Source organism: Stenotrophomonas sp. Steno-Z1 (assembly GCF_056393175.1).
Window position 1 is genome coordinate 1 of the sequence record NZ_JBWJPB010000013.1, and the last position, 46996, is coordinate 46996.

Here is a 46996-nt window from a genome sequence, read left to right on the forward strand (position 1 = left end):
GGCAGGCGACGGACGCTAGTGGGATGTTCTACAACTACCAACGGGATTATGATCCGGCGGTGGGGCGATACGCGCAGAGTGATCCGATTGGGCTGGCGGGCGGTTCCTCAACGTACAACTATGTTGAAGCGCGACCAACAGGTCTGCTTGATCCACTTGGATTGCGCGCGAAATGCGAGTGTCTTGGCAACGGAAAGGCCAACATCAACATTAATTTTAATTTTGTTGGTGAGGGCGCTACTCCTGAGGTGGTCAGCGCGATGAGGTCCTCGATCGAAACCAATTGGTCGGCTCCGGGATTCAGCGTCACAACTAGTCTAGGAGGGTGGCGCGCTTCAAAAATTACTGTTCCAACTGGCAAGGGTCGCTCTTTCGTCAAAGGAAATAATGGGACTTGGTACGCAGATGAAGATCCTTGGGTAGCGGAGCATGAGGGCGGGCACCTAATGAGGCTCGAAGATCGTTATGACGAGATCGTGCGGGGAGTGACAACTCCTCATGTAGGCTGGGAGGGAACAATCATGGCGGAGCATAAGGGAGTAATTACGCCTGCGGACAGGCAGGCGATCCTGGATGCGTTCGGATGCAGATGATAAAAGGAAATGGGATGGCCATTAATCGATCAAGCTTGTGTGTCATGGCATTGTTGGTTCTATCTGCTTGCGCAACCGCGAGGACAGGTGAATCCGTCAAGATTAACGTTTCCCGGTTGGTCGACAGTACTACGAAATCTTCGCGCTCCCAGATGAACGCGATGGAAGAGCTCGAGTCTCTGGGCGAGCCGGCAATTCCATACATCGTTTCTCATCTTAGTGATATGCGACCTGTCGCCTCAAGGAGCATCACATTCACCAACAAGTCGCAGCAGTCCTTTGAGGCGTTTCGCCATTACAAGCCAGAAACGGTTCACGACGCTCTTTCGGCGCTTTTAAATCAGATGACTGGACAGAGATTTGAGTCTGTATCCAATGGTGCGACTTCTGTTCAGCGGCAGGAGAATGTACGTGAATGGGTGCGTTGGTGTAAGCAGGCCTATCCTGATCAAGCGACGCAATGCGAGGGTGGGTGACTCCGGATAGGGTGGCAAGAATGGCACAGGCACCAGTGCATCGGTCACGTACGCCTACGACACACTGGGTCGATTGACCCAGACCAAGGACGGCGCCACCGACGTGGCGATCGAGACGTATGCCACGACGCCACCGGCAATCGCACCGCGCTGACCACAACGGCGGGCACCGCCAGCTACACCTATCCGATGGCCAGCCGCCGCCTGCTCGCCGTCGATGGCGAGGCGCACGATCACGACGCGGCAGGCAACACCATCAGCATTGGCGGCAAGGCGTTTCAGCCGCTGCAGCGCGCCATCTGGCTGGACAACTATCCGGTTGCGTTGATCAATGCACCGAGTGCTGGCGTGCCGGAAGTGGCCTACGTGCAGCCGGACCACCCGGCCACCCCGCGGGTGGCGGTCGATCCCGTTCGTGATGTGGCGATCTGGGAGTGGAGCAGCAAGAGCGAGGTGTTTGGTAACCAGGTGCCGAACGCGGATGCGGATGGGGACGGGGTTGGCTTCGAGTTGGCGCTGCGCTTCCCCGGCCAGCAGGCGACGGACGCTAGTGGGATGTTTTATAACTGCCAGCGCGATTACGATCCGACGGTGGGGCGGTATTCGCAGGGTGATCCGCTGGGGTTGAATGGAGGAATAAATGCCTATTCATATGTAGGTGGAGCGCCAGTCTCTTACGTGGATGCAGCAGGTCTATTCAGATATCATCCGTGGGTTAATTCAAAATATCCGAATACTGTTGCCTATCTGAATGGCCTTAAAGATCGGATGACTCCGAGGAAGTACTTGAGGTTTGAGTGCTTTGGTAAAATTGGTCGGCAACATTTGGATCAGCTTCTTGAGGAGTGCGGTGGGCCGGTGGTGACACCTAAGTACCTGCCTCATGATCATGGTAGCTATACGCCTGGGCAGGGTGAAATTTTCATCCTTGAAAGTCACTTCGATAGATTTGAAGCTGGCGATAGAAGTCAGGATTTATTGGATAATATAAATCGTACGCTTGAGCATGAGCTGGTGCATTTTACTGAGAATTTTTGGAACAAGAACAGATATTCTGGTGGGGAGGGTTGGGGGTATGAAAAATTCGTCTATGGAGCAGGGATCCCGCGCCAGCCTTGAATTCTCTGTTTTTATGGCGTGGGCATGTTTAGTAGTATCATTGGCTGGATGCTCGCGAGTGCCTAGTCAGGCTTCTCTTAAAAGGTGCGATTCCGATGCGGTTGCTGTGATGCAGGCTGTGTCATTAAACAGGGAGTTTAATAACTACGCGTCTGATCATTTTAACTCTTCAAGCATTGTTGTTCTCTGGGACTCAATGCCGCAAGGCATGGAAATTTGCGAGCAGCAGTCTGTTCGTTTCAAGTTTGCCCGTTCATCCTCAAAATTTGATCGTAATTCTGCGTTTATATATATAGGAAAGCTGTATGTAGATGGGGATGCAGCTTTCGTTGAGCTTGGGTTTCCGCCCACCGGCAAAAGTGGAGATGCTTTCTTGAGGCGGCAGTCGGGAGCGTGGCTCGTTACGCAGTCGGCTTTGTGGGAGAATTAGCTGGCATAGATTTTTCGTTGCCATTGACCCTGGGCCCACGCCTGCTGCTCGATTTTGGGCTCGGGGGAGGGCAATGTTCGGCGTTATGTCTACATCCAGGTGAGGCGACTGGCTGCGCTGATATAACCAGGGCAGCGTCGCCGATCACGTCCGCGATCTCCAAGGGCGCATCAGCCAGATCGGACTGACCCGCCCCGGCCAAGGCCGCCAGGTTGTTGTGAGCCAGATGACGCACGCTGAGTTCGGACCCGTCACCGGCTGGACCTATGGCAACGGCCGCCAGCTACAGCGCCCGCTCGACCTCGACTACCGCCCGCAGGCCGTGCATGACCCGGCGGCGGGCGGACTCTCGCTGAGCTACGGCTACGACCCGGTCGGTTCGATCACCGAACTGAAGAACGGCGCAGGCATCGGTGTCCTGGCCAAGCACGGCTACGACACGCTGGGTCGACTGACCCAGACCAAGGACGGCGCCACCGTCGTGGCGATCGCGGCGTATGCCTACGACGCCACCGGCAATCGCACCGCGCTGATCACAGCGGCAGTCACTCCCATCTACACCCGCTACAGCGACGCCAACCGCATGAGCGCGGTGAAGCAGCCAGGGGCGGTTGTCGAGAACTACACCTGCAACAATTGCAGGGAGCGTGTGTGGCGCGCGCCTGTCTCGGGTGACCCGCAAGTCACGGTGTATGACGACGCGGCGCAGTGGATCGGCAACTATGGTGCGACAGGGCAGTCGCTGCAGGAGGCCATCTGGCTGGACATTCCTGGATGCGTTTGGATGCAGATCAAGAAAGGGAAACAGGATGGCCATTAATCGATCAAGCGTGTGTGTCATGCCATAGCTGGTTCTATCTGCGTGCGCCACCGGGAGAACAGACGAATCCATGAAGATTCGTGTGTCCCGGTTGGTCGACAGTGCCACGAACTGCGAGGGCGGGTGACTCTGGATAGTGGGGGCTTGATTACGCAACCCGACGTACGGGCATGTGTAGTCGAGCAAGGGCGTCGATCTGCAATGAGCCTATGTCGTCATCCACGAAGAATGAATCCCGCCAAGTGGCCGATGTCAGGCCGTGCGGAAGATCGCCTGGCGGTTCCATCAGAGCGTCGAGGCAGACACCGCCTGGTGCCACATGCGGCGATGCGGCGCGCACCGCTGCATCCTGGCCCAGCGTGCAGTGCTCGGATAGCACAGCCGTCGACCTTGGCCCGTACCCGGGGGCGTAAGGTACGATCCCCCCACACTCTGCTGATCGTCGGGGACATGCCATGGCTGTCGATGTGCTGGTGGTACGGGAACGCGCGCCGGGCGAGCGACGCGTGGCGATGACGCCGGAAACGGCGCGCAAGCTGTCCGCCTTGGGCGCGACGGTATGGTTCGAGCCCGCCGCCGGACAGGCCGCCGGGTTTCCTGATCAAGCGTATCTGGACGTCGGCGCGCAGTTGGCCGACGACGCACGTCTGGCCCTGGCCGACATCGTGCTGTGCGTGCAACCGCCGGACAATGCGCGGTTGGCCCAGCTCAAATCCGGCGCCAGCCTGGTGGGCATGCTGCACCCGCAGGCCGATGCCGAACGCGCCGGGTTGATCCAGTCACGCGGGCTGCAGGCCTTCCCGCTGGAACGCCTTCCGCGCACCACCCGCGCCCAGTCGATGGACGTGCTGAGTTCGCAGGCCGGCATGGCCGGTTACAAGGCCACGCTGATCGCCGCGCAGCGCGCCCCGCGCTTCTTCCCGATGCTGACCACGGCTGCCGGCACCATTCGGCCGTCGCGGGTGCTGGTGGTCGGGGCCGGTGTGGCCGGCCTGCAGGCCATCGCCACCGCACGTCGGCTGGGCGCGCAGGTGGAGGGCTTCGACGTGCGGCCGGAGACCCGCGAGCAGATCGAATCGCTGGGCGGCAAGTTCCTCGACCTGGGCGTGAGCGCGGTCGGCGAGGGCGGCTATGCGCGGCCGCTGACCGAGGAAGAACGCGCCGAGCAGCAGCGTCGGCTCGGCGAGCACCTGCGCCTGGTCGATGTGGTGATCTGCACCGCGGCGGTGCCCGGGCGGCCGGCGCCGAAGATCGTCACCACGGCGATGGTGCAGGGCATGAAGCCGGGCAGCGTGATCGTCGACCTGGCCGCCGAGACCGGCGGCAACTGCGAGGCGACCCGGCCGGGGGAGGTGGTGGACGTCAACGGCGTCACCATCGACGGGCCGCTGGACCTGGCCAGCCTGGGCGCGGTGCACGCCAGCGAGATGTACGCGCGCAACCTGTACAACTTCGTCGCGCTGTTCCTGAAGGACGGGGCGATCGGTTTCGACTGGGACGACGAACTGCTGGCCAGGACCCGCTGGGTGGCCGGCGGTTGAGGGAGAAGCAGCCACGCATGGCGTGGCGCTACCGGGTTGCTGCTGGCATTACCGGGTCTCTGCCACCACACGCGTGGTGACGCGGCCCCGCCAACCCCGTCAGCGCTTCGGCGGCGGGGTCTCCTTGGCCGGATTGGCCTTGAGCCAGTCCTGGCGCTGGTCGGGCGTCATCTTCGACCAGCGCTCGCGCAGCTCGTCGCGCTGGGCCGGGGTCAGCCCGCGCATCTGCGAGAACAGCGCACGGGCCTGTTCGCGCTGTTCCGGGCTCATGTTCTCGAAGCGGTGCCGACCGCGCCGGGCCAGCTCGCGCTGTTCGGGGGTCATGCTCTGCCAGCGCTGGCCGTGCTGGAGCATGCGCTCGCGCTGCGGGGGCGGAGCATCGTTCCAGCGGTCGCGCACGGGCGCGATCAGCGCCTCGCGCTGCTGCGGGGTGAGGCGCTCCCAGTCGGGCAGGGGCGCACTCTGTGCCCAGCCGGCCGCGCTTGCCGACAGCAGGACCAGCGCCAGGATCAGTCGCGGTGTCATGTTCACTCCATTGCCAGGTCGGTCGTGCCCAGCCACACGTACAGGTCGGGATTCTCGTCCAGCACGTCGCTGCTGTCATCCACCGTGGCGGCGGCCGTGGGCGCAGCCGGCGTGGTCGGCGGGTTGACGGTGAAACTGTAGCCCAGGGCCAGGGCGGCCACGGCCGAGCAGGCGGTGGCCATCCACCAGCCGTGCGCCCGCGTATGTCGCGGCGCGGCAGCGCTGCGTGCGCTGCGCAGGCGGGCCAGCGTCGCCGGTGAGAGCTGCTGCAGGGCCTGTGCATGCAGCGCGCGCAGGGCGGTGTCATCGTGGATGGGCGGGGTGACGGGGCGGCTCACAGTTCGATCTCCAGGTGCTGCTGCAGCGCTTGTCGGGCGCGCGAAAGATGGGTTTTGACCGCGCCCTCGCTGCAGCCCATGGCCTTGGCGGTGGTGGCGCCGTCCAGCTGCTGCAGTACCCGCAGGGTGAAAGCTTCGCGCTGGCGCGCCGGCAGTTCGCGCAGCGCCTGTACCAGTTGCGCGTACTGCTCGCGCTGCTCGTGCGCTTGCGCCGGGCCGGGCGCGGAATCGGCCCAGTCGATGTCATGGTCGCCGCCTTCCTCGTCGCTGCTGCGCCAGAAGCGCAGGCGGAAGCCGCGTCGGCGCTGCAGGTCGACCACGCGCCGGCGCAGGATGCTCCAGAACAACGGCGCCCACTCGGCGGCCGGCTTGTCCTGGTAGGACAGCATGCGCAGCATGGCGTCCTGCACCGCGTCCAGCGCATCGTCGCGTTGGCGCAGGCCGGCCTCGGCGAAGCGGAAGGCGCGCGGGCCGATCCCGGCCAGGAACGCGTTCAGCGACACCGGCAACGCGGCGTCGGCCTGGTCGGGCAGTGTCTGCAAGGTAGGGCTCACCAGCACAGGGTAGCGCTCGCGCAGGGGGATACGGTGAGAACGCCCCGGCGGCCGATCGGTTGACCGGCCTGCAGAACGGTTCAGCGCATGGTTATGATGGGGGGACGGGATCACCGCCTGGGAGAGTGACTGCAATGAGCGACGGGTTCGTGGCGTTGTACATCTTCATGCTGGCTGCGATCGCCGGCCACGTGATCATTTCACGGGTGCCGGTGATCCTGCATACCCCCCTAATGTCCGGCTCCAACTTCATCCACGGCATCGTGCTGATCGGGGCGATGGTAGTGCTGGGGCACGCGCAGACCCCGCTGGAGAAGATCATCGGCTTCATCGCCGTGGTGCTCGGCGCGGGCAACGCGGCCGGCGGCTACGTGGTGACCGAGCGCATGCTGGACATGTTCAAGCCCAGCGCCAAGCGCGACGCCGGGGAGAAGTCGCCTTGAACGTGAGCACCGCGCAACTGCTGCAGTGGCTGGTGCAGGTGAGCTACCTGGTGGCCGCCACCCTGTTCCTGCTCGGCCTGCAGCGCATGGCCTCGCCGATGACCGCGCGCAGCGGCATCCGCTGGGCCGGGCTGGGCATGCTGATCGCCACGGTGGCCACGTTCTTCCTGCCCGAACTGCACAACATCCCGCTGATCCTGGCGGCGGTGGCGATCGGCACCGGCGTGGCGTGGTGGTCGGCCAAGCGCGTGGCGATCACCGACATGCCGCAGATGGTGGCCCTGTACAACGGCATGGGCGGCGGCTCGGCGGCGGCGATCGGTGCGGTCGAGCTGCTGCGCTTCTCGTTCCTGGCCAACCGCGATACCACCCATTGGAGCGAACAGGCGCTGGCCGACCTGGCCGCACGCCAGCCGTCGGCCACCGTGTTGGCCTTGGCGGTGATCGGCTCGGCGATCGGCGCGGTCTCGCTGTCCGGCTCGATCATCGCCTGGGCCAAGCTGGATGGTCGCCTGGACCGCCGCGTCACCTTCCCGGGGCAACAGGCATTCAATCTGCTGGTCGCACTGGCGATGGTGGTGCTGGGGGTCTGGGCGGCGGTCACCCTGAGCCCGGTGGCGATCATCAGCTTCTTCGTGGTGGCGCTGGCGCTGGGCGTGCTGATGACGCTGCCGATCGGCGGCGCCGACATGCCGGTGGTGATCTCGCTGTACAACGCGTTCACCGGCCTGGCGGTGGCCTTCGAAGGCTACGTGCTGGGCAACGAGGCCTTGATCATCGCCGGCATGATGGTCGGCGCGGCCGGCATCCTGCTGACCCGGTTGATGGCCAAGGCGATGAACCGGCCGATCAGCGGCGTGCTGTTCTCCAACTTCGGCGGCGGCGGCGTGGCGCAGGAAATCAGCGGCGCGCAGAAGCCGATCGAGGCCAGCGACGTGGCCGCGATGCTGGCCTTCGCCGAGCGCGTGGTCATCGTGCCCGGCTACGGCATGGCGGTGGCCCAGGCCCAGCACAAGGTGTGGGAACTGGCCCAGCGCCTGCTCGACCGCGGCATCAAGGTGAAGTTCGCCATCCACCCGGTCGCCGGGCGCATGCCCGGGCACATGAACGTGCTGCTGGCCGAGGCTGGCGTGCCCTACGACCTGATCGCCGACATGGACGACATCAACCCGGAGTTCCCCAACACCGACGTGGTGCTGGTGATCGGCGCCAACGACGTGGTCAACCCGGTCGCACGCACCGACCCGGCCAGCCCGATCTACGGCATGCCGATCCTGGACGTGGTCAACGCCCGCAACGTGGTGGTGATCAAGCGCGGCAAGGGCACCGGTTTTGCCGGCATCGAGAATGCGCTGTTCTACGCCGATAACGCGCGCATGCTGTACGGCGATGGTGCCGGCGCGGCCAGCGCGCTGGTCAGTGAACTGAAGGCGCTCGACGGCGGTCATTGAGGTCGCCGCAGGACGGGCACTACCGACGACGTCTCCGACGCGTCGCCCCCTGGGTCAGGGGGCGACGCCGAAGGTGCGGGGGGGGCTGGAGGGGCGAGGCCGCGGGGGTATCCCTTTGCGCGGCACACCGAAGGATGGGGAGCGCCAACGCGCAAGCGTTACCGCGCCAGCCACCCGCCCACGACCAGGGCCACCAGCACCCACAGCGCCTCGGCGACCCCGTTGGCCAGCCCGAACAGGGTCCAGGCCATGAACGGGCCCATCCGCAACGCTGAATCCCACGGCGCCAAGCCCATCGAGCCGCCGACGTAGGCCGACGCGATGCCCCAGTTGGCCGCCACCACCACCAGCAGGGTGCCGACCAGGGTCACCGCAACCCGCGCCGAGCCGGCAGGGAAGCGGCTCAGGCGCAGCATGAACACGATCTCCAGGGCCGCCAGGACCGCCATCCAGCCGGTCTGGCGGCCACTGAGGAGGGCAATGAACACCCAAGCCAGGGTGGCCGTGGCAACGCCAATCAGCAACATCGGGGGCCAGAGCCAGTGATGGCCGCGGGCAGGCACGGAGGTGGGCGTCATGCAATCTTCCTGTGAGAGGCCACAGGATACCGACTTGCGCGGTGACCGGCGCGTTGGCGGCCACTGGGCTAAAATGGTCGCCTTGCGGGAATTGGCCGCGACCCCCATATCGATCCACATGTACTCCCGTAGCAGTGAACCCGTCCACTTCGAACGCGACTGCGAGGCCGTCATGGTCCCGCAGGGCGAAACGGTCACGCTGCCCGCCGGCAGCTATGGCTACATCACCCAGGCCCTGGGTGGGAGCTATACCGTGTTCGTCGAAGGCAATCTGTTCCGCATCGCCGGCAAGGACGGCGACGCCATCGGCAAGGAACCGCCGCCGGCGCTGGAACTGCCCGACAACGCCTCCGATGAAGAAGTCGAAAAGCTGGTGTGGCAGCAGTTGCGCACCTGTTTCGATCCCGAGATCCCGGTCAACGTGGTCGAGCTGGGCCTGGTCTACGAGGTGGAGATCAAGCACCTGGATGCGGGCCAGCGCGAGATCGACGTGAAGATGACCCTGACCGCACCCGGCTGCGGCATGGGCGAAATCCTGGTCGACGACGTGCGCAGCAAGCTGGAAATGATCCCGACGGTGGCCGAGGCCGACGTCGAGCTGGTGTTCGACCCGCCGTGGAACCAGCACATGATGTCCGAAGCGGCCCGGCTCGAGACCGGCATGCTGTAATGGCCGGCTGCGGCACGCCGCCGCGGCCAGCGTTCCCCGTAACCAGAACAGGAAATATCCGGTGTCCCAGTCTTCCGTGAGCTTCAACACCACCCGTTCCGCCACGCCGCGCAGCAGCGAGGAGCGCGAGCGCATCCTGGCCGCGCCGGGCTTTGGGCTGCACTTCACCGACCACATGGTGGAAGTGCGCTGGGACAAGGACACCGGCTGGCACAACGCGACTGTGCGCCCGTACGGCCCGCTGCAGCTGGACCCGGCCGCCGCGGTGCTGCATTACGGCCAGGAAATCTTCGAAGGCATCAAGGCCTATCGCCATGCCGACGGCTCGATCTGGACCTTCCGCCCGGACGCCAACGGCCGTCGCCTGCAGCGTTCGGCGCAGCGCCTGGCGCTGCCGGAGCTGCCGGTGGACATCTTCGTCGAATCGCTCAAGCAGTTGATCGCCGTGGACGCCAGCTGGGTGCCGTCGGCCGACGAATCCAGCCTGTACTTCCGTCCGTTCATGATCGGCGATGAAGCCTTCCTCGGCGTGCGCGGCGCGCACAAGGCCGGCTACTACGTGATCGCCAGCCCGGCGGGCCCGTACTTCGCCAAGGGCGTGGCCCCGGTGTCGATCTGGCTGTCCACCGAGTACGCGCGTGCGGCCAAGGGCGGCACCGGCGCGGCCAAGTGCGGTGGCAACTACGCCGCCTCGCTGCTGCCGCAGCAGAAGGCGCAGGCACAGGGCTGCTCGCAGGTGCTGTTCCTGGACCCGGTCGAGGGCAAGTACCTGGAAGAACTGGGCGGCATGAATGTGTTCCTGGTCTACAAGGACGGCACCCTGGTGACCCCGGCGCTGTCGGGCAGCATCCTGGAGGGCATCACCCGCGAGAGCATCCTGCAGCTGGCCCGCGACCGGGGCATGAAGGTCGAAGAGCGGAAGGTCACCATCGATGAGTGGAAGCAGGGCGTGGCCTCCGGCGACATCGCCGAAGTGTTCGCCTGCGGTACCGCCGCGGTGGTCACCCCGATCGGCCAGCTCAAGGGCGAGGGGTTCTCGGTGGGCGACCTCAATGCGCCGGCCGGCGAGGTAACGATGTCGCTGCGCAAGGAACTGACCGACATCCAGTACGGCCGCCTGCCGGACCGGCATGGCTGGTTGGTGCGCCTGGACGCGTAAGCGCTTCCGCGCCTCCGCGCCGCAGTAACGCAGAAACGCAGAAACCCGCCTGGCGACAGGCGGGTTTTTTCATGCCCGGCGGTCTGACGGTGGTGATGTCCAGCGGTGGCAACACCGTGAAGGCCCCGACGCGCAAGGGCTGTCCGGGAATTGACGGCAAAGACAGCCGAAAAAGACTTCGGATGACGCGTGTTGACCGGTTCGGAAACGCGAAGTTCCTTCACTTTCACAAACCTTCGACACGAGAAGTCTCAGATCCGACATTTCATGTCGCTGAAGTGCGGCTGAAACATTGTTGATCGCGCATCAAGCCACTAGCGTCGGCAGGGTCGGTTGATTTCAGGGGAACCGATCCACCCACCGGCTCCGATCCGCGCCATCGCCATCAACAGCCCCCGGATCGGGACTGGACATTCAGCCGCGTTCGCGGCATCCACTGTCTGAAAGGGAAATCCGATGTCTCATGATTCGCAACCCCGTTTGCGTCAACGTGCATTGGTTGTACTGGGCGCGTCCGTACTCTCGACCCTGCTGTTGGCCGCCCCGGCGTTTGCCGGCGATGTGCAGCTGAGCGGCCTGTCGTCGGCCCCGACGCACGAGCGCTTCATCGTCAAGTACAAGGACGGCGCCAGTCTGGTCGCCACGCCGACCGCGTTGGCCAGCTCGCTGAAGGCTGCTGCGGCGGCGGTGCCGGCTGCGCAGGGTCGCGCGCTGGGCCTGCAGAAGCTGCGCCAACTGGCCATCGGCCCGACCGTGGTCAAGGCGGACCGTCCGCTGGATGCCGCCGAAGCGGAGCTGCTGATGCGTCGCCTGGCCGCCGACCCGAACGTGGAATACGTTGAAGTAGATCAGCTGATGCACGCCACGCTGGTGCCCAACGACACGCGGTTGTCCGAGCAGTGGGGTTTCGGCACCAGCAATGCCTCGATCAATGTGCGTCCGGCCTGGGACAAGGCGACCGGTACCGGCGTGGTCCTGGCGGTGATCGATACCGGCATCACCAACCACCCCGATCTGAACGCCAACATCCTGCCCGGCTACGATTTCATCAGTGACGCGGCGATGGCGCGCGACGGCGGCGGCCGCGACAACAACCCCAACGATGAAGGCGACTGGTACGCCGCCAACGAGTGCGGTTCGGGCATCCCGGCCTCCAACTCGAGCTGGCACGGTACCCACGTGGCCGGCACCATCGCGGCGGTAACCAACAACAGCACCGGCGTGGCCGGTACCGCCTTCAATGCCAAGGTCGTGCCGGTGCGCGTGCTCGGCAAGTGCGGCGGCTACACCTCCGATATCGCCGATGCGATCGTGTGGGCCTCCGGCGGCACCGTCAGCGGCGTGCCGGCCAATGCAAACCCGGCCGAAGTGATCAACATGTCGCTCGGCGGCACTGGCACCTGCTCGACCACGTACCAGAATGCGATCAACGGCGCGGTCTCGCGTGGCACCACCGTGGTGGTGGCCGCCGGCAACAGCAACGCCAATGTGTCCACGTCGGTGCCGGCCAACTGCGCCAACGTGATCGCGGTCGCCGCGACCACCTCGGCCGGCGCGCGCGCCAGCTTCTCCAACTACGGCGCGGGCATCGATATCTCGGCGCCGGGCCAGGCGATCCTGTCCACCCTCAACAGCGGCACCACGGTGCCGGGCACGGCGTCCTACGCGTCCTACAACGGCACCTCGATGGCGGCGCCGCACGTGGCCGGCGTGGTCGCGCTGGTGCAGTCGGTGGCACCGACCGCGCTGACCCCGGCGGCGGTGGAAACGCTGCTCAAGAACACCGCACGGGCCTTGCCGGGCGCATGCAGCGGCGGTTGCGGTGCGGGCATCGTGGACGCGGATGCGGCGGTCACGGCGGCGCTGGGCGGGACCAACCCGAACCCGGGCACGGGCACCGTGCTGCAGAACAACGTGCCGGTCACCGGGCTGGGCGCGGCCAGCGGGGCGTCGCTGTCCTACACGGTCACGGTGCCGTCGGGCAGTTCGCAGCTGAAGGTGAGCATCGCCGGCGGCAGCGGTGATGCCGATCTGTACCTGCGCTCGGGCAGTGCCCCGACCGACAGCGCCTACAACTGCCGCCCGTACCTGAGCGGCAACAACGAGACCTGCACGATCACTTCACCGGCGGCCGGTACCTGGTACGTGCGGGTGAAGGGCTATTCGACCTTCTCCGGGGTCACCCTGACCGCGCAGTACTGAGCCCAGATCCCTCTCCAATGGGCACGCCCCGGTTTCGGCCGGGGCGTTTTTTTTGGGGATTGGTTTTTTTAGAAGCTAAAAGCCGAAGCCGAAGCAGGATCAACGGCCGCGAGTTCGTGCCTGGTCTGGCTTGGGCGGGTACGGGTGGGTTGGCGGGACACGCCGCAAGTACGTCCGTGTAGGCTCGCATGCGCCATCCATGGCGCATGACGGTCCCGCCAACCCCCCCGTACCCACCCTTTGACAGGGTGCTGGTGCGCAGTGAAAGAGCGGAAGCGGGAAGCGGGAAGCGGGAAGCGGGAAGCGGAAAGCGGAAAGCGGAAAGCGGAAAGCGGCGGCGCCGGCGTTGTTTTCCCGCATTGCTTCCACGGCTACCAGCCAACTGTCGAGGGTGGGGGTGTGTGAGGGTGCGGGACCGTCGTGCGCCATGGAGGGCGCACGCGAGCCTCCACGGACGGATTTACGGCGTGTCCCGCACTCTCACACACCCCCGCCCAGCCCAGGACGCTCGAGGCGTGCGGCTTTTAGAAGCCGCAGCCGATCAGGCTTCTTCAAACCGGTTGGCGGCCACGTTCTTGCGCACGTGTTCGGGATTCCAGATGCGGCCGTTCATGGCGATGTACACACCGCTTGCCAGCGACTGCACCGCGCCGATCGCGCAGCCGATGTTGAACTCCGCGTCCGAGCCGCGGAAACGCGCCGGGCTCAGTGCGCCGGTCATCACGATCGTTTTGTCGGCGATCGACTTCAGTACCTGCCCGGTCTGCACCATCGAGTCGGTGCCGTGGGTGACGAGTACGTGGCGGGTGGGCTGCGCGGCGATGGTCGCGCGGATCAGTTCGCGGTCGTCGTCGGTGATGTGCAGCGAGTCCTTGCGCAGGATCGGGATGACGTTGAAACGGAAGGTCACGCCCAGCTCGCGCAGGATCATCCCGATCTGCGGATCGCCGATCTGGTAGTCCGACTTGTCGTCGAAGTAGATCTTGTCGATCGTGCCACCGGTGGTGATGATCAGTAGTTCTTCCATTGCGGGCATCCTGGATAGCGGTCAGAACCGCGCGGGCAACCCGCGCCGGGATGCAGATGATACGACCGCCGGCGCCGCCCCGCAGCCGTAGCGACGCGTCGGCTCAGCGCTTGCCGAAGCGGCGGCGCAGGCCCGGCGTGCTCGCCACCCCGATCACCGCCAGGGCCAACAGCAGCTCGGCCCAGGCCCAGCCGGCGGTTTCCGGGTGGCTCCAGGCACTCATCACCCCGTGGCTGAACCAGAACAGCGCCAGCACCCCGGCCCAGAAGGCCGCCTTGCCGCGCCGCAGCCACACGCCCAGGGCAAGCAGCAGCGGCGGCAGCGTGAACACCAGTTGCGTGGCCAGCCAGTGCCTGTCGTGGGCGAACCACAGCGCATACACCGCGGCCAGCGCGATCAGCAGCAGGGCCAGCGCCGCATCCTGGGCGCGACCCTTCATGCCAGCCGCCGCGCGATGTCGGCCACACGCCGGCCCAATGCGCGCGCCAGGATCGCCTCGTCCTCGCTCGGCACCGGGTTGTCGTCGGCACCGGCCACATGGCTGGCGCCGTACGGCGTGCCCCCGGTGGTGGTGTGGCTCAGGGCCGGCTCGGTGAAGGGAATGCCCACGATCAGGCAGCCGTGGTGCAGCAGCGGCACCTGCATCGACAGCAGGGTCGATTCCTGCCCCCCGTGCAGCGATGCGGTGGAGGTGAAGACCGCCGCGGGCTTGCCGGCCAGGGTGCCATTGACCCATTCGGCGCCCAGCCCGTCCAGGAAATGCTTGACCGGCGCGGCCATGTTGCCGAAGCGGGTCGGGCTGCCGAGGATCAGCCCGTCGCATTCGGCAAGATCGCCGATCTCCACGTAGGGGGCGCCATCCTCGGGCACGGGCGGGCGGGCAGTCTGCGTCACCGCCGCCACCGGCGGCACCGTACGCAAGCGCGCGCTCATGCCCGGCACCTCGCCGATGCCGCGCGCGATCTGGCGGGCCAGCCGGGCCACCGATCCGCCACGGCTGTAGTACAGCACCAGGATTTCCGCCATCGCGCCTTCATCTCATCATCGGGACCAGTGGCCAGTATGGCGATGCGATGCGGTCCCGCACACCCCTCTTCAGGTACCCTTGCGCCGATGGAACCCCTCGACACCGTCAATCTCTGGATGGAGCGCGTGCGCGACCGCGCCCGTGCCGCCAGCTTCGGTCGCTTCCTGTGGCGGCGCTTCCTCGACGACCGCCTGTTCCAGGCGGCCGCCTCGCTGGCCTACACCACCGTGTTCGCGCTGGTGCCGCTGGCCATCGTGGTGTTCGGCGTGCTGTCGGCCTTCCCGGTGTTCGACCGCTGGAGCGACCAGCTCAGCGACTACGTGTTCTCCAACTTCGTGCCCAATGCCGCGCGCGCAGCAGAGGGCTACCTGCGGCAGTTCTCGGCCAGCGCCGGCCAGCTCACCGCCGCCGGTTTCATCGCGCTGGTGGTCTCGCTGCTGATCACCCTCAACAGCGTGGAGCAGACCTTCAACCAGATCTGGCGGGTCAGTTCGGCGCGGCCCACGCTGACCCGCTTCCTGGTTTACTGGACCGTACTGACCCTGGGCGCCATGCTGGCGGCCGCCTCGCTGGCCGTATCGGCGCGGGTGTTCGCGCTGCCGCTGTTCGGCACCAGCGAAGGCCGCTGGCTGGCCAATTTCGCGCTGACCGTGGCGCCGTTCCTGATCGAGTTCGTGTGCATCATGCTGGTCTACCGGGTGGTGCCGCACCACGTGGTGAAGTGGCGCCATGCCATTCCCGGCGCGATCCTGGCCGCGGTCATGCTGGAACTGGTGAAGTGGGGCATGGGCGCCTACCTGGGCAGCTTCCAGTCCTACCAGAAGCTGTACGGCACGGTCGCCTTCGTGCCGATCCTGCTGCTGTGGATCTACCTGTGCTGGGTTTCGGTGTTGCTGGGGGCCTCGCTGGCGTCCTCGATCGCCGCCTTCCGCTACCAGCCGGCCGATCTGCGCCTGCCCACCGGCTACGAGATCTACGGCCTGCTGCGCCTGATCGGGCGTTTCCAGCAGGCGCGCCGCGACGGGCGCAGTCTGGACGATGACGAGATCCTGCGGCTGGAGCCGATGCTGACCGACTCGCTGCTGCAGACCATGCTCTGCGACCTCGAAGCGATCCGCGTGGTACGCCGCGACGAACGCGGCGAGTGGCTGCTGGCGCGCGACCTGGACAAGCTCACCCTGGCCGACCTCTACGAAACCACGCAGATGCGCATCCCGATCCGCGAGGCCTACCTGCCGTACCGCGACGACAGCCTCGGCCAAGCCTCGGTGCTGGCGCTGGACGCCCTGCGGCTACCGCTGCGCGAACTGCTCAAGCGTCGCGTCAGCGACATCTACACCCTTCCCGGAGACACACCATGACCGCCAAGCCGCTGCTGCTGGCCGTGGGCCTGCTGGCCCTGGCCGCCTGCAACAAGCCCGCCACTCCTCCCCAGGCGGCTGCGCCGGCACCTGCCGCGGCCCCGGCAGTCGTCGCCGCGCCCCAGGCCCCGGCGGCGGCTGACGCCGCACCGACCGACCGCAAGACCGTCGAAAGCCCGACCCTGACGCTGCCGGCGCTGGATGGCAGCACCTACGACCTGGCCGCGCATCGCGGCAAGTGGGTGGTGGTCAACTTCTGGGCGACCTGGTGCGCGCCGTGCCGCAAGGAAATGCCGGAATTGTCGGCCCTGCATGCGATGCGCAGCGAGATCGAGGTGGTCGGCCTGGCCTACGAGGACATCGAACCGGCCGAGATGAAGGCCTTCCTCGACAAGCGCCCGGTGACCTATCCGATCGTGATCGTGGACACTTACAACCCGCCGGAGGACTTCGCCATCCCGCGCGGCCTGCCGCTGACCTACCTGATCGCACCGGACGGCAAGGTCGCCAAGGAATTCCTCGGCCCGGTCACCGCGCACGACATCGAAACCCGGATCGCGCAGGGCGGCTGACGCCGCCCCGGGGTCATTCGGCCAGCGGATACGGCTCGATCGGTTTCAACGCATCGAAGTGTTCCTTGTGCAGCTTGCCCTTCAACGGCGGCAGCGCCAGCTCCGGTTCGTCCACGCGGGTGTCGGGCAGGCGATCGAGCAGGTTGCGGATCAGTCCCAGCCGGCCGCGCTTCTGGTCGTTGAAATCCACCAGCGTCCACGGCGCTTCGTCGCGGTGGGTGGCGCGCAGCATCGCCTCGCGCGCCTCGGTGTAGGCGCTGTACTTGCTGCGTGATTTCAGGTCCACCGGGGACAGCTTCCAGCCCTTGAGCGGGTCGACGTGGCGCTCGGCGAAGCGCTTTTCCTGTTGTGCCTGGTCCACGCTGAGCCAGTACTTGAACAGCAGGATGCCGTCATCGATCAGCAGCTTCTCGAACACCGGGGCCTGCGCCAGGAACGCGTGGTACTCGCTCTCGCTGCAGTACCCCATCACGTGTTCGACGCCGGCGCGGTTGTACCAGCTGCGGTCCATCAGCACGATCTCGCCGGCGGCCGGCAGGTGCGCCACGTAGCGCTGGAAATACCACTGGGTGCTCTCGCGGTCGGTCGGCTTGGGCAGCGCCACCACCCTGCACTGGCGCGGGTTGAGGTGTTCGGCGATGGCCTGGATGGCACCGCCCTTGCCGGCGGTGTCGCGGCCTTCGAACAGCACCAGCACGCGCTGGCCGGTGTGCTGGGCCCAGCGCGCCATGGCGATGAGTTCCAGCTGCATCGGCTCCAGCAGGGCCTGGTACTCCTTGCGTTTGAGCTTGCCCATCGGCGTGCCTCGGTCGTTCACGGGAAAGACCGAGCCTAGCGCAGCGGTGGGTCAGGGCGTGTGTGCGCCCTGCCAGCCACGTTCGCGCGCCATCGCCTCGACCGCGTCGGTGAGGTCGCTGGCAAAGCCGGCCATGTCGAACATCCTGCTGTCCACCCGGCGCTGGGCCAGTTCCGCGCGCAGTGCCCGCAGCGCCGGCGGGTCGTTGCCGAGTGCGATGGCGGTGGCGACGAACGACGCGTCATCGGCAACGTTCAACCGTGCCAGGCCGAGGTGATGGTTGAGGCTGCCGGCGACGCGCGAGGCAAAGGTCGCCCCCGGGCAGGTCAGCACCGGGCAGCCGGCCCACACCGCATCCGATGCAGTGGTGTGGGCGTTGTAGGGGTGGGTGTCCAGGAACAGGTCGGCATGCTGGTAGCGCGCGAGGTACGCCGGGTGCGGGGCCTTGGGCATGAACACCAGCCGCGCCGGATCCAGCCCGGCCTGGCGCGCCGCACCGCGCAGGCGCGCATCGGCGTTGCCCGGGCCGGACAGCAACCACAGCACGCTGCCGGGCACGCCGTGCAGCACCGCGAACAGGCGCTGCACGCTGCGCGGATTGAGCTTGTAACTGTTGTTGAAGCAGCACAGCACCACGCCGCTGGCCGGCAGCCCGCAGGCCTCGCGCGAGGCCGGCGGTTGCAGCACGCGGGTGGTGTCCGAGGGCTGGAACGCACGCGGCAGCCGGCGCACGGTCTCGCTGAAGCCGGCCTCCAGCGCGGGTGGCAGGACGAACGCGTCCGCCAGCACGTGGTCCATCCATGCCGCGCCGGAGGTGCCGGGATAGGCCAGCCAGTTCACCTGCACCGGCGCCGGGCGCATCGCCAGCACCTGCGGGGTGCCGCCGCCGCCCCAGCCGCGCAGGTCGAACAGCACATCGATGCCGGCGGCGCGGATGCCCTCGGCGATGCGCTGGTGCGGTTGCGCGCTGACGTCATGCCACTGGGTGGCGGCCGCGTGCAGGCGGCTGCGGATGTCGCTGCCATCATCGCCATTGAGGGCGAACAGGTGCAGGTCCAGCGTGCCCAGCGCGCGCAGCTGCTCGAACAACGCCACGGTCAGCAGCCCGGTCGGATGGGCGCCGAAGCCGTTGGACAGGAAGCCCACGCGCAGGCGGCCCTGGCGGCGCACCGTGGCGGCGGGCAGCGGCCGCACGCCGGCGGCAATGGCGGCCGCGCGTTGCCGCGCGCAGGCCAGCTGTTCGGCCGCGCTGCTGTCTTCGCTGAGGAAGGCGAACGGCTCGACGGCCGCCTGGCCGCGGGCGACGGCCTGCCGCACCTGCGCCGACAGCCGCTCGATATCCCGCCAGTCGCACAGCCGGCGCTGCCAGTTGAGCAGCTGCGCGGTGATGTAGGGCTCGGCCGGCAGCAGCGTGTGCGCGTGGCGATACGCGTCGGCGGCCGCTTCGGGCTGGCCGGCGTCTTCCAGCGCGTGGCCCAGCCACAGCGCGATACCCGGATGTTGCGGGGCCAGGTCGGCGGCCTGGCGCAGCGCGGTGGCGGCCTCGGCATGGCGGCCCTGCATCCAGCGCGCGCGGCCCAGCCGGGCCAGCGCTTCGGGGTGCTGCGGGCGCAGTTGCAAGGCGCGCGCGGCCGCCTGCTCGCCGGCCAGCACATCGCCGGCTTCCAGTTCCGCGTCGGCCAGCATCACCCAGGCGATGAAGTCGGCTGGCTGGCGTTGCACCGCCAGTCGCAGCTGCTGCCGATCCGGCTCCATGCTCAGGTGCCTGCCGCCAACTGCGCCAGTTCGTCGGCCTGGTGTTCGTGGATCAGCCGTTCGACCAGGGTGTCCAGCTCGCCGGCGATGATGTTCGGCAGGTCGTACAGGGTGAGGCCCTCCACGCGGTGGTCGGTGATCCGGCCCTGCGGGAAGCTGTAGGTGCGGATGCGCTGGCTGCGGTCGCCACTGCCCACCTGCAGGCGGCGGCTCTCGGCGGTGGCGGCGGCCTGCTTGCCGCGCTCGGCATCCAGCAGCTGCGCCTTCAGGCGCTTCATCGCCTTGTCGCGGTTGGCGTGCTGGCTGCGTTCGGTCTGGCATTCCACCACCACCCCGGACGGCACGTGGGTGATGCGGATCGCCGATTCGGTCTTGTTGACGTGCTGGCCACCGGCGCCGGATGAGCGGAACGTATCCACCTTCAGGTCGGCCGGGTTGATGACGATTTCATCGACCTCGTCGGCCTCGGGGATGATCGCCACGGTGGCCGCAGAGGTATGGATGCGGCCCTGCGATTCGGTGGCCGGCACGCGCTGCACGCGGTGCGTGCCCGACTCGAACTTCAGCTTGGAATAGGCACCACGGCCGACCACCCGGGCCACGATTTCCTTGTAGCCGCCGTGTTCGCCGGGGCTGTCCGACTCGACCTCCACCTTCCAGCCCTGGCGCTCGGCGTAGCGGGCGTACATGCGGAACAGGTCGCCGGCGAAGATCGCCGCTTCGTCGCCGCCGGTGCCGGCGCGCACTTCCAGGAAAAGGTTGCCGTCGTCGCGCGGATCGCGCGGCACCAGCAGCAGGGCCAGCTCCTGGTCCAAGTGCTGCAGTCGCTGCTGGGCGGCGGTGATTTCCTCTTCGGCCAGCTCGCGCAGGTCCGGATCGTTGCGCATGGCTTCGGCGGCGGCCAGGTCGGCCAGCGCACGGGCTTCATCGGCCAGCGCGGTGGCGATCGGCTGCAGCTGCGCGAATTCGCGCGAGAACGCGCGAAAACGGTCGTTGTCGCCGACCACGGCAGGGTCGGCAAGCAGGCGTTCGAGTTCTTCGCGGCGTTCGGCCAGCGCTTCCAGCTTACGGCGCAGGGTCGGCGTCATCAGTCTTCACGGCAGGATGTTGGTAACCCGGCTTGGCCGGGAACAGGCGCTCGGCGGCGCGGGTCAATTCAGTATCGCCGGTCAGCGCGGCCGCGCGCAGCGCGGCGGTAGGCGGGTGCAGCAGCCGGTTGGTCAGGCCATGCGCGAGCAGTTCCAGCACTTCCTCCGGCGATTTGCCGTGGGCCAGTTGCTGCCGGGCCTTGTCCAGCATTTCCACGCGGGTCGCTTCGCCATAGGCGCGCAGCTGCCGCAACGGGGCCTGGTGCGCGCTGGCCTGCAGCGTTTCCACGAAACGGGCCACCTGCAGCTCGATGATCGCTTCGGCCTCGGCGGCGGCCTCGCGGCGGCTGCGGCGGTTGTCCTCGACCGCGCGCTCCAGGTCGTCCACGGTGTACAGGAAGGCGTCCTGCAGCTCGCCGACGCCCGCCTCGATGTCACGCGGCACGGCCAGGTCGAACAGCAGCATCGGCTTGTGCTTGCGGGTCTTCAGCGCGGCCGCGACATGCGCCCGGGCGATGACCGGCTCGCGTGCCGCGGTGGCCGAGAACACCACGTCGGCCTCGCCCAGGTGGCGCTCCAGCTCGGTCAGCGGCAATGCCACGCCGCCATGGCGGCTGGCCAGGTCCTGCGCATGGGCGAGGGTGCGGTTGGCCACCAGCAGGCGGCGCACCTTGCCTTCGCTCAGGTGCCGGGCGGCCAGCTCGATGGTCTCGCCGGCGCCCACCAGCAGCACCGTGGAGTCTTCCAGGCGGGCAAAGGAGTTCTGCGCCAGGCGCACCGCGGTGGAGGCCACCGACACCGGGTTGGCGCCCACCCGGGTATCGGTGCGGGCGCGCTTGGCCACCGAGAAGGTCTGCTGGAACAGCCGGTCCAGGCGTTGACCGAGCAGGCCGTGGTCGCGCGCGGTCGCCCACGCGTCCTTGACCTGGCCCAGGATCTGCGGCTCGCCCAGCACCATGGAATCCAGCCCGGTGGCCACCCGGAACAGGTGGCGCACCGCGTCGGCGTCGGCGTGCTGGTAGAGGTAGCCGTGCAGCCCGCCGGCATGGGACTCCAGCCACTGCGCCAAGGCCTCGCCCGATTCGGCCACCGCGTACAGCTCGGTGCGGTTGCAGGTGGACAGCAGCACCGCCTCGGCTACCTGCGGCGTATCGCGCAACGACGCCAATGCCTGGGGCAGGGCGTCGCCGCCAAAGGAGGCGCGTTCGCGCAGTTCCACTGGCGCGGTCTGGTGATTCAGTCCGAGCACCCACAGGGTCATTGTTCAGTTGCTTGCGATAAGCTGCTGGCCATTCAAGTCGTCATTTTAAGGCCAGAAGCCCCCGATGCCCGCATTGATTCGCATCTCCAGCGTTCTGTTGCTGTCCCTGTCCGCGGCCAGCGCCCTGGCGGCCCCCGCCACGACGCCCGTCGCGCCTGCCCCCGGCAAGGCCAAGGTGGCCGAAACCGCGCCCCTCACCCCGGTGATGGCGGGCGAGTTCGCCCTGCAGGCCGGCAAGCTCGGTGACGCCGCGCGCTGGTACCTGGAGGCAGCCGAGGCCGGCACCGACGATGCCGGGCTGGCCGAGCGCGCCACCCGCATCGCCATGCTGGCCAACGATGACACCCGTGCCGCGCGCGCGCTGGCCCTGTGGGAGAAACGCGCCCCGCGTACGCTGGCCATGCGCAGCGCGGCCGCCGCGCTGGACATGCGCCAGGCCGATGTGAAGGCTGCGCGCGCCGAACTGGGCGTGATGCTAAAGGACCCGGACCCGCGCGGCTGGAAGTTCGCCATCGCCGCGCTGATCGGGGGCGGTCGCGATCCCGCCATCCCGGCGCAGGTGCTGGGCGGGCTGGTGGACGACAACGCCATCCCCGACCAGCTCGAGGTCTGGCAGGAGCTGGGCCGGCTGGCCATGCGCATGGACCGGCCCGACCTGGCCAAGCGCATGGTCGATGAAGTCGTCAAACGCTTCCCCAATGAGCCGCGCGTGGCGCTGTTGAATGCCAGCCAGCTAGCCCAGGCCGGCAAGGAAGACGAGGCTCGCGCCCTGCTGGTGGGCGTGGAGCCCAAGAGCCGCCAGGACCCGGAACTGCGCAATGCACTGGCCATCGCCTACGACAGCATGGGCGATGCCCGTTCGGCCGCGCGCGTGCTGGCGGTCGGCCCGCAGGACGTGCAGACCTGGGGCATGCGCGCCTCGCTGCTGGCCAAGCAGAAGGACGATGTCGCGCTGCTGGCCCTGTATACCGAACTGTCCAAACAGGCGGCCAAGCCGGACCCGGCCCAGCGTCTGCTGCTCGGCAAGATCGCCGAATACCTCAAGCGCCCGGCCGAGGCGGTGGACTGGTATCACAGCGTGCCCGGCGGCGAGGAGCTGGATGAGGCGCGCCTGCGCGCGGCCAACGCCCAGTACGATGCCGGTCGCCCGGACAAGGCCTTCGCCGAAGTGCATGCGATCCAGTCCGATGCCAGCGTCGACGACGAAGCGCGCCGCGACGCTTACCTGCTGGAGGCCGAGCTGCGCCAGCGCGGTGATGACCTGGCGGGTGAACTGGACGCGCTCGCACGCGGCCTGGCCGCCTACCCGGATGAGAGCGCCCTGCTGTATGCCCGCGCGCTGGCCTGGGAACGGCGCGACGACGTCCCGCGCGCCGAGGCCGACCTGCGCAAGATCCTGGTGACCGAGCCGGAAAACGTGGCCGCCTTGAATGCGCTGGGCTACACCCTGGCCGACCGCACCCAGCGTTATCAGGAAGCCCTGGAACTGATCGACCGCGCCCGCGTCGCCGAGCCGGACAACGCGGCCATCGTCGACAGCTACGGCTGGGTGCTTTACCGGCTGGGCCGCAATGAAGAAGCGCTGGTGCAACTGCGCCGTGCCTGGACCCTGGCCAAGGATGCCGAGATCGCCGCGCATGTCGGCGAAGTCCTGTGGGTGCTGGGACGCAAGGACGAGGCGCGGCGCTTCTTCGACGAGGCACGCAAGCTGGACCCTGACAACCGCGCCCTGCAGCGCGTGATCGAGAAGCACGGCGTATGAAGGTGACCCTGTTCAAGGCCGGCACCGCGCTGGCGATGGCCCTGGCGTTGGCTGGCTGCGTGTCGCTGGACGAGCGCAAGGCACCGGCCGCGCCGGCGGTGGTCAGCACCGTGTCGGCCGCGGCGGAGCGGGCGGAAGCGGCCCGCGTGGCCGCCGTTCGCGCGCAGTCGCAGTGGGCGTTCCAGGGCCGGGTCGCGGTCAACAAGGGCCGCAATGGCGGCAACGGCCGGATCGACTGGCAGCAGCAGGACCGCCAGTACGAGGTCGAGCTGAGCGCGCCGGTAACCCGGCAAAGCTGGAAGCTCACCGGCGACAGCCACCACGAGGGCGGGCGCCTGGAAGGCATGGAGGGCGGCACCCGCGAGGGCGAGGACGCCCAGCAGCTCCTGCTCGATGCCACCGGCTGGGACATCCCGGTCAACCAGTTGCCCGACTGGGTGCGCGGCCTGGTCGCCGGCGACACCGCCGCGGCCGCGCGCATCGAGCGCGACGGCGAGGGCCGCCCGCGCCGGGTCGAGCAGATGGGCTGGCAGGTCCAGTACCTGGACTGGTTCCCGGCTGAGGGCGATCGCCCGGTGCTGCCGCGCCGGATCGAGGCGGTCAACGGGGATGCCAAGGTGCGCCTGGTGGTCGACAGCTGGGTGCTGGGCAGCCCATGAGCGGCACGGACCTGAACGCGGGCTGGTCGACATGGCCGGCCCCGGCCAAGCTGAACCTGTTCCTGCACATCACCGGCCGGCGCGCCGACGGTTACCACCAGCTGCAGACCGTGTTCCGGCTGCTGGACTGGGGCGACCGGATCGGCCTGCGGGTGCGGGAGGATGGCGTCATTCACCGCGACGGACCGTCCGTGGCGGGCGTGGACGCGGCCGACGACTTGGCCGTGCGTGCCGCCGTGCTGTTGAAAAATGCCGCCAACGTCGCCCAAGGCGCTGACATCTGCGTCGAAAAGGTGATTCCGGCCGGTGGTGGGTTCGGCGGCGGTTCCTCCGACGCCGCGACCGTCCTGGTGGGTCTCAACACGTTGTGGAACGCCGGTCTGGACGTGGATGCGCTGGCGGCGTTGGGCCTGCAACTGGGCGCGGACGTGCCGGTGTTCGTACGCGGCCACAATGCCTGGGCCGAAGGCGTGGGCGAGCAGCTCACGGCAATCGCGCTGGCGCCGGCCTGGTTCGTGCTCGCCGATCCGGGCGTGCACGTGCCCACCCCGCGACTTTTTGCAGATCCGGATTTGACGCGAGACGCCCCAGTGGCGAAAATAGCGGACTTCGCTTCCGGGTCTTTGCTCGGGAATGCGTTCGAGCCGGTACTGCGCCGCCGCGAGCCTGCCGTAGAGGCAGTGCTTGCAACGTTGAGCAGGATCGGCCGGGCACGACTCACCGGGTCGGGAAGCGGTTGTTTCGTCGAGTTCGCCACGCGCGCTGCTGCAGAGCAGGGCCTGGCGCGGTTGCCGAAGGAACTGCGGGCATGGGTGGCTGCGGGCGTGGAGCGTTCGCCGTTGCTCGATGTACTCGAGCGTTATTGATTTTGATGCAGGGGCGTCGCCAAGAGGCCCAAGGCACCAGGTTTTGATCCTGGCATTCGGAGGTTCGAATCCTCCCGCCCCTGCCACTAGCGGATGTCAGCCGCGTTCCCATGCGCATGCCTGCGCGGGCACGGCCGATGTCTCGCGGTGTTGTCACCGCAGACACTCCAGGGTGCCGGCGGCCGAGTTCTCCAATCGCTCCCGCCCGAGACCGTCATGATGCAAGATCACCCCAACCTGCTGGTATTTTCCGGCAACGCCAACAAGCGCCTTGCGCAGAGCATCTGCAAGGAACTGGGGGTGCGGCCTGGCAAGGCGTTGGTGTCGCGCTTCTCCGATGGTGAAGTGCAGGTCGAGATCGAAGAAAACGTCCGCAAGCAGGACGTGTTCGTGATCCAGCCGACCTGCGCGCCCAGCGCGGAAAACCTGATGGAGCTGCTGGTGCTGATCGATGCGCTCAAGCGCGCCTCGGTCAACAGCGTCACCGCGGTGGTGCCGTATTTCGGCTACTCGCGCCAGGATCGCCGCATGCGCTCCTCGCGCGTGCCGATCACCGCCAAGGTGGCCGCCAAGATGTTCAGCGCCGTCGGCGCCGACCGGGTACTGACGGTGGATCTGCATGCCGACCAGATCCAGGGCTTCTTCGACATGCCGGTTGACAACGTGTATGCCTCGCCGCTGCTGCTCGCCGATATCTGGCGCGCTTACGGCACCGAGAACCTGATCGTGGTGTCGCCGGACGTGGGTGGCGTGGTGCGTGCGCGTGCGGTGGCCAAGCGCCTGGACGATGCCGACCTGGCGATCATCGACAAGCGCCGGCCGCGCGCCAACGTCTCCACCGTGATGAACATCATCGGTGACGTGGAAGGCAAGACCTGCGTGATGGTCGATGACATCGTCGACACCGCCGGCACCCTGTGTGCGGCTGCCGCAGCGCTGAAGGCGCGCGGCGCCCTCAAGGTGGCCGCGTACTGCACCCACGCCGTGCTCTCGGGCCCGGCGGTGGACAACATCAACAACTCCCAGCTCGACGAGCTGGTGGTGACCGACACCATCCCGCTGCGTGAAGAGGCGCGGGTGTGCAGCAAGATCCGCCAGCTCAGCGTGGCGGAGATGCTGGCCGAGACGATGCGCCGCATCGCCTTCGGCGAGTCGGTCAGCTCGCTGTACGTGGATTGATTTTTTCCGGCCACCGGCAACGGTGACCGGGTCCCGGGTACGTCTGGTCGCGGACGTGCCCTCAATCGCCAAGCCCTCCGGCAAGGCATCAACTGGTAGTAAATACAATGTCCAAGACCCATGAAATCAAGGTCACCGCTCGTGACGTGCAGGGCAAGGGTGCGAGCCGCCGCCTGCGTCACGCCGGCGTGATCCCGGCCGTCGTGTACGGCGGCGAAGCCGCGCCGATCAACATCAACCTGGACCACAACCAGATCTGGCTGGCCCAGCAGAACGAGTGGTTCTACTCGTCCATCCTGGACCTGAACCTGGACGGCCAGGTCACCAAGGTGCTGCTGCGTGACATGCAGCGCCACCCGTTCAAGCAGCTGATCATCCACCTGGATTTCCTGCGCGTGAACGAGAACGAGGCCCTGACCGCCAACGTCCCGCTGCACTTCGTCAACGAAGACACCTCGCCGGCTGGCAAGGCTGCCGACGTCGTGGTCACCCACGAACTGAAGGAAGTGACCGTTTCCTGCCTGCCGAAGGACCTGCCGGAGTCGATCGACGTCGACCTGGGCGAGCTGAAGGCTGGCGACGTGATCTACCTGTCGGACATCAAGCTGCCGAAGGGCGTTGAAATCCCGGCCCTGGCCCAGGGCAAGGACCATGACGACGCGATCGTCACCGCCAAGCACGGCAAGGAAGACGCTGCCGACGAAGCACCGGCTGCCGAGTAAGCGATTGCGGCGCCTGTCCCCCGGGGCAGGCGCCGTTTCTGTATGTGCCGGCACAGGGCCGGTACCGACGAAGAAGAGTGATGACAGGATTGCGATTGATCGTTGGTCTGGGCAACCCCGGACCCGAGCACGCCCAGACCCGGCACAATGCCGGGTTTCGTTTCATTGACGCCCTGGTCGCACAGGCCGGCGCGCGCTGGAGCGTGGACAGCAAGCTGTTCGGTGAGACCGCCAAGGTCGATATCGCCGGGCAGGCGGTGTGGCTGCTCAAGCCCGCCACCTTCATGAATCTCAGTGGCAAGTCGGTCACTGCCGCGCAGCGTTTCTGGAAGATCGAGCCGGAAGAAACCTTGCTGGCGCACGACGAACTGGACCTGCCGCCCGGCGTGGCACGGCTCAAGTTCGACGGCGGCCACGGCGGCCAGAACGGCCTGCGCGACACCATCCGCCTGCTGGGCCATGGCAGGTTCCACCGCCTGCGCATCGGCATCGGCCATCCCGGTCACAAGGACCGCGTGGTGCCGTGGGTGCTGGGCCGCGCGAGCAAGGATGACGATGTGCTGATCGGCCAGGCCATCGACGATGCGATCGACGTGCTGCCACTGGCAGTAGGCGGCGATTACAGTGAGGCGATGAAGCGCCTGCACACCCCGAAATAACCACGGTGTACCGACCCACGGTCGGTACCTACCACCCCCAGAGGCTGTCAAAGATGGGTATCAAATGCGGCATCGTCGGTCTGCCCAACGTCGGCAAATCGACCCTGTTCAACGCGCTGACCAAGGCGGGCATCGCCGCGGCCAACTTCCCGTTCTGCACGATTGAACCGAACGTCGGCATCGTGCCGGTGCCGGATCCGCGCCTGAACGAGCTGGCCGCGATCATCAACCCGCAGAAGGTCATCCCGACCGCGGTGGAGTTCGTCGACATCGCCGGCCTCGTTGCCGGTGCCGCCAGCGGGGAAGGCCTGGGCAACAAGTTCCTGGCCCACATCCGCGAAGTGGATGCGATCACCCACGTGGTGCGCTGCTTCGAGAACGCTGACGTCATTCACGTCAACAACAAGGTCGACCCGATCTCGGATATCGACACCATCGATACCGAGCTGGCCCTGGCCGATCTGGACAGCGTCGAGAAGGCGTTGAACCGCGCCGAACGCGCCGCCAAGGGCGGCGACAAGGAAGCGGCCGCGCGCAAGCCGGTGCTGGCCAAGCTGCAGGCCGCCCTGGCCGACGGCAAGGCCGGCCGCAGTGCCGGCCTGGACGAGGAAGAGAAGGCCCTGGTCCGCGACCTGTTCCTGCTCACCCTCAAGCCGGTGATGTACATCGCCAACGTGCTGGAAGACGGCTTCGAGAACAACCCGCACCTGGACGCCGTGCGCGCCCGCGCCGCCACCGAAGGCGCGCAGGTGGTGCCGGTGTCGGCGGCGATCGAGGAAGAGCTGTCCCAGCTCGACGACGAAGACCGCGACACCTTCCTGGCCGACCTCGGCCTGTCCGAGCCGGGCTTGAACCGCGTGATCTACGCCGCGTACCAGCTGTTGGGCCTGCAAACCTACTTCACCGCGGGCGTGAAGGAAGTGCGTGCCTGGACCGTGCGCAAGGGCGCCACCGCCCCGCAGGCTGCTGCGGTGATCCACACCGACTTCGAGAAGGGCTTCATCCGCGCCGAAACCATCGCGTACGACGACTTCATCAAGTACAAGGGCGAAGCCGGTGCCAAGGAAGCCGGGCGCCTGCGCCTGGAAGGCAAGGAATACCGTGTCCAGGAAGGCGACATCCTGCACTTCCGCTTCAACGTCTGATCGCATCGCCGGTCGATGCCCGCAACGCCCCGCCTTGAGCGGGGCGTTTGCGTTTGTGGCGCGCGATGCCCTGCGCTGGATAAAAAATCACCACTGCGGAAAACGCCCGGCAGGTGGGACTCTGCGCCACTTGTCCACAACAAATGCCCATCGCTCTCCACGCCCCATGTGGAAAACCCCGCCCGGTAGTGCCGACCGTTGGCCGGCAACCACGCGATGCTCCGCCGCAGACGAACTGGACAATAATTGACCAGACGTGGAAACCCTTGCCACGTACCGCTTACGCACGGTTGTCCACAACAAACCCCCATCGCTTTGCACGCGTGCTGTGGAAAACCGCGTCCACGCCTGGACAAAAAAACGCCACGCCCCGAAAACGTTGGCGTGGCTGGCTTGCACCGACTTGTCCACATCAAACCCCCACGGCTTTCCACGCGGGGTGTGGAAAAGCCGGTCGGGGGCGTTCGGCGTTGTGCCGCGCCGACCTTGGGCCGGCACCACCGGTGGCGCCCGCTTCCGGCCACATGGCCGGAAGCGGGCACGTCCTCACCAGCGGTAGGAAACGCCCAGCTGCGCGCTGGTATCGCGGTAACCCTGGCTGCCGGTCTGATGACCCAACTCGCCCCAGCCGCGCCAGCCACCGGCAAGGTTTACCTGCACGCCTGCCTTGGCCTCGTAGATGTCATCGGGCAGGTCGCGGCGGATCGACACGCCGTCCACCGCGATTGCCGACGCAGTGCCGCCGGACCACCAGTTGATCGCGACGAACGGATGCACATTGCCCTGCCGCTGGGTCAGCGCACGGGTATACAGGCGCGCCCCCAGCCGGGTGCTGGTGCCACCGGCGCGACGGCTTTCCACCTGCGTGCCATTGGCTTCGATGACCTGGTCGGCGTCGTAATGGTTGTGGACGACCTGCAACTGCGGTTCCAGGTACAGGCCGCGATCGGCGTTGCGCTGCAGCGGCAGGACGTAGCCCGCTTCCACCGAGCCACTCCAGTTGCGCGAACGATAGCGTTCCTCGGCCAGCCCCTCACCCTGCACCCGGTTGCGGAAGCGGCTGTACTGCACCCAGCTGTCCACATACGCGCCGCGCTGCATGTCGGCATCCTGCAGCCAGGTACCGTACGCGCCGACGCTGCTACCGGTGACCACGCCGCGCGCGGTGTACCCGGTCACCGTCGATACGGCATCACTGCTGGCGCGCCCGTGGCCTCCCATCAGCCCCAGTTGCAGCTGGCCGCCCGCATTGGCGGCAAGGTCGTGGCCAACGCCGACCATCAGGTTGTCGACGCGGCTGTCCACGCGGATCTGCTCGCCGCCGGCGTGGCGGTCCAGGTGGCCGCTGCGTACACGTGCCCACGCCAGCGCGCCGCGCGACCCAGCGGCGTCGACACGGGTACCCGGATCGCCGGCACGGTCGTGTAGGCTGTGCTGGAACATGCGCAGGGCGGCCGACTGGTTGGCCAGATAGATGGCCGGCTCCGGGCGTTCGACCTTGGGGCCCGGATCCACCGGATCAACCGGATCGACCGGGTCGACCGGGTCCGGCGTGGCGGGATCCACCGGGTCGACCGGCGCCACCGGATCGACTGGATCGACTGGATCGACTGGATCGACTGGATCGACCGGATCGACCGGTGGATCCACCGGCGCCACATATTCCGAGCGCAGGTACCAGTTGCCGTCATCCGGCGTGCGCACCCCGCCCTTGTACAGGAAGTAGTCATAGGCACCGGCCACGGCGCGGCCCTGCAGCGCGAACTGCGCGTCGGACTGGCCGGCCACACTGATCAGGCGGATACCTTCGCTGGTGAGGGCCCCGGCGCCACCGGCATTGTCCACCCGCACGGTCGCGGTGCCGCTGCTGTTGCCCTGGATCACCAGCGCATCGCCCGCCGAGCCGTCATCGCCCAGCTGGCGATTCATCACCCACGTGCCGCCATTGCCGACGTAGTCGCCGGTGATGGTCAGGGTCTTGAAGTCGCCCTGCGTGGGTGCGACGAACGCAATGGTGCCCGCGTGCTGCAGCGTACCCACGGTGGAGTCGCCGCGCAGGTTCCAGCGGCTGCTGTCATCCAGCGACAGCGACGCCACGTGGAAGCCGCTGTCGCCGCGCAATGCGCCGGTCAGCACGCTGGCGTTGGCCAGCGTCATCTGCACGTTGGCGGTGGCGCTGTCCACCACGACATCGCCGGTCAGGCGGCTGTTGTCGGCGTTGAAAAGAATGTCGGAGGTCGCCACCGAGCTGCCATCGGTGAACACGGTATCGCTGACCCGCAACAGCCGGCCATCGTCCACGCTGCCGGCCTGTCGCGCGACCACGTCGGTGTTGACGAGCGTCAGCGCGTGATTGCTGCCCTGCAGCCACAGCGCGGGACCGTCTTCGGTCTGCAGATGGCTGTTGTTGAAGGTCAGGCGGTCCCAGTGCGGGCCGAACACGGTGATGTAGGAGCGGTAGGCACCGCTGCCTGCGCCCTTGGCATGGATGCTCAGGGTGTCCGCAGTGAGCTGTGCGGTGTTCATCTGCACGATGCCGAATGCCGCATTGCCCAGCACGGTGATGTGGCCGTCCTCAAGCTGCGCGTCGGCCGTGCTGCCACCCAGGAACACGCCGCCACCGCCGTTGCCGTAGGTGGTGATGTCCAAGCCCTTGGCGCGGATGCGCGAATACGCCGTGGGCGGATTGCTGCCCGACGCACGCAGGCCGTAGACGCCGTCACCGTGTGTGTCGATGCTGCCGCCGGTCATTGTCGCGGTGCCGCCCCAGACGTCCACGCCATGGCCGTAGCCGTTGGTGCCATAGGTGCTGATCACCGTATCGGTCAGATCGGCCAACGAGGCGGCGCTGGACAACCACAGCCCCGACTGGCCATCGCGCACGGTGAAATGTGCGCCGTTGGCGGTGAGCCTGCCCCAGTCGTTGACGTTGACGCCGTAGCCGCCGGTGGTATCGAACGTTCCGCCGGTTATCTCGGCCGATGCGTAAATCCCCTTGGTCCGGTTGCCGAGCAGGCGGACGCTGCCGCCGTTGGTGGTGGCGCTGCCGCCGTTGATGCGCAGCAGGCCACCTTCGCTGATGTCGAAGTAGCCGTTGACCACGTCCACATCGGTCAGGGACAGCACGCTGCCGGTGCCGCTGGACGACAGGCGGCCGCTGTAACCGTTGTTGCCCGGGGCAAAACTGAGCTGCAGCGATTCCATCGCCAGCAGCGCGCCGCCTTCGGCATACACCGCGCTGTTGCCACCGTTGTTGATCTCGGTGCCGGTGACGTGCAGCTCGCTGCCGCTGCCGGTGGCGTACAGCGCATGCCCGCCGCTGCTGACGCGGCCGCCGGTCAGCCAGACCTTGCCGCCGCTGGTGGCATTGACCGTGCCGTAACCGGAGCCGTTGCGATATGCATCGATGACCAGGTTGTTGGCGCGGATCACGCTGCCCGCGCCGCTGGCATTCAAGGCATAGCCTACGCTGGCGCTACCGTCGCCCAGTTGGATGTGGCCGCCCTCGATCTGCACGCTGCCGCCGGCCAGGACACCGATTCCGCTGCCATTGCCGGTCACGCGCAGGTCCAGGTCGGTGGCGTGCAGCGTGGCGTCCCGACCGGTTACGGTCACCGCGTAGCTGCTGCCGGTGTGCAGCACGCTGTCACCGCTGGCCAGGTCGAGCGACTCGCCTGCGTTGACCGTGATCGGCGCGGTGTAGTCCAGCGCGCTGGCAGGCAGGGCCGCCAGCAGTGCCGCGCCGAGCGCGATCCGGGTCGGCAGTCCGGCGCGGACCGCGGGCGTCGTCACGGACACCGTGCCACGCTGCCGTGCAAGTTCGGACACCACCTTGCAGCGTCCATTCACGGGGTCCCGCACCAACCGGTAGATTCTGTTCATCCTGCTTCTTCTCGTCGCAAGGCAGCCGCCCGGCGTGGGCCAGACGGATCTGCAGACCATGTCGATCGCCGTCGGCGACCACCGTCGCGGCGTCAACGGCACAGGCCGGCAACGCCGCATGGCGACAAGGCGCGGGGGAGGGGGCAGATGGCAGCGCCATCGCCGCGACACGCGGGGGCGTGCATCTGGGGCGTCCTTGAAGCCATACCGGCGCGACCACTGCGCTGCCGGTATGCACAGGCTAGGCAGTGGCCGCCACGGGCGACATCAGGCGATCCCTAAAATGGGCGGCGGCCGGCGGCGTGGTTGGCCCGGCAGTCAGTGAACGCGGCAGGCGGCCGCGGTGCCCCCCGGCCCCGGGCAGGCCCTGCGCCTGCTCAGTTGAACAGGTCCGAGGACAGGCAGAAGGTGATCAGCTCCTGGTCGGTTTTGACGCCGAGCTTGCGCATCGCGTTGACCTTCTGGGTGCTGACGGTCTTGCCGCTGCGGTTCAGGCGCCTGGCGATGTCGCCCACGCTCTGGCCGTTGGCGAACAGCCGGATCACCTCGAACTCGCGCGGGGACAGCAGCGAGGCCGAAGAGGCGTCGCCGGCCTCGGGCAGGGCCTCCTCGCGGGGCAGGTCCGGCGAGCGGTACACGCGCTGGGCCAGCAACGCGGACAGGGCCACGTTGAGTTCCTTGAGGTCGCCGCTCTTGCGCACCACGCCGCTGGCGCCGGCCCGGTACATCTCGGCGATGATCGACGGATTGGAGACCATGGTCAGAATCAACACCTGCACATCGGGGAAGTTGCGCAGCAGGTAGGAGATCAGCTTGATGCCATCGCCGAGGGCGTCATCGCCGGGCATGTTGTAGTCGGTGATGACGATGTCCGGTGCCAGCGTCTGCATCAACTCGACCAGCGCCGCCGGGCTCTGCGCCTGGCCGACCACCTCCAGGCGCGAGTCGCCGTCGATGACATCGCGGATGCCGGCCAGCACGATCGGGTGGTCATCGGCAATGACGATCTTGGTCTTCATGCGTGTTCTCGGCACCGGCAGGAGCAAAACTCAGGGAACATCGGTGGCCTCCGGCGGCGAGCGTTCCAGCCGCACCAGCGCCCGTTCCAGTTCAACCAGGAAGGCCTCCGCTGCCGCGCTGCACGCCATTACCGTTGCGCCGGCGGCGATTCTATCTTCGATCACCTGGGCGACGTCGACCAGGCGTTGCGCCGAGACCATCACCAACGCCCCGCGGATGCGATGCAGCATCTGCCGCACCTCGTTGGCCTGGTTGCGTTCAACGGCCGCAGACAGACCCTGCAGGTCGTTGCGCATGGTGGTCAGGAACAGCGCGCGCAGGTGGTCGGAGACGACAAGCGTATCGACCGGCACATCGCGGGGCGGTGGAAGGTCTACCGCGGTCGGGGCGATCGGCCCGGCCAACCCACTGAGCTGGCGGTACAGCGCCTGCAGCGAGATCGGCTTGACCAGGCAACTGTCCATGCCGGCGCTGCGACAGCGCTCGCGCTCTTCCGGTGCGGCATTGGCGGTGGCGCCGATGATCGGCACGCGCACGCCGTCCGCACGCAGCCGGCGGGTGAGGGCATAGCCATCGATGTGCGGCATGTTGACGTCGGTAAGCACCGCGTCGAAGCGCCGTTGTGCCCAGTAGCCCAGTGCTTCGTCGCCATCGCTGGCCACCACCGCATGGCAGCCCAGCTGTTCCAGCTGTTCGCGCAGGATCATCTGGTTGATCGGGTTGTCCTCGGCGACCAGGACGTGCAGCCCGAGTCGACGGAACTGCGGCGCCGCGGTCGGCGCCTGCCGAGGCGCATCGCCCCCCATCGCCATCAGCAGTGCGTCCACCATGGCATCCAGGTTGTGCATGGACACCTCCCAGCGCCCGTCGATCCGCTCGGGATGGTCACCGCCATCGGTCCTGGCCACCACGTGCGGCCCGCTCCAGCCCGGGTCGTGTTCGTCCAGCAGCACGTCCAGCAAGGGGGTATGCGTGCTGAAGTTCTGCGCCGATTCGCTGTGGTAGACCTGTGCGGCGGCGCCACGCTGACGCAGGCGCTCGCACAGGTTGTCGGCCAGTTCGCGCGATGGCGAGCGCACGTAGACCACGTCGTGCCCGTCGAAGCCCGGACGCTGCTCGGCGAGGGCGGGGCTTTCGTCCAGCGGCAGGTCGAAGCTGAAACTGCTGCCCAGCCCGCTGTCGCTGACCACCCGCAGTTCACCGCCCATCAACTCCACCAGGTGCGCGCTGATCGCCAGCCCCAGGCCAGTGCCGCGCATGGCATCGGTGCCCGGATTGGCCTGGTAGAACGGCTCGAACAGCCGCGCCTGGTGTTCCTGCTGGATGCCGATGCCGGTGTCGGCCACCTGCCAGCTCAGCCGCGGCAATGCCCCTGTCGCGTCCACCGCACGCAGGCGCACGACGATACGGCCGGCGTCGGTGAACTTGATCGCGTTGCTGATCAGGTTGTTGAGCACCTGCCGGATGCGCGCGGCATCGCCGATCACCAGTGCTGGCACATTGCCGTCGATGCAGGCATACAGCTGCAGGCGCTTGCGCGTGGCCGAACCGGCATACGAGCGCAGTACTTCCTCGGTCAATCCGGCCGGACAGAACGCGACCGGTTCCAGGACCAGCTGCCCGGCCTCGGCCTTGGATACGTCCAGGATGTCGCTGATCAACTGCATCAGCGTGGAGGAAGAGCGCTGGATGGTGCCCACGTATTCCTGCTGGCGGCTGTCCAGCGGGGTCAGTCCGAGCAGCTCCAGCGTGCCCAGCACACCGTACAGCGGCGTGCGGATTTCATGGCTCATGGTGGCCAGGAACAGACTCTTGGCCCGGTTGGCCTGGTCGGCGGCCACGCGCGCCTGCTCCCGCTCGGCGTCGTGCTGGGCGGTGAGGTCGATGAACAGGCACAGCATCACCGGCTCGCGGCGGTAGCGTGCAGCGGTGACGGTCACCAGGAGGTGGCGTCCGTCGGGCGTGGTGTAGGGCCGCGTGGCCGGGCGCTGGGTCTCCGCGTCGGCCCACGCATCGTCGCGCCAGCCGCCATGCCAGCCGGGTGCGTCGGGCGACTCGCCCAGCCAGTTGCGCGCCAGGGCATTCTCCAGGATCACCTGGCCGTCGCGCTGGCGCAGCAGACACAGACCGATGGGGGCCGCGTCCAGCACGGTGCGGCTGAACGCTTCGCTCTCCAGCAGACGCTCATGATTCTCGCGCAGCGGGACCAGCACCGAGCGCCGATAGCTGCGCAGCACCAGCACGCCCCCGAGCGCCAGCAGCAGCGCGGCGATCACGCTGCCGATCAGCGGCCCGCGGGGATGGCTGAGAAGACGTGCCCAGCGCACCTGGTACACGGCCTGCCAGCCGTCGCTGGTTCGCATGCGGTAGACCACGCCGTCACGGGTGAAGCTGCGCTGCGCGCCGCTGCCCTCCAGGTGTGGGCCGTGCACCGGTCGACCGTTCGGGTCGATGATGGACAACTGGTCGTAGATCGTCTCGCCCAGCAGCTGACGACGGTCGTCCAGGCGCGTCAGGTCCAGCAGGCAGGCGATCGCCGGCATGGCCCGGGCGTCCGTATCGCCCCACGCGCCGATGTCCTGCGGTGCCTGCGCGATCGACAGCAGGCGGTTGTTGCCATCGCCGGGATCGCGCTGGAACCAGCGCACATCGCCACGCTGCAGCGAGACACTGGCTGCCACCGCGTGGATGTAGTGCAGGAGCGCCTGCATCGACGCCGACGCGGGCCGCACCGGATCGATGTCGTCCACCGTGAGCGGCACCAGCAATCCCGCCGTGCCTTCGCCGCTGACCAGCAGGCAGCGCGGCGAGGGGTACAGCGATTCCGCCCAGAACGCGCCATAGAACCCCGAGAATCGCCCGCCCAGCGCCGATGCCGTGGGCGGTGGCGGCGTCTGGTCGTGCAGTACCGAGAACGGGATATAGGCCCGTGCCGGATTGGCGGCCTCCACGCTGCCCGACAGTGGCTGGCCGTGGACGGTTCCCGGTGGACCGCCGGGCAGCGCTGCGCGCTCGTGATCATGGGCGCGCCAGCGCCGCATGAAGCGCTCCTGTTCCTGCAGCGCGCCATCCAGGCGGCGGAAGTGGAACTCGATCTTGTCCTGTTCTTCGCGCAGCAACTGCAGCGTGGTCGACAGCACCAGCCCGGCCTGGATCGTGGCCAGGACGATCACGCCGATCAGCAGCGCATGGACGCGCAGCGAACGGCGGGCGAGCTGGCGGATGGGTGCGGCCTCGGGCATGGAATCCCCTTCTGGTGGTGGCAGCGTAGCGCGGGGGCAGCGCGATGCTGCATGCCCCCGCGATCGTCGACCGCTGCGTCCGGATGCGCAAGGATGCGGGGCCGCGCTGGATGGCGTGGTGAATGCCGGCCGGCAACGGCTCAGCGCGTGGCGCGGGTGTCCGGGTGGCCCAGGTCGGTGTGCCGGTGCGCGGCCTTTTCCTGGTCCAGCAATGCACCAAAGGTTTCGGCGGGAATCGCGCGCGAAATCAGGAACCCCTGGACCTGGTTGCAGCCCAGCCTGCGCAGGGTGGCCAGCTCGGCATCGGTCTCCACCCCCTCGGCGACGATGTTCAGGCCCAGCTTGCTGCCCAGCGCGATCACCGTGGCCAGCGCGCTGTGCAGCGCCGGGTCGCGCGCGCAGCCGCGCACCAGCGCACGGTCGATCTTGACCTCGGTGAAGGGGGTGCTGACCAGGTTGTGCACCGAGCTCAGGCCCTGACCGAAATCGTCCTGGGCCAGCCCGAAGCCCTTCATGCGCAACCGGCAGGCGCCAGCGTAGTAGTCGCTGACGTGGTGGGTGGTGCTGCTTTCCATCAGCTCGAAGCACAGATCGGCAGGAACACCGCCATGCGTGAGGGTCAGCTCCAGCAGTTCATCGGGCAGGCTGCTGCGCTCCAGCAGGTGCGGCGGCAGGTTGATCGACACCGGGATACGGAAGCCCTGTTCGCGCCAACGCGCCTGTGCCTGCACGCTGGCCTTGAGGATATGCCGCAGCAGCGCCGGCTCCAGTCCATGCTGTTGGATCAGCGGCAGGAAGCGACCGGCCTGCAGCGTGCCGTGCTCGGGATGACGCCAGCGCACCAGCGCCTCGGCGGCCACTACCAGGCCCGAGTCCAGCGACTTCTTCGGCTGGAACCAGGCGGTGATCTGGCCCCCGCTGATCGCCTCGCACAGGCGCTCGCGGCTGGCCACGATCGGCGCCTCGGCCGCTGTGCTCGCCGGCGCGGCGTCGGCGCTCGCCAGTTCAAGCTGGGCCAGCAGTTCGCCGACGTCGGCGGGGGCGACGGGCTTGGGCAGGATACCGAGCACGGTGATGCCCAGCGATTCGGCCATGAGGCGTGCCGAGGCCATCATCCGTTGCGACGCCGAACTGACCAGCGCCAGCATCGGCCGATGCTCCTGCGCGGCCAGCGCCTGGATGAACTGGATGCCATCCACGCCCGGCATCATCAGGTCGGTCACGACCAGGTCGTAGCGGCGCCAGTGGCACATCTCCACCGCATGCGCCGCATCACCGCAGGTGTCGGTGGCGATGCCGGGCGCGGCATTGAACATGTTGGCCAGGAAGCCGCGCTGGAACGGCTGGTCTTCCAGGATCAGTACACGGTGGTTGCTCACGTCGGGGCTCCTGCGGTCAATCCGCCCAGCGCATGGCGGAGGGTGCCGATGTCGATCGGCTTCACCAGGTAATCGGTCATGCCGCCGGCCAGGCAGCGCTCGCGTTCTTCGGGGGTGGCATTGGCGGTGGCGCCGATCACCGGCATCGCATGGCCCTGCTGACGCAGGTGCCGGGCCAGCGCGTGGCCGCCCAGGCCGGGCATGTTGATGTCGGTCAGCACCACATCGAACACCTCGGTAGTGCAGCGGGCCAGCGCTTCATGCCCGTCGCAGGCGGTGACCACGCTGCAGCCCAGCGTCTCCAGCTGTTCCTTCAGGATCAGCCGGTTGATCGGGTTGTCCTCGGCCACCAGCACGTGCAGCCCCAGGGACGCGCGCGGGGCACGCGTTGCCAGGGCCGGTGGTGCCTGGTTGCCCTGCTGCAGGCGGAACACCGCATCGGCGATGGCCCGAATGCTGAGCGTGGTGACCGTCAACTGGTCCGGCTGCGTCGGGTCCTCGCAGACCGGGTCGCCGGCATCGGCCAGTGCGACCACCCGCGGGCCGGGCCATTCAATCGGCGTCATGTCGCGCGGATCGCTGTCCACCAGGATCGCGCCCGGCTCCCTGGGCACCGGCAGGTCGGCGTTGTAGCGGCGCGCGCTGGCGCCCCAGCGCTGCAGCCATTGGCACGCGCTGTCGGTGAGCTCGGCCAGGGCGGCGCGCACGTAGACGGGCGGGTGGGGGAGCAGGTGCGGGCCATCGGTACACGCGTCGGCATCGGCCAACACGCCTGCGTCCACGCCCAGCGGCAGGATCACGGTGAAGCTGCTGCCGAGCCCGGGCTCGCTGACCAGGCGCATCTCGCCGTTCATCAGCCGCACCAGATGGTCGCTGATCGACAGCCCCAGTCCGGTGCCGTCGGCGCGACCATGGCCGCTGGCCTGTCGGAAGGGCTCGAACAGCCGCGCATGCTCGGCGGCGGCGATCCCGATGCCGGTATCGGTGACCTGCCAGCTGACCGTGGCGGTGCCGCCTTCGCACGCGAGCAGCTTCACCCGCAGCACGATGCGGCCGCTGTCGGTGAACTTGATCGCGTTGCTGAGCAGGTTGCCCAGTACCTGGCGGATGCGGTCGGCATCGCCGGCCACCTGCGCGGGCAGGCGCGGATCGGTGCAGACCACGATCTGCAGCTGCTTGCGGGCGGCAGCGGCCGCATAGGCGCGCAGCGTGGTTTCGGCCAGGTCCAGCGGCGAAAAGGTGGAACTGGCCAGGGTGAGCTGGCCCGACTCGATCTTGGAGACATCCAGGATGTCGCTGATCAGTTGCAGCAGCACCGACGAGGAGTGCTGGATCGTCTTGAGATACTGCGCCTGGCGTGGATCCAGGGCGGTGTTGCCCAGCAGTTCAAGCGTGCCGAGCACGCCGTACAACGGCGTGCGGATCTCATGGCTCATGGTCGCCACGAACGCGCTCTTGGCCTGGCTGGCCTCGTCGGCGGCCTGCTTGGCCGCCGACAGCGCCGCCTGGATCTGGCGGTGCCGGCTGATGTCGTTGAACACGCACAGCAGCACGTCGTCGCCGTGGTACCGCGTGGATGCGTACAGCACTTGTAATTGACGGCCATCGGCGGTGGTGAAGTCGACCGCGCGGCGGCCGCGCGCAGTGCATTGGGCAAGGTCACCGGTGCGACGCCACGCCCCGGTCCAGTCGCCGGTGCCGGTATCGCGGCCCAGCCAGTCCCGCGCGAGCTGGTTTTCCAGCATCACCCGGGCATCGTGGCAGCGCAGCACGCACATGCCCACCGGCGCCATTTCGATCACCGTGCTGCCAAAATCGACGCTCTCCAGCAGCTGAAGGTGCTGGCGATGGGCCGGCTGGATGAGTTGGCGGTCGATACGTCGGATCAGCAGCCGCAACGCCGCGATCGCGGCAAGGCATACCAGCAGCGACACCGTGATGTGCACGGCCATGTCGCGCAGCAGCAGCGACGAGGGAAGGTGGTAGACAAGCCGCCAGCCGTCCTGGCCGATGCTCTTGACCAGGGCCAGCCCCTTGGGCAGCCCGTGTGCCCAGACGAAGGCGAAGGCATCCGCGTGCTGGCCGCGCAGCCAGGTCATGGGCGGATCGGTGGCCGATGGGCTGGACAGCACCGGCTGTCCGCGCTGGTCCAGCAGCAGGAACTCGCCGATGCCCTTGCCGTTGACCGTGCGTGCCACCGCCGCCGGATCCAGCGCCAACACCAGCCAATGGGCCGGGTCAGGGCCGTCCTCGGCTGCGCGATACAGGTAGACGCCGCCCTCCGGCCGGCGTGAGGGCAGCCAGTACACCTCGGTACCGGGTGCGGCGCGGGCGGCGTGTGTGCGCAGCGCTGGCGCGGTCAGTTCGTCCGGCGGCGGTGTCGCCGGCGTGTGCCGACCCTGCAGCCACTGCCGCGGCGCCTGCGGATCGTCGCTCACGTGGACCAGGCGCGCGCCGAAGTCGGCCAGGGTCTGCTCGGCGCGCGCGGACAGCAGCAGACTGAGCTGCCGGCCGTCGTGGCCCATCCCCAGCGGCAGCCGCCGTATCTCGCTGTCTTCGCCATCATCCGGCCGGGCAGGGGCGGTCGCGGCCCGCGGCGATTCCACCACCGAATCCACCAGGTAGTTCAACAGCGCTTCCCGATGGTCGAAATACACCTGCGCACGGTAGGCGGCAGCGTTCATGTCGCGGCGATGCACCGACACATCCTCGCTCAGCTGTGCCAGCAGGTAGAACCCGGCCGTGCCCAGCAGGCAGAACAGCACGCACAGCGACAACCAGCGCAGCAGCACGTTGGCCGCCACGACCGGGGCGTCAAGGGTGGAACGTCGGGGCAGGAGACGATGCATGCGCGCATGCTAGGAAGCGCGGCTGCCCGGGCACATCAGCCGATCCCTAAAACCGGCGCTGTCGGGATCGCCCCACGGACGCCGTTCAGCTGGATGAAAACGGACGGGCCCGCACAGTGGCGGGCCCGTCCGGTGCTGCGTGCAGAGAGCCGCTTACAGCGCGCTGCCACCAAACTTGTGCGTGTACTGCAGGTTCACCGTCCGGCCCACGGTATCGAACCAGGACACGTCGTAGTACGGGTACGCCGTATACGTCACGTCCTTGGGCGGCATCTTGTTGGCCACGTTCACCACCGACAACGACAGGCGCGAGTGGTCGTCGAACCGGTACTGCAGCGACACGTTGTAGCGGTACGTGGCGCCGATCCAGGGGCTGTCGCCGCTGTCCGGGTCGAAGCTCTGGTCGTAGCTGTCGTAGGTCGGCAGCCTGCCCAGCCGCGAGCCGTACACGGTGGCCGACCAGGCCTCCTTCTCCCAGGTGATGCTCGCACTGGTCTTGGTGCGCGGGATGTCGAAGCCGCTGTTGACCGCGAACTGGTCTTCGACCACATCGCCCTCGAACTGCTGGAAGTCGTGCGTCTTCACCCAGGTGTAGTTGCCACTCAGGATGAAGTCGCCAACCCCGGTGCTCAGCCGGTAACGCAGGCCCACATCGATGCCACGGGTGGTCTCGCGCGCGATGTTGATCGGGTTGACGTGCACCCCGTACAGGCGGCCATCGCTGGTGCGGCTGACGCGGCTCATCGCATCGACACAGGTCGGCGAGTTGGCATCGGCGTTGCCCAGCCGGCACGCCGCTTCATCGCGCAGGATGGTGCCCACGTCCATGTCCTGCACCTGGTCGCGCATGTCGATGTCGAACCAGTCCACCGACAGGTCCAGCCCGATCGCCGGCGACCAGACGAAGCCGGCACTCCAGGACGTGCTGGTCTCCGGATCGAGCTTGCGGTTGCCTTCGCGCGTGCGGATCAGGTTTTCCTCGTAATCCGAGCAGTCCTCGGCCTGGTCCAGCTGGCAGGTGTAGTAGTCGTTGTTGCTGGTCTCGTCGTTGCCCGGGCCGGCATACACATAGTGCAGGTCCGGCGCGCGGAACGCGGTGCCGTAGGAGCCGCGTACCAGCAGGGTGTCGATCGGGCGCCATTCGATGCCGCCGCTCCAGGTCGCCTTGCCGATGCTGTTGCCCGAATAGCGGTACTGGTCGTAGCGACCGGCCACGCTCACGTTGAGGGTGTCGTGCAGCGGCAGGCGCAGTTCGGCGGCTGTGGCCCAGCGGTTGCGGCTGCCGTGGCCGTCCGAATCCTTCCAGCTGTAGTAGTAGTACTCGGTCGCCAGCGGATCGGGATTGAGCGCATAGGACTGGTTGCCGAACTCGGCAGTGGCGGCGAAGCCGGCCTTGCCGCCGGGCAGCGAGAACAGCTCGCCGTTGGTCAGGGTCAGCGCGGCGGTATCGGTGCGCGACTTCGGGGTGTAGGTGGTCTTCGCGGCGATCGCATCGTATTCGCTGCGGCTCAGCGGCCGGTACAGGCGCGCCGGGTCGGCATTGAAGACCGGGAACACGTTGTCGTCGTCATCGGTGTACTCGCCCAGCTGCTCGCCCAGGAACAGCGCGTTGGCCTTGGCGGCGATGATCTGCGGCCAGCGGATCGACGACTGGTACTGCGAGTGGCTCAGCGACGCCTCGTAGTCCCAGTTCGCGTCCAGGCTGCCCTTGAAGCCGGTGGTGACGCTGAAGGTCTTCTGCGTGCTGCGGATCATGCCGTTGCGCAGCCCGCCCATCTCTTCCGGCGAGAACTGGCGCTGCCAGAACTCCACCTGGTCGGTGGCCTGGTTGTAGAAATAGCCGTCCTCGTTGCCGTCGGCGGCCATCCGGCCCCACTGGGTCACATCGCGCATCAGCGCGATGTCGTGGTAGCCCATCTGCACATCGGCGAACCAGCTGGCGCCGTTGTCGAAGGCATAGTTCAGGGAGGCGTAGCCGTTCACGCCACGGCGCTTGCTGAGGATCGTGCCGTAGCCGATCGACGTGTCGCTGCCGCAGTAGAAGCCGTAGCGCGCGCGCTCGGCATAGCCGGTGCTGCCGCGGTTCTGGCCGGCCAGCGCGTCGCAGGTGGCCTGGCCCGGGTCGAGGTAGTCGTCGTTGTAGTCGGTGCGCAGGTAGGCGCGCCGCGCCGCGCGGGCGCTCTCGGTCGGTGCGTCCAGGGTGGAGTCCTGCTGGCCGCGCTCATACGCCCACAGCGGGGTCTGCGACTGCAGTTCCAGGCTGTACACCGCGCTGAAGCGGCCGGCGTCGAAGCCACTGGCCAGGCTGATATCGAAGGAATCGGCGCCGCCTTCGGTGGCCGTGCCCATGCGCACGTCCACCGTGGTGCCATCGACATGCTTCTTCAGGATGAAGTTGACCACGCCGGCGATCGCATCCGAGCCATAGATCGCCGAGGCGCTGCCGGTCAGCACTTCGATCCGCTCGATCATCCCGATCGGGATGTTGGAGACATCGGTGAAGTTGCTGCGGCCCTGGAACGGCATCGGGAAGTCGGCGATGCGGCGGCCGTTGACCAGCACCAGGGTGTGGTTCGGGCCCAGCCCGCGCAGGTCCACCTGCTGCGCACCCGGGGAGAAGTCGGCGCCGCTGGAGGACTGCTGGCTCTGGGTCTCACCGCCGTTCTGGGTCATCGAGCGCAACACGTCCGGCACGCTGGTGAAGCCGCTGGCCTGGATCTGCTCGGCGGTGATCACCGTGACCGGGGCCGGGCCTTCCACCTGCGCGCGCGGAATCCGCGAGCCGGTGACCTGCACCGTGTCCAGCTGCTGCACTCCGGAAACGGCCGGAGACTGTGCGCCTGCGGTCGCGGCCACACCCATCAACGCCAGCTGGATCGACCACGCCATCGCCTGTTTACGCATGAGAATTCTCGAGAAGAAAGAGTCGGCCTCGAGGGAGGCCCGTCCCCCATTCACATTTCGCGAATGGACGGCGCGCATTTAACGCCTTTTTTACGGGGTTGACCACTGCCATGTTCTCTGGCAAAGAGTGAAAGCGGTTCCACCCCGATTTCATTCAGGGAGATCTACGTGCACAAGGCTTTCCGCCGGTTCGGCCGGACCCTCGGCCTGCTGCTCACCGCCGCGCTGCTGCCCGTCCACGCCCAGTCCCTGCAGGACCCCGGCTTCCGCTATTACGAGGTCGGCGACCTGGACGCCGCGCCGGCCCTGCACACCGAGCCGGCGATGATGCTGATGGGCGGTGGCGAGTGGGTGCCCGCCGCCTTCCAGTGGTGGCTGCAGCGCGCCGGGCATGGCCGCGTGGTGATCCTGCGCGCCTCCGGTGCCGACGACCTGCAGGATCGCCTGTACCGCGATATCGGCGGGGCCGCGTCGGTGCAGACCCTGGTGTTCGACAGTCGCCGCGCCGCCGAGGACCCGGCGGTGCTGCGGGTGGTGGCCGCGGCCGATGCGATCTTCATCGCCGGTGGCGACCAGTCCCGCTACATCCGCTTCTGGAAAGGCACCGCGCTCAACGACGCGCTCAACGCGCACGTGCGCGCCGGCCGGCCGATCGCGGGCACCAGCGCCGGCCTGGCCATCCTGGGCGGTTACAGCTACGGCGCCCTGGACGGTGGCAGCGTCACCTCCGAACGCGCGCTGCGCGACCCGATGGGCAGCGCGGTCACCCTGGACAACGATTTCCTGGCCATGCCCTACCTGGCCAACGTCATCACCGATACCCACTTCGGCAAGCGCGATCGGCTGGGCCGGCTGATCGTGTTCGTCGCCCGCGCCGCCCAGCAGGCCGGCCGCGTGGACATGGTCGGCATCGGCGTGGACGAGGACACCGCGCTATGCGTGGAGGCCGATGGCCGCGGGCGCGTGCTCAGCAATGACGAGGGCTACGCCTGGCTGGTCATGCCGCGGCACACCGCCGAGCGCCTGCGTGACGGCGAGCCACTGGACTTCCACGCGATCCCGGTCACCGGGGTCGGCAGCGGCAGCCTGCTGCACCTGGACGGGTTCCGCGTAGAGGATGCCGCGTTCCGGATGACCGCCGATATCCGCGAGGGGGGCCTGGAACTGGCGCCAGGCCCGTAGGTCCACGCCGGGCGTGGAGGCGTCTGGCGTGGCGCGGAGCCAGCGTCATGGGGGTGTCCTGGGAGCGGCGCAGGGGGTCTGGCCGCGCATGCCATGATGGCGCCCTGTCCCCGACGCGGTGCCTGCCCATGTCACGTCCTGCTGGTGTGTTGTTGACGTTGTGCCTGTCCATGCCGTTGCTGGCTGCCGGCGCCGAACCGGTCCTGGTCCTGCACGGCGGGGCGGGCGTGGAGCGCAAGGATCTGTCCCCGGCCGAAGAAACGGCCGCGCGCGCCGCCCTGCGCCAGGCGCTGCTCAGCGGCCACCGGGCGCTGGCCGCCGGCAAGCCGGCGCTGGAGGCGGTGACCGCCGCGATCACCGTGCTGGAGGACGATCCCACCTTCAACGCCGGCAAGGGTGCCGTGTTCACCCACGACGGGCGCAACGAGCTCGATGCCTCCCTGATGGATGGCGCCAGCCTGAAGGCCGGTGCGGTGGCCGGCGTGCAGCGCGTGCGCAATCCGATCCTGCTGGCCGAGGCGGTCATGCAGCATTCGCCGCACGTGATGATGGTGGGACAGGGCGCGGAGGCGTTTGCCGCGACCCAGGGCATTTCCCTGGTCGATCCGTCCTACTTCCGCACCGAGAAGCGCTGGCGGCAGTTGCAGCGCGCATTGAAGGAGGAGGCCGCTGGCCAGGCCCATGCGGACCTGGAGACCGCGCGGCACTTCGGCACGGTCGGTGCCGTCGCCCTGGACGCGCAGGGCCATCTCGCCGCCGGCACCTCCACCGGTGGCATGACCAACAAGCGCTACGGCCGGGTCGGCGATTCTCCCATCATCGGCGCCGGCACCTATGCCAACGCCACCTGTGCGGTGTCGGGCACCGGCTGGGGCGAGTACTACATCCGCACCGCAGCGGCGTACGACATCTGCGCGCGCATGCAGTACCTCAAGCAGGGCCCGGTCGAAGCCGGCCGCGCCGTGATCAACGAGCGCATTCCCGCCCTTGGCGGCGATGGCGGGGCGATCGTGCTCTCCGCCGATGGCCGCGCCGCGACGCCGTTCAACACGCAGGGCATGTATCGCGGCTGGATCGGCGCCGATGGCGTGCCTCACGTGGCGATCTTCGCCGACGAGCCGCTGCCGCTTCCTGGCCAATAGCCTGCGCCCACAAGGCAAATTGCGATTCGCGTGAAAAAGTTGAAAAAGAGTGTTGACAGAACCCGTCTTCACCCCCAAAATTCACGGCTCTTCCACCCCACACCGAAAACGCTTCGGCGCCACGGGACAGGGTGGTAAGGAGGGATACCCAAGCGGCCAACGGGGGCAGACTGTAAATCTGCTGGCTTACGCCTTCGGTGGTTCGAATCCACCTCCCTCCACCAGTTTCATGTTGTGGCAAGAGCTTCCGATGCGGGAGTAGTTCAATGGTAGAACCTCAGCCTTCCAAGCTGATGGTGCGGGTTCGATCCCCGTCTCCCGCTCCATTGAATGAGTTTGAATATATTCAAATTCGTGCCATAATTCAAAACTCGCTCACGTAGCTCAGTCGGTAGAGCACCTCCTTGGTAAGGAGGAGGTCGAAGGTTCGATTCCTTTCGTGAGCACCATCTAAGTGCCACCATTCAGACGATTTCGAGATAAGCAGCCATGGCCAAGGGTAAGTTCGAGCGCACCAAGCCGCACGTCAACGTCGGCACCATCGGTCACGTCGACCACGGCAAGACCACGCTGACCGCCGCACTGACCAAGATCGGTGCTGAGCGCTTCGGTGGCGAG

At 67.5% G+C, this 46996-nt stretch carries 37 protein-coding genes, 4 tRNA genes and 2 pseudogenes; 26 read left to right on the forward strand and 17 right to left on the reverse strand.

Annotated elements, in window-relative coordinates; genetic code table 11:
* The 5 genes and pseudogenes from AC06FD_RS19930 to AC06FD_RS19950 all read left to right on the forward strand — a co-directional run.
* A partial coding sequence (locus AC06FD_RS19930; RefSeq protein ID WP_478078700.1) for an RHS repeat-associated core domain-containing protein occupies positions 1–593 on the forward strand: 593 nt, incomplete at its 5' end.
* A 44-nt stretch (positions 594–637) separates the two neighbouring features.
* Positions 638–1069, forward strand: coding sequence for a hypothetical protein (locus AC06FD_RS19935; protein ID WP_478078701.1), 432 nt, complete (start codon positions 638–640; stop codon positions 1067–1069).
* Positions 1070–1085: 16 nt separating this feature from the next.
* Positions 1086–1765: pseudogene (locus AC06FD_RS19940) on the forward strand (RHS repeat-associated core domain-containing protein); the annotation flags it as partial.
* A gap of 913 nt (positions 1766–2678) precedes the next feature.
* Positions 2679–3384: pseudogene (locus AC06FD_RS19945) on the forward strand (RHS repeat-associated core domain-containing protein); the annotation flags it as partial.
* Positions 3385–3893: 509 nt separating this feature from the next.
* Positions 3894–4979, forward strand: coding sequence for an NAD(P) transhydrogenase subunit alpha (locus AC06FD_RS19950; protein ID WP_449335355.1), 1086 nt, complete (start codon positions 3894–3896; stop codon positions 4977–4979).
* Between the two features lie 99 nt (positions 4980–5078).
* Here the strand turns inward: AC06FD_RS19950 and AC06FD_RS19955 are convergent, their stop codons facing one another.
* Genes AC06FD_RS19955 through AC06FD_RS19965 form a run of 3 tightly spaced genes read right to left on the reverse strand, consistent with a single transcriptional unit; the run spans position 5079 to position 6384 of the window.
* Entirely contained in the window at positions 5079–5504 is a 426-nt protein-coding gene (locus tag AC06FD_RS19955) for a DUF3106 domain-containing protein (protein ID WP_478078702.1), read from the reverse strand.
* 2 nt (positions 5505–5506) lie between these two features.
* Positions 5507–5842, reverse strand: a complete 336-nt coding sequence (locus AC06FD_RS19960) for a hypothetical protein (RefSeq protein ID WP_394164632.1) — start codon at positions 5840–5842, stop codon at positions 5507–5509.
* Positions 5839–6384: an RNA polymerase sigma factor gene (locus AC06FD_RS19965; protein ID WP_478078703.1), complete on the reverse strand. Its 546-nt coding sequence runs from the start codon at positions 6382–6384 to the stop codon at positions 5839–5841. The genes AC06FD_RS19960 and AC06FD_RS19965 overlap by 4 nt, the downstream gene beginning before the upstream one ends.
* A gap of 146 nt (positions 6385–6530) precedes the next feature.
* Here AC06FD_RS19965 and AC06FD_RS19970 point away from each other — a divergent pair, with 146 nt between their 5' ends.
* Together AC06FD_RS19970 and AC06FD_RS19975 are read left to right on the forward strand one after the other, a co-directional pair.
* Positions 6531–6839: an NAD(P) transhydrogenase subunit alpha part 2 gene (locus AC06FD_RS19970; RefSeq protein WP_478078704.1), complete on the forward strand. Its 309-nt coding sequence runs from the start codon at positions 6531–6533 to the stop codon at positions 6837–6839.
* Positions 6836–8290 carry an NAD(P)(+) transhydrogenase (Re/Si-specific) subunit beta gene (locus tag AC06FD_RS19975; RefSeq protein WP_394164635.1) on the forward strand — a complete coding sequence of 485 codons (1455 nt, stop codon included), beginning with the start codon at positions 6836–6838 and terminating at the stop codon, positions 8288–8290. Before AC06FD_RS19970 ends, AC06FD_RS19975 begins: the two co-directional genes overlap by 4 nt.
* A 158-nt stretch (positions 8291–8448) precedes the next feature.
* Here the strand turns inward: AC06FD_RS19975 and AC06FD_RS19980 are convergent, their stop codons facing one another.
* Positions 8449–8868 carry a hypothetical protein gene (locus AC06FD_RS19980; RefSeq protein WP_259209035.1) on the reverse strand — a complete coding sequence of 140 codons (420 nt, stop codon included), beginning with the start codon at positions 8866–8868 and terminating at the stop codon, positions 8449–8451.
* Between the two features lie 118 nt (positions 8869–8986).
* Here AC06FD_RS19980 and sufT point away from each other — a divergent pair, with 118 nt between their 5' ends.
* From sufT to AC06FD_RS19995, 3 genes are all read left to right on the forward strand, one after another.
* On the forward strand, positions 8987–9538 hold the full coding sequence (gene sufT / locus AC06FD_RS19985) for a putative Fe-S cluster assembly protein SufT (protein ID WP_259209034.1): 552 nt from the start codon (positions 8987–8989) through the stop codon (positions 9536–9538).
* 61 nt (positions 9539–9599) lie between these two features.
* The gene (locus tag AC06FD_RS19990) at positions 9600–10697 is read left to right on the forward strand and encodes a branched-chain amino acid aminotransferase (protein WP_259209032.1); all 1098 of its coding nucleotides are present in this window, start codon (positions 9600–9602) and stop codon (positions 10695–10697) included.
* A 456-nt stretch (positions 10698–11153) separates the two neighbouring features.
* A complete protein-coding gene (locus tag AC06FD_RS19995; protein ID WP_259209031.1) occupies positions 11154–12899 on the forward strand; it encodes a S8 family peptidase in 1746 nt (581 codons plus the stop codon).
* Between the two features lie 541 nt (positions 12900–13440).
* On the opposite strand, the gene AC06FD_RS20000 is transcribed toward AC06FD_RS19995, so the two are convergent.
* The 3 genes from AC06FD_RS20000 to wrbA form a co-directional block, all read right to left on the reverse strand.
* The gene (locus AC06FD_RS20000; protein WP_259209029.1) at positions 13441–13926 is read right to left on the reverse strand and encodes an asparaginase domain-containing protein; all 486 of its coding nucleotides are present in this window, start codon (positions 13924–13926) and stop codon (positions 13441–13443) included.
* Between the two features lie 103 nt (positions 13927–14029).
* On the reverse strand, positions 14030–14365 hold the full coding sequence (locus tag AC06FD_RS20005) for a DUF2069 domain-containing protein (RefSeq protein WP_259209024.1): 336 nt from the start codon (positions 14363–14365) through the stop codon (positions 14030–14032).
* Positions 14362–14952, reverse strand: a complete 591-nt coding sequence (wrbA, locus tag AC06FD_RS20010) for an NAD(P)H:quinone oxidoreductase (RefSeq protein WP_259209022.1) — start codon at positions 14950–14952, stop codon at positions 14362–14364. The genes AC06FD_RS20005 and wrbA overlap by 4 nt, the downstream gene beginning before the upstream one ends.
* Positions 14953–15039: 87 nt before the next feature.
* On the opposite strand from wrbA, the gene AC06FD_RS20015 reads away from it, so the two are divergent.
* Together AC06FD_RS20015 and AC06FD_RS20020 are read left to right on the forward strand one after the other, a co-directional pair.
* The gene (locus AC06FD_RS20015; RefSeq protein WP_394164638.1) at positions 15040–16314 is read left to right on the forward strand and encodes a YihY family inner membrane protein; all 1275 of its coding nucleotides are present in this window, start codon (positions 15040–15042) and stop codon (positions 16312–16314) included.
* Positions 16311–16886 carry a TlpA family protein disulfide reductase gene (locus tag AC06FD_RS20020; protein WP_478078705.1) on the forward strand — a complete coding sequence of 192 codons (576 nt, stop codon included), beginning with the start codon at positions 16311–16313 and terminating at the stop codon, positions 16884–16886. The genes AC06FD_RS20015 and AC06FD_RS20020 overlap by 4 nt, the downstream gene beginning before the upstream one ends.
* A gap of 13 nt (positions 16887–16899) precedes the next feature.
* Here the strand turns inward: AC06FD_RS20020 and ppk2 are convergent, their stop codons facing one another.
* The 4 genes from ppk2 to hemA are packed head-to-tail and all read right to left on the reverse strand — an operon-like array spanning position 16900 to position 21786.
* A complete protein-coding gene (gene ppk2 / locus AC06FD_RS20025; protein ID WP_449336113.1) occupies positions 16900–17682 on the reverse strand; it encodes a polyphosphate kinase 2 in 783 nt (260 codons plus the stop codon).
* Between the two features lie 51 nt (positions 17683–17733).
* On the reverse strand, positions 17734–19437 hold the full coding sequence (locus AC06FD_RS20030; protein ID WP_478078706.1) for an O-linked N-acetylglucosamine transferase, SPINDLY family protein: 1704 nt from the start codon (positions 19435–19437) through the stop codon (positions 17734–17736).
* Positions 19438–19439: 2 nt separating this feature from the next.
* Complete coding sequence (gene prfA, locus AC06FD_RS20035; RefSeq protein WP_259209013.1) at positions 19440–20525, reverse strand: peptide chain release factor 1; 1086 nt, start codon at positions 20523–20525, stop codon at positions 19440–19442.
* Positions 20503–21786 (reverse strand): glutamyl-tRNA reductase, encoded by a 1284-nt coding sequence (gene hemA / locus AC06FD_RS20040; protein ID WP_259209011.1) that lies wholly within the window; start codon positions 21784–21786, stop codon positions 20503–20505. Before hemA ends, prfA begins: the two co-directional genes overlap by 23 nt.
* Before the next feature lie 64 nt (positions 21787–21850).
* Between hemA and AC06FD_RS20045 the strand changes: the two genes are divergently transcribed.
* The 8 genes from AC06FD_RS20045 (at position 21851) to ychF (ending at position 28778) form a co-directional block, all read left to right on the forward strand.
* Positions 21851–23548 carry a tetratricopeptide repeat protein gene (locus AC06FD_RS20045; RefSeq protein ID WP_478078707.1) on the forward strand — a complete coding sequence of 566 codons (1698 nt, stop codon included), beginning with the start codon at positions 21851–21853 and terminating at the stop codon, positions 23546–23548.
* The gene (gene lolB / locus AC06FD_RS20050) at positions 23545–24207 is read left to right on the forward strand and encodes a lipoprotein insertase outer membrane protein LolB (protein WP_478078708.1); all 663 of its coding nucleotides are present in this window, start codon (positions 23545–23547) and stop codon (positions 24205–24207) included. Before AC06FD_RS20045 ends, lolB begins: the two co-directional genes overlap by 4 nt.
* Positions 24204–25073: a 4-(cytidine 5'-diphospho)-2-C-methyl-D-erythritol kinase gene (gene ispE, locus AC06FD_RS20055; protein ID WP_478078709.1), complete on the forward strand. Its 870-nt coding sequence runs from the start codon at positions 24204–24206 to the stop codon at positions 25071–25073. Before lolB ends, ispE begins: the two co-directional genes overlap by 4 nt.
* A 9-nt stretch (positions 25074–25082) precedes the next feature.
* Positions 25083–25159: transfer RNA gene (locus tag AC06FD_RS20060), tRNA-Gln, on the forward strand.
* A gap of 133 nt (positions 25160–25292) precedes the next feature.
* The gene (locus AC06FD_RS20065; protein ID WP_038692467.1) at positions 25293–26252 is read left to right on the forward strand and encodes a ribose-phosphate diphosphokinase; all 960 of its coding nucleotides are present in this window, start codon (positions 25293–25295) and stop codon (positions 26250–26252) included.
* Between the two features lie 107 nt (positions 26253–26359).
* Entirely contained in the window at positions 26360–26974 is a 615-nt protein-coding gene (locus tag AC06FD_RS20070) for a 50S ribosomal protein L25/general stress protein Ctc (RefSeq protein WP_259208999.1), read from the forward strand.
* An 80-nt stretch (positions 26975–27054) separates the two neighbouring features.
* The gene (pth, locus tag AC06FD_RS20075; RefSeq protein WP_259208997.1) at positions 27055–27633 is read left to right on the forward strand and encodes an aminoacyl-tRNA hydrolase; all 579 of its coding nucleotides are present in this window, start codon (positions 27055–27057) and stop codon (positions 27631–27633) included.
* 53 nt (positions 27634–27686) lie between these two features.
* On the forward strand, positions 27687–28778 hold the full coding sequence (gene ychF / locus AC06FD_RS20080) for a redox-regulated ATPase YchF (RefSeq protein WP_259208995.1): 1092 nt from the start codon (positions 27687–27689) through the stop codon (positions 28776–28778).
* 546 nt (positions 28779–29324) lie between these two features.
* Here the strand turns inward: ychF and AC06FD_RS20085 are convergent.
* The 6 genes from AC06FD_RS20085 to AC06FD_RS20110 form a co-directional block, all read right to left on the reverse strand.
* Positions 29325–32606: an autotransporter outer membrane beta-barrel domain-containing protein gene (locus tag AC06FD_RS20085; RefSeq protein WP_478078710.1), complete on the reverse strand. Its 3282-nt coding sequence runs from the start codon at positions 32604–32606 to the stop codon at positions 29325–29327.
* 431 nt (positions 32607–33037) lie between these two features.
* Positions 33038–33679: a response regulator gene (locus AC06FD_RS20090; RefSeq protein WP_259208992.1), complete on the reverse strand. Its 642-nt coding sequence runs from the start codon at positions 33677–33679 to the stop codon at positions 33038–33040.
* A gap of 30 nt (positions 33680–33709) precedes the next feature.
* Positions 33710–36922, reverse strand: a complete 3213-nt coding sequence (locus tag AC06FD_RS20095; protein ID WP_478078711.1) for a hybrid sensor histidine kinase/response regulator — start codon at positions 36920–36922, stop codon at positions 33710–33712.
* Between the two features lie 140 nt (positions 36923–37062).
* Positions 37063–38301 (reverse strand): EAL domain-containing response regulator, encoded by a 1239-nt coding sequence (locus tag AC06FD_RS20100; RefSeq protein ID WP_259208988.1) that lies wholly within the window; start codon positions 38299–38301, stop codon positions 37063–37065.
* On the reverse strand, positions 38298–41150 hold the full coding sequence (locus AC06FD_RS20105; RefSeq protein ID WP_478078712.1) for a response regulator: 2853 nt from the start codon (positions 41148–41150) through the stop codon (positions 38298–38300). The genes AC06FD_RS20100 and AC06FD_RS20105 overlap by 4 nt, the downstream gene beginning before the upstream one ends.
* A gap of 153 nt (positions 41151–41303) precedes the next feature.
* Positions 41304–44054 (reverse strand): TonB-dependent receptor plug domain-containing protein, encoded by a 2751-nt coding sequence (locus AC06FD_RS20110; protein ID WP_478078713.1) that lies wholly within the window; start codon positions 44052–44054, stop codon positions 41304–41306.
* A gap of 168 nt (positions 44055–44222) precedes the next feature.
* Here AC06FD_RS20110 and AC06FD_RS20115 point away from each other — a divergent pair, with 168 nt between their 5' ends.
* The 6 genes from AC06FD_RS20115 to AC06FD_RS20140 form a co-directional block, all read left to right on the forward strand.
* The gene (locus AC06FD_RS20115; protein ID WP_478078714.1) at positions 44223–45236 is read left to right on the forward strand and encodes a cyanophycinase; all 1014 of its coding nucleotides are present in this window, start codon (positions 44223–44225) and stop codon (positions 45234–45236) included.
* Positions 45237–45364: 128 nt separating this feature from the next.
* Positions 45365–46378, forward strand: coding sequence for an isoaspartyl peptidase/L-asparaginase family protein (locus AC06FD_RS20120; protein ID WP_478078715.1), 1014 nt, complete (start codon positions 45365–45367; stop codon positions 46376–46378).
* A 138-nt stretch (positions 46379–46516) separates the two neighbouring features.
* A tRNA-Tyr gene (locus AC06FD_RS20125) sits at positions 46517–46602 on the forward strand.
* Positions 46603–46630: 28 nt separating this feature from the next.
* Positions 46631–46704 (forward strand) — tRNA-Gly (locus AC06FD_RS20130).
* A 47-nt stretch (positions 46705–46751) separates the two neighbouring features.
* Positions 46752–46827, forward strand: a tRNA-Thr gene (locus tag AC06FD_RS20135).
* A 40-nt stretch (positions 46828–46867) separates the two neighbouring features.
* Positions 46868–46996, forward strand: a 129-nt coding sequence (locus tag AC06FD_RS20140; RefSeq protein ID WP_049472324.1) for a GTP-binding protein, incomplete at its 3' end; no start/stop codon positions are given.

Bases quoted from the DNA above. Each gene is read 5' to 3' on its own strand.
- AC06FD_RS19935 (WP_478078701.1), top strand. From the start codon at position 638: ATGGCATTGTTGGTTCTATCTGCTTGCGCAACCGCGAGGACAGGTGAA.
- AC06FD_RS19950 (WP_449335355.1), top strand. From the start codon at position 3,894: ATGGCTGTCGATGTGCTGGTGGTACGGGAACGCGCGCCGGGCGAGCGA.
- AC06FD_RS19955 (WP_478078702.1), bottom strand. From the start codon at position 5,504: ATGACACCGCGACTGATCCTGGCGCTGGTCCTGCTGTCGGCAAGCGCG.
- AC06FD_RS19970 (WP_478078704.1), top strand. From the start codon at position 6,531: ATGAGCGACGGGTTCGTGGCGTTGTACATCTTCATGCTGGCTGCGATC.
- AC06FD_RS19980 (WP_259209035.1), bottom strand. From the start codon at position 8,868: ATGACGCCCACCTCCGTGCCTGCCCGCGGCCATCACTGGCTCTGGCCC.
- sufT (WP_259209034.1), top strand. From the start codon at position 8,987: ATGTACTCCCGTAGCAGTGAACCCGTCCACTTCGAACGCGACTGCGAG.
- AC06FD_RS19995 (WP_259209031.1), top strand. From the start codon at position 11,154: ATGTCTCATGATTCGCAACCCCGTTTGCGTCAACGTGCATTGGTTGTA.
- AC06FD_RS20000 (WP_259209029.1), bottom strand. From the start codon at position 13,926: ATGGAAGAACTACTGATCATCACCACCGGTGGCACGATCGACAAGATC.
- AC06FD_RS20005 (WP_259209024.1), bottom strand. From the start codon at position 14,365: ATGAAGGGTCGCGCCCAGGATGCGGCGCTGGCCCTGCTGCTGATCGCG.
- wrbA (WP_259209022.1), bottom strand. From the start codon at position 14,952: ATGGCGGAAATCCTGGTGCTGTACTACAGCCGTGGCGGATCGGTGGCC.
- AC06FD_RS20015 (WP_394164638.1), top strand. From the start codon at position 15,040: ATGGAACCCCTCGACACCGTCAATCTCTGGATGGAGCGCGTGCGCGAC.
- AC06FD_RS20020 (WP_478078705.1), top strand. From the start codon at position 16,311: ATGACCGCCAAGCCGCTGCTGCTGGCCGTGGGCCTGCTGGCCCTGGCC.
- ppk2 (WP_449336113.1), bottom strand. From the start codon at position 17,682: ATGGGCAAGCTCAAACGCAAGGAGTACCAGGCCCTGCTGGAGCCGATG.
- AC06FD_RS20030 (WP_478078706.1), bottom strand. From the start codon at position 19,437: ATGGAGCCGGATCGGCAGCAGCTGCGACTGGCGGTGCAACGCCAGCCA.
- prfA (WP_259209013.1), bottom strand. From the start codon at position 20,525: ATGACGCCGACCCTGCGCCGTAAGCTGGAAGCGCTGGCCGAACGCCGC.
- hemA (WP_259209011.1), bottom strand. From the start codon at position 21,786: ATGACCCTGTGGGTGCTCGGACTGAATCACCAGACCGCGCCAGTGGAA.
- AC06FD_RS20045 (WP_478078707.1), top strand. From the start codon at position 21,851: ATGCCCGCATTGATTCGCATCTCCAGCGTTCTGTTGCTGTCCCTGTCC.
- lolB (WP_478078708.1), top strand. From the start codon at position 23,545: ATGAAGGTGACCCTGTTCAAGGCCGGCACCGCGCTGGCGATGGCCCTG.
- ispE (WP_478078709.1), top strand. From the start codon at position 24,204: ATGAGCGGCACGGACCTGAACGCGGGCTGGTCGACATGGCCGGCCCCG.
- AC06FD_RS20065 (WP_038692467.1), top strand. From the start codon at position 25,293: ATGCAAGATCACCCCAACCTGCTGGTATTTTCCGGCAACGCCAACAAG.
- AC06FD_RS20070 (WP_259208999.1), top strand. From the start codon at position 26,360: ATGTCCAAGACCCATGAAATCAAGGTCACCGCTCGTGACGTGCAGGGC.
- pth (WP_259208997.1), top strand. From the start codon at position 27,055: ATGACAGGATTGCGATTGATCGTTGGTCTGGGCAACCCCGGACCCGAG.
- ychF (WP_259208995.1), top strand. From the start codon at position 27,687: ATGGGTATCAAATGCGGCATCGTCGGTCTGCCCAACGTCGGCAAATCG.
- AC06FD_RS20090 (WP_259208992.1), bottom strand. From the start codon at position 33,679: ATGAAGACCAAGATCGTCATTGCCGATGACCACCCGATCGTGCTGGCC.
- AC06FD_RS20095 (WP_478078711.1), bottom strand. From the start codon at position 36,922: ATGCCCGAGGCCGCACCCATCCGCCAGCTCGCCCGCCGTTCGCTGCGC.
- AC06FD_RS20105 (WP_478078712.1), bottom strand. From the start codon at position 41,150: ATGCATCGTCTCCTGCCCCGACGTTCCACCCTTGACGCCCCGGTCGTG.
- AC06FD_RS20110 (WP_478078713.1), bottom strand. From the start codon at position 44,054: ATGCGTAAACAGGCGATGGCGTGGTCGATCCAGCTGGCGTTGATGGGT.
- AC06FD_RS20120 (WP_478078715.1), top strand. From the start codon at position 45,365: ATGTCACGTCCTGCTGGTGTGTTGTTGACGTTGTGCCTGTCCATGCCG.